At 69.2% G+C, this 57,002-nt stretch carries 47 protein-coding genes and 2 pseudogenes (2 of these 49 cut by a window edge); 14 read left to right on the forward strand and 35 right to left on the reverse strand.

The annotated features are described in order from the left end of the window. The 3 genes in view from rsmA to AC3IRM_RS13130 are tightly spaced (at most 38 nt apart) and all read left to right on the forward strand, a layout consistent with a single transcriptional unit that may run on beyond the window. Positions 1-609, forward strand: partial view of a 16S rRNA (adenine(1518)-N(6)/adenine(1519)-N(6))-dimethyltransferase RsmA gene (gene rsmA / locus AC3IRM_RS13120; protein ID WP_489205924.1) — the 3' portion only. The gene continues 198 nt to the left of window position 1, outside the view; the window shows 609 of its 807 coding nt (coding positions 199-807); its start codon lies beyond the left edge, outside the window; its stop codon occupies positions 607-609. A gap of 38 nt (positions 610-647) precedes the next feature. Further along, a complete protein-coding gene (apaG, locus tag AC3IRM_RS13125; protein ID WP_232115362.1) occupies positions 648-1,031 on the forward strand; it encodes a Co2+/Mg2+ efflux protein ApaG in 384 nt (127 codons plus the stop codon). Beyond that, complete coding sequence (locus AC3IRM_RS13130; RefSeq protein ID WP_489203538.1) at positions 1,031-1,882, forward strand: symmetrical bis(5'-nucleosyl)-tetraphosphatase; 852 nt, start codon at positions 1,031-1,033, stop codon at positions 1,880-1,882. The genes apaG and AC3IRM_RS13130 overlap by 1 nt, the downstream gene beginning before the upstream one ends. Before the next feature lie 34 nt (positions 1,883-1,916). On the opposite strand, the gene AC3IRM_RS13135 is transcribed toward AC3IRM_RS13130, so the two are convergent. Genes AC3IRM_RS13135 through AC3IRM_RS13155 form a run of 5 tightly spaced genes read right to left on the reverse strand, consistent with a single transcriptional unit; the run spans position 1,917 to position 5,395 of the window. Further along, positions 1,917-2,450 carry a dihydrofolate reductase gene (locus AC3IRM_RS13135; RefSeq protein ID WP_489203539.1) on the reverse strand — a complete coding sequence of 178 codons (534 nt, stop codon included), beginning with the start codon at positions 2,448-2,450 and terminating at the stop codon, positions 1,917-1,919. Further along, positions 2,447-3,241 carry a thymidylate synthase gene (locus AC3IRM_RS13140; RefSeq protein WP_489203540.1) on the reverse strand — a complete coding sequence of 265 codons (795 nt, stop codon included), beginning with the start codon at positions 3,239-3,241 and terminating at the stop codon, positions 2,447-2,449. Before AC3IRM_RS13140 ends, AC3IRM_RS13135 begins: the two co-directional genes overlap by 4 nt. Before the next feature lie 34 nt (positions 3,242-3,275). Further along, positions 3,276-4,175 carry a prolipoprotein diacylglyceryl transferase gene (lgt, locus tag AC3IRM_RS13145; protein ID WP_489203541.1) on the reverse strand — a complete coding sequence of 300 codons (900 nt, stop codon included), beginning with the start codon at positions 4,173-4,175 and terminating at the stop codon, positions 3,276-3,278. A gap of 4 nt (positions 4,176-4,179) precedes the next feature. Continuing rightward, positions 4,180-4,959 carry a TerC family protein gene (locus tag AC3IRM_RS13150; protein ID WP_489203542.1) on the reverse strand — a complete coding sequence of 260 codons (780 nt, stop codon included), beginning with the start codon at positions 4,957-4,959 and terminating at the stop codon, positions 4,180-4,182. Between the two features lie 55 nt (positions 4,960-5,014). After that, positions 5,015-5,395 carry a diacylglycerol kinase gene (locus AC3IRM_RS13155; protein ID WP_489203543.1) on the reverse strand — a complete coding sequence of 127 codons (381 nt, stop codon included), beginning with the start codon at positions 5,393-5,395 and terminating at the stop codon, positions 5,015-5,017. Positions 5,396-5,609: 214 nt separating this feature from the next. Between AC3IRM_RS13155 and AC3IRM_RS13160 the strand changes: the two genes are divergently transcribed. Together AC3IRM_RS13160 and AC3IRM_RS13165 are read left to right on the forward strand one after the other, a co-directional pair. Next, positions 5,610-6,323, forward strand: a complete 714-nt coding sequence (locus tag AC3IRM_RS13160; RefSeq protein WP_489203544.1) for an SGNH/GDSL hydrolase family protein — start codon at positions 5,610-5,612, stop codon at positions 6,321-6,323. A 379-nt stretch (positions 6,324-6,702) separates the two neighbouring features. After that, positions 6,703-7,926 (forward strand): S8 family peptidase, encoded by a 1,224-nt coding sequence (locus tag AC3IRM_RS13165; protein WP_489203545.1) that lies wholly within the window; start codon positions 6,703-6,705, stop codon positions 7,924-7,926. A 60-nt stretch (positions 7,927-7,986) separates the two neighbouring features. Here the strand turns inward: AC3IRM_RS13165 and AC3IRM_RS13170 are convergent, their stop codons facing one another. The 5 genes from AC3IRM_RS13170 to AC3IRM_RS13190 form a co-directional block, all read right to left on the reverse strand. Continuing rightward, a complete protein-coding gene (locus tag AC3IRM_RS13170) occupies positions 7,987-9,222 on the reverse strand; it encodes an ABC transporter permease (RefSeq protein WP_489203546.1) in 1,236 nt (411 codons plus the stop codon). Beyond that, the gene (locus AC3IRM_RS13175) at positions 9,219-9,980 is read right to left on the reverse strand and encodes an ABC transporter ATP-binding protein (RefSeq protein WP_489203547.1); all 762 of its coding nucleotides are present in this window, start codon (positions 9,978-9,980) and stop codon (positions 9,219-9,221) included. The genes AC3IRM_RS13170 and AC3IRM_RS13175 overlap by 4 nt, the downstream gene beginning before the upstream one ends. Beyond that, a complete protein-coding gene (locus tag AC3IRM_RS13180) occupies positions 9,977-11,500 on the reverse strand; it encodes an efflux RND transporter periplasmic adaptor subunit (RefSeq protein WP_489203548.1) in 1,524 nt (507 codons plus the stop codon). The genes AC3IRM_RS13175 and AC3IRM_RS13180 overlap by 4 nt, the downstream gene beginning before the upstream one ends. Before the next feature lie 116 nt (positions 11,501-11,616). Beyond that, on the reverse strand, positions 11,617-12,930 hold the full coding sequence (locus AC3IRM_RS13185) for a sensor histidine kinase (RefSeq protein ID WP_489203549.1): 1,314 nt from the start codon (positions 12,928-12,930) through the stop codon (positions 11,617-11,619). Positions 12,931-12,952: 22 nt separating this feature from the next. Next, positions 12,953-13,666, reverse strand: coding sequence for a response regulator transcription factor (locus tag AC3IRM_RS13190; RefSeq protein ID WP_159680050.1), 714 nt, complete (start codon positions 13,664-13,666; stop codon positions 12,953-12,955). Between the two features lie 149 nt (positions 13,667-13,815). On the opposite strand from AC3IRM_RS13190, the gene AC3IRM_RS13195 reads away from it, so the two are divergent. Continuing rightward, on the forward strand, positions 13,816-14,160 hold the full coding sequence (locus tag AC3IRM_RS13195) for a DMT family protein (RefSeq protein ID WP_310233138.1): 345 nt from the start codon (positions 13,816-13,818) through the stop codon (positions 14,158-14,160). Between the two features lie 111 nt (positions 14,161-14,271). On the opposite strand, the gene AC3IRM_RS13200 is transcribed toward AC3IRM_RS13195, so the two are convergent. The 5 genes from AC3IRM_RS13200 to nudE all read right to left on the reverse strand — a co-directional run bounded on the left by AC3IRM_RS13200 (position 14,272) and on the right by nudE (position 17,344). After that, positions 14,272-14,574 carry an Mpo1-like protein gene (locus AC3IRM_RS13200; protein ID WP_489203550.1) on the reverse strand — a complete coding sequence of 101 codons (303 nt, stop codon included), beginning with the start codon at positions 14,572-14,574 and terminating at the stop codon, positions 14,272-14,274. A 66-nt stretch (positions 14,575-14,640) separates the two neighbouring features. Then, entirely contained in the window at positions 14,641-14,964 is a 324-nt protein-coding gene (locus AC3IRM_RS13205) for a YnfA family protein (protein WP_489203551.1), read from the reverse strand. Beyond that, a complete protein-coding gene (mazG, locus tag AC3IRM_RS13210; protein WP_489205925.1) occupies positions 14,961-15,746 on the reverse strand; it encodes a nucleoside triphosphate pyrophosphohydrolase in 786 nt (261 codons plus the stop codon). The genes AC3IRM_RS13205 and mazG overlap by 4 nt, the downstream gene beginning before the upstream one ends. A 229-nt stretch (positions 15,747-15,975) precedes the next feature. Then, the gene (gene cysQ / locus AC3IRM_RS13215; RefSeq protein WP_489203552.1) at positions 15,976-16,800 is read right to left on the reverse strand and encodes a 3'(2'),5'-bisphosphate nucleotidase CysQ; all 825 of its coding nucleotides are present in this window, start codon (positions 16,798-16,800) and stop codon (positions 15,976-15,978) included. After that, the gene (nudE, locus tag AC3IRM_RS13220; protein WP_489203553.1) at positions 16,793-17,344 is read right to left on the reverse strand and encodes an ADP compounds hydrolase NudE; all 552 of its coding nucleotides are present in this window, start codon (positions 17,342-17,344) and stop codon (positions 16,793-16,795) included. The genes cysQ and nudE overlap by 8 nt, the downstream gene beginning before the upstream one ends. A 53-nt stretch (positions 17,345-17,397) precedes the next feature. On the opposite strand from nudE, the gene bioA reads away from it, so the two are divergent. Both bioA and AC3IRM_RS13230 read left to right on the forward strand, forming a co-directional pair. Beyond that, positions 17,398-18,801, forward strand: a complete 1,404-nt coding sequence (gene bioA / locus AC3IRM_RS13225) for an adenosylmethionine--8-amino-7-oxononanoate transaminase (RefSeq protein ID WP_489203554.1) — start codon at positions 17,398-17,400, stop codon at positions 18,799-18,801. Beyond that, a complete protein-coding gene (locus AC3IRM_RS13230; protein ID WP_489203555.1) occupies positions 18,792-19,529 on the forward strand; it encodes a 16S rRNA (uracil(1498)-N(3))-methyltransferase in 738 nt (245 codons plus the stop codon). The genes bioA and AC3IRM_RS13230 overlap by 10 nt, the downstream gene beginning before the upstream one ends. 49 nt (positions 19,530-19,578) lie before the next feature. Here the strand turns inward: AC3IRM_RS13230 and AC3IRM_RS13235 are convergent, their stop codons facing one another. The 8 genes and pseudogenes from AC3IRM_RS13235 to pilG all read right to left on the reverse strand — a co-directional run bounded on the left by AC3IRM_RS13235 (position 19,579) and on the right by pilG (position 31,716). Continuing rightward, positions 19,579-20,046, reverse strand: coding sequence for a chemotaxis protein CheW (locus AC3IRM_RS13235; protein WP_489203556.1), 468 nt, complete (start codon positions 20,044-20,046; stop codon positions 19,579-19,581). After that, on the reverse strand, positions 20,043-21,569 hold the full coding sequence (locus AC3IRM_RS13240; RefSeq protein WP_489203557.1) for a chemotaxis protein CheB: 1,527 nt from the start codon (positions 21,567-21,569) through the stop codon (positions 20,043-20,045). The genes AC3IRM_RS13235 and AC3IRM_RS13240 overlap by 4 nt, the downstream gene beginning before the upstream one ends. Further along, a pseudogene (locus tag AC3IRM_RS13245) lies at positions 21,562-23,910 on the reverse strand (response regulator); the annotation flags it as partial. The pseudogene AC3IRM_RS13245 and the gene AC3IRM_RS13240, both read right to left, overlap by 8 nt. Before the next feature lie 1,752 nt (positions 23,911-25,662). Beyond that, positions 25,663-28,233, reverse strand: a pseudogene (locus tag AC3IRM_RS13250) (FimL-related protein); the annotation flags it as partial. A 73-nt stretch (positions 28,234-28,306) separates the two neighbouring features. Further along, positions 28,307-30,328: a methyl-accepting chemotaxis protein gene (locus tag AC3IRM_RS13255; protein WP_489203558.1), complete on the reverse strand. Its 2,022-nt coding sequence runs from the start codon at positions 30,326-30,328 to the stop codon at positions 28,307-28,309. Between the two features lie 40 nt (positions 30,329-30,368). Next, a complete protein-coding gene (locus AC3IRM_RS13260; protein ID WP_489203559.1) occupies positions 30,369-30,920 on the reverse strand; it encodes a chemotaxis protein CheW in 552 nt (183 codons plus the stop codon). Between the two features lie 8 nt (positions 30,921-30,928). After that, positions 30,929-31,294 carry a response regulator transcription factor gene (locus tag AC3IRM_RS13265; protein WP_489203560.1) on the reverse strand — a complete coding sequence of 122 codons (366 nt, stop codon included), beginning with the start codon at positions 31,292-31,294 and terminating at the stop codon, positions 30,929-30,931. A 17-nt stretch (positions 31,295-31,311) separates the two neighbouring features. Next, on the reverse strand, positions 31,312-31,716 hold the full coding sequence (gene pilG, locus AC3IRM_RS13270; RefSeq protein WP_159680076.1) for a twitching motility response regulator PilG: 405 nt from the start codon (positions 31,714-31,716) through the stop codon (positions 31,312-31,314). Between the two features lie 183 nt (positions 31,717-31,899). Here pilG and gshB point away from each other — a divergent pair, with 183 nt between their 5' ends. Both gshB and AC3IRM_RS13280 read left to right on the forward strand, forming a co-directional pair. Beyond that, positions 31,900-32,862, forward strand: coding sequence for a glutathione synthase (gshB, locus tag AC3IRM_RS13275; RefSeq protein ID WP_489205926.1), 963 nt, complete (start codon positions 31,900-31,902; stop codon positions 32,860-32,862). A gap of 20 nt (positions 32,863-32,882) precedes the next feature. Then, positions 32,883-33,758, forward strand: a complete 876-nt coding sequence (locus AC3IRM_RS13280) for an energy transducer TonB (RefSeq protein ID WP_489203561.1) — start codon at positions 32,883-32,885, stop codon at positions 33,756-33,758. A gap of 106 nt (positions 33,759-33,864) precedes the next feature. On the opposite strand, the gene lepB is transcribed toward AC3IRM_RS13280, so the two are convergent. The 5 genes from lepB to mrcB are packed head-to-tail and all read right to left on the reverse strand — an operon-like array spanning position 33,865 to position 40,391. After that, a complete protein-coding gene (gene lepB, locus AC3IRM_RS13285) occupies positions 33,865-34,509 on the reverse strand; it encodes a signal peptidase I (protein ID WP_489203562.1) in 645 nt (214 codons plus the stop codon). Positions 34,510-34,535: 26 nt separating this feature from the next. After that, positions 34,536-35,273 (reverse strand): tRNA (adenosine(37)-N6)-threonylcarbamoyltransferase complex dimerization subunit type 1 TsaB, encoded by a 738-nt coding sequence (gene tsaB / locus AC3IRM_RS13290; RefSeq protein ID WP_489203563.1) that lies wholly within the window; start codon positions 35,271-35,273, stop codon positions 34,536-34,538. Then, a complete protein-coding gene (gene yoaA / locus AC3IRM_RS13295) occupies positions 35,270-37,357 on the reverse strand; it encodes a DNA repair helicase YoaA (RefSeq protein ID WP_489203564.1) in 2,088 nt (695 codons plus the stop codon). Before yoaA ends, tsaB begins: the two co-directional genes overlap by 4 nt. Positions 37,358-37,377: 20 nt before the next feature. Then, positions 37,378-37,911: a tetratricopeptide repeat protein gene (locus AC3IRM_RS13300; RefSeq protein ID WP_489203565.1), complete on the reverse strand. Its 534-nt coding sequence runs from the start codon at positions 37,909-37,911 to the stop codon at positions 37,378-37,380. Continuing rightward, positions 37,911-40,391 carry a penicillin-binding protein 1B gene (mrcB, locus tag AC3IRM_RS13305; RefSeq protein ID WP_489203566.1) on the reverse strand — a complete coding sequence of 827 codons (2,481 nt, stop codon included), beginning with the start codon at positions 40,389-40,391 and terminating at the stop codon, positions 37,911-37,913. The genes AC3IRM_RS13300 and mrcB overlap by 1 nt, the downstream gene beginning before the upstream one ends. A 122-nt stretch (positions 40,392-40,513) precedes the next feature. On the opposite strand from mrcB, the gene AC3IRM_RS13310 reads away from it, so the two are divergent. Beyond that, positions 40,514-42,634, forward strand: coding sequence for a glycosyltransferase (locus AC3IRM_RS13310; RefSeq protein WP_489203567.1), 2,121 nt, complete (start codon positions 40,514-40,516; stop codon positions 42,632-42,634). Here the strand turns inward: AC3IRM_RS13310 and AC3IRM_RS13315 are convergent. Together AC3IRM_RS13315 and AC3IRM_RS13320 are read right to left on the reverse strand one after the other, a co-directional pair. Then, positions 42,624-44,171, reverse strand: coding sequence for a hypothetical protein (locus tag AC3IRM_RS13315; RefSeq protein WP_489203568.1), 1,548 nt, complete (start codon positions 44,169-44,171; stop codon positions 42,624-42,626). The genes AC3IRM_RS13310 and AC3IRM_RS13315 overlap by 11 nt on opposite strands. Positions 44,172-44,225: 54 nt before the next feature. Continuing rightward, positions 44,226-46,388 carry a RelA/SpoT family protein gene (locus AC3IRM_RS13320; RefSeq protein WP_489203569.1) on the reverse strand — a complete coding sequence of 721 codons (2,163 nt, stop codon included), beginning with the start codon at positions 46,386-46,388 and terminating at the stop codon, positions 44,226-44,228. 60 nt (positions 46,389-46,448) lie between these two features. Here AC3IRM_RS13320 and AC3IRM_RS13325 point away from each other — a divergent pair, with 60 nt between their 5' ends. Together AC3IRM_RS13325 and AC3IRM_RS13330 are read left to right on the forward strand one after the other, a co-directional pair. Next, positions 46,449-46,979 carry a hypothetical protein gene (locus AC3IRM_RS13325; RefSeq protein ID WP_489203570.1) on the forward strand — a complete coding sequence of 177 codons (531 nt, stop codon included), beginning with the start codon at positions 46,449-46,451 and terminating at the stop codon, positions 46,977-46,979. A gap of 38 nt (positions 46,980-47,017) precedes the next feature. Then, the gene (locus tag AC3IRM_RS13330) at positions 47,018-47,518 is read left to right on the forward strand and encodes a hypothetical protein (protein ID WP_489203571.1); all 501 of its coding nucleotides are present in this window, start codon (positions 47,018-47,020) and stop codon (positions 47,516-47,518) included. Here AC3IRM_RS13330 and hrpA read toward each other — a convergent pair. Next, positions 47,511-51,491: an ATP-dependent RNA helicase HrpA gene (gene hrpA, locus AC3IRM_RS13335; protein ID WP_489203572.1), complete on the reverse strand. Its 3,981-nt coding sequence runs from the start codon at positions 51,489-51,491 to the stop codon at positions 47,511-47,513. The genes AC3IRM_RS13330 and hrpA overlap by 8 nt on opposite strands. Before the next feature lie 83 nt (positions 51,492-51,574). On the opposite strand from hrpA, the gene AC3IRM_RS13340 reads away from it, so the two are divergent. Then, positions 51,575-52,138 carry a Dps family protein gene (locus AC3IRM_RS13340; protein ID WP_332079577.1) on the forward strand — a complete coding sequence of 188 codons (564 nt, stop codon included), beginning with the start codon at positions 51,575-51,577 and terminating at the stop codon, positions 52,136-52,138. Positions 52,139-52,427: 289 nt separating this feature from the next. Here the strand turns inward: AC3IRM_RS13340 and AC3IRM_RS13345 are convergent, their stop codons facing one another. The 4 genes in view from AC3IRM_RS13345 to AC3IRM_RS13360 are tightly spaced (each overlapping or abutting the next) and all read right to left on the reverse strand, a layout consistent with a single transcriptional unit that may run on beyond the window. Next, a complete protein-coding gene (locus AC3IRM_RS13345; RefSeq protein ID WP_489203573.1) occupies positions 52,428-54,137 on the reverse strand; it encodes a BatD family protein in 1,710 nt (569 codons plus the stop codon). Beyond that, positions 54,134-55,885 carry a tetratricopeptide repeat protein gene (locus AC3IRM_RS13350; RefSeq protein WP_489203574.1) on the reverse strand — a complete coding sequence of 584 codons (1,752 nt, stop codon included), beginning with the start codon at positions 55,883-55,885 and terminating at the stop codon, positions 54,134-54,136. Before AC3IRM_RS13350 ends, AC3IRM_RS13345 begins: the two co-directional genes overlap by 4 nt. Continuing rightward, positions 55,882-56,904, reverse strand: a complete 1,023-nt coding sequence (locus tag AC3IRM_RS13355; protein WP_489203575.1) for a vWA domain-containing protein — start codon at positions 56,902-56,904, stop codon at positions 55,882-55,884. The genes AC3IRM_RS13350 and AC3IRM_RS13355 overlap by 4 nt, the downstream gene beginning before the upstream one ends. After that, positions 56,901-57,002, reverse strand: the 3' end of a protein-coding gene (locus AC3IRM_RS13360) for a DUF4381 family protein (protein ID WP_489203576.1). 363 nt of this gene lie beyond the right edge of the window; only the last 102 of its 465 coding nucleotides appear in the window; its start codon lies off the right edge, out of view — the gene reads right to left on this strand; its stop codon occupies positions 56,901-56,903. The genes AC3IRM_RS13355 and AC3IRM_RS13360 overlap by 4 nt, the downstream gene beginning before the upstream one ends.

The following is a 57,002-nucleotide window of genomic DNA, read 5'->3' on the forward strand; positions in this document are numbered from 1 at the left end:
GCGATCGAGTTCGACCGCGATCTGCTCGAGCCGCTGAAGCTGCAGGCTGCGGCACATGGCGAACTGGAACTGATCCACGCGAACGTGCTCGACGTCGACTTCACCGCGCTCGCGGGCGACGCGCCGATCCGCCTTGTCGGCAACCTGCCCTACAACCTGTCGTCGCCGATCCTGTTCCACGCGCTGGACCACGCGGCGGTCGTCACCGACATGCATTTCATGCTGCAGAAGGAAGTCGTCGAACGCATGGCGTCGGGCCCCGGCAGCAAGGTCTATGGCCGCCTGAGCGTGATGCTGCAGGCCTACTGCGAAGTGACGATGCTGTTCGTCGTCGGCCCCGGCGCATTCCGTCCGCCGCCGAAGGTGGATTCGGCCGTCGTGCGCCTCAAGCCGCGTCCGGCCGACACCGTCGGCATCGACGATGCCCGCCGCTTCGCCGACATCGTGCGCGCCGCATTCGGTCAACGCCGCAAGACGCTGCGCAATGCGCTGTCGACGCTCATGGACAGCGATGCGATCACCGCTGCCGGCATCGATCCGCAGCTGCGCGCCGAGCAGCTCGCGGTCGCGGATTTCGTGCGTCTGGCGAATCATCCGGTCACAACGTAGTCGAAGCATTCATGGCCTGCGGATACACTGTCTCCAGCATGGACGAGACAGCCGACTACACCCTCGAGATCCAGATCGCGACGCGCTTCCTCGATGAGGAATCGACGCCCGACGACGACCGCTACGTGTTCGCCTATACCATCCGCATCCGCAACACCGGCCGCCTGCCTGCGCAGTTGATGGCCCGCCACTGGGTCATCACCGACGCCAACGGACGGACCGAGGAAGTGCACGGCGATGGAGTGGTCGGCGAGCAGCCGCGACTGGAGCCTGGCGAAGCTTTCACCTACACATCGGGCGCCGTGCTCTCGACGGCGGTCGGCACGATGGAAGGTTCCTACGACATGGTCGGCGATGACGGAGCGCAGTTCGATGCGCCGATTCCGCCGTTCACGCTCTCCATTCCGCGAACCCTGCACTGATGGCCGTCTGGGCGATCGGCGACCTGCAGGGCTGCTATGGGCCGACACAACGACTGCTGGAGGCGATCCGCTTCGATCCGGCGGTCGATCGCCTGTGGTTCTGCGGTGACCTGGTCAACCGCGGCGGCGAATCGATCGAGACACTGCGGCTGGTGCATTCGCTGCGCGACAACGTTGTCAGCGTGCTCGGCAACCACGACCTGTCTCTGCTGGCGATCGCCGAACGGCGCGAGGAAGACCAGCGCAAGGTCAACGCCGACCTGCAGGGGGTGCTGTTCGCGCACGACCGCGATGCGCTGCTCGACTGGCTGCGCACGTGTCCCCTGCTGCACGTCGACCGCGAACTCGGCTGGATGATGCTGCACGCGGGTCTGGCGCCGCGCTGGGATGTCGAGCTCGCGCAGCGCCATGCGCGCGAGATCGAGAACAAGCTGCGCGGTCCGGGCTACAAGAAGCTGCTGCGCAACATGTACGGCGATCGCCCCGCGTGGTCACCGAACCTGACCGGCTACGACCGCGACCGCGCGATCATCAATGTGTTCACGCGCATGCGCTACTGCTCGCCGCGCGGGCGGATCGCGTTCGAGGAGAAGGGGATGCCCGGCACCCAGCAGCCCGGCATCTATCCCTGGTACGAAGTGCCCGGACGCGCCGAGCGCGACCTGAAGATCGTCTGCGGCCACTGGTCGACGCTGGGTCTGTTCCTCGGCATGGGCGTTCATGCGCTCGACACGGGCGCGGTCTGGGGCGGCAAGCTCACCGCACTGCAACTCGATGCCGAGACGTTGCATCTGGTACAGGTGCCTGGCCGCGACGTCTCCGGCCTGCCGCCGCGGAAGATCCAGGCCTGACCTCCGTCCACGCGCCGCATCTGCGCCGCGTGGATCAGGCGCGGCGGTACTCGACGAAATCGAAGGCGTGTGCATGACGCGCATCGGCGCCATGCCGCGTACGCGAGACCTCGCGCCACGTCGCGGTATCCCAGACAGGGAAGAACGCATCAGCGCCATCCACCGCCGCGTCGACGTGGGTCAGCTGGAGTACGTCCGCCTGCGCCAAGGTCAACCCGTACACCTCGCCGCCACCGATGACGCACAGCTGCGGCGCATCTTCTGCGTTCGCCGCCGCGATCGCCTCGTCGAGCGTCGCCACAGCCTGCATGCCGGCGAACGGCACGCGCCCACTACGGGTCAGTACGAGATTGGTCCGCCCGGGTAGCGCGCGACCCAGCGATTCGGCGGTGCGCCGCCCCATCAGCACCGGCTTGCCGAGCGTCAGTGTCTTGAAATGGCGGAAGTCGTCGGGCAGATGCCAGGGCATCGCGTTGCCACGGCCGATCGCACGATTACGGTCGAGGGCTGCGACAAGGACCAGCGCAGGCCCGTCCATTCGCCTCACAGTGCCGCGCACATCACTCATACCGCGATCGGCGCCTTGATCGCCGGTGCGGGATCGTAGCCCTCGATCGCGATGTCCTCGAAACGGAAGCCGAACAGATCGGTGACGTCCGGATTGAGCCGCAGTGTGGGCAGCGCGCGTGGCGTGCGGGTCAGCTGCTCGCGCGCCTGGTCGAAGTGGTTCGAATACAGGTGCGCGTCGCCCAGCGTGTGCACGAAATCGCCGACGCCCAGTCCGCACACCTGCGCCACCATGTGGGTCAGCAGCGCGTAGCTGGCGATGTTGAACGGCACGCCGAGGAAGATGTCGCCGCTGCGCTGGTAGAGCTGGCAGCTGAGCTTGCCGTCGACCACGTAGAACTGGAACAGCGCATGGCAGGGCATCAGCGCCATCTCCGACAGCTCGCCGACGTTCCAGGCACTGACCACCAGACGACGCGAATCGGGATTGCGGCGGATCTCGTCGACCAGCCACTGCATCTGGTCGATCGTGCGGCCGTCGGCCGTCGTCCAGCGCCGCCACTGCTTGCCGTAGACCGGACCCAGTTCGCCGTCGGCGTCGGCCCATTCGTCCCAGATGCTGACCTTGTTCTCGCGCAGATAGGCGACGTTGGTGTCGCCCTGCAGGAACCACAGCAGCTCGTGGATGATCGAGCGCAGGTGCAGCTTCTTGGTCGTCACCAGCGGGAAGCCGGCATTGAGGTCGTAGCGCATCTGCCAGCCGAACACGCTGCGCGTGCCGGTGCCGGTGCGGTCGGACTTCTCCGCGCCGTGCTCGAGCACGTGCTGCAGCAGATCGAGGTACTGCTTCATCGCGATCTCCGGATCATGCGGACACTGGCGCCGCTTACTTCGTCTCGACGGCGGCCGCGGGCGGCACCGGCTGCAGGGTCGGCGCGGTGCGCGACTTCCACAGCAGGAACAGGCCCAGCGCGATCAGCGGCAGCGACAGCACCTGGCCCATGGTCAGCCAGCCGAACGCCAGATAGCCGAGCTCGGCATCGGGCACGCGGACGAACTCGACGACGAACCGGAACACACCGTAGAGCAGCGCGAACAGGCCCGACACCGCGTAGCGCGGCCGCGGCTTGCGCGAGTACCACCACAGCACCGTGAACATCACCAGGCCCTCGAGAAACGCCTGATAGAGCTGCGAGGGATGGCGGGCGAATTGGTCCAGCGCGCCGGTCGCGAACTCGCTCTGCAGCCGTTCGGCCGACCAGCCGCGGAAGGCGGGATCGGTCGGGAACACCACGCCCCAGCCTGCCTGCGTGTACTTGCCCCACAGTTCCGCGCCGATGTAGTTGCCGAGGCGGCCGAAGCCCAGACCCGGCGGCACCCAGGGCGCGACGAAGTCCATGACGTCGAAGAAGTGCAGCCCCTGCCTGCGCGTCCACCACCAGGCCGCGACCAGCACGCCGAGCAGACCACCGTGGAAGCTCATGCCGCCGTCCCAGACCTTGAACAGCATCAGCGGGTTCTGCAGCAGATCGCCGAAAGCATAGAACAGCACGTACCCGACGCGGCCGCCGAGAATCACACCCAGGATGCCGTAGAACAGCAGATCGCCGAACTGTTCGACATCCACGCCCGGCAGGCGCCCGGCGCGGATGCGGCTGCGACCCAGCAGCCAGGCGACACCGAAGGCCAGCAGGTACATCACGCCGTACCAGTGCACCGACGGATGGAAGGCGCCGATCTGCGGAAGCTGCAGCGCGATCGGATCGATCTGGTGGAGGATGGTCATCGGATCAGCGCGGCAGCGGGTGGGTCGGCTCGTCCACCGGCGGCGTGGGCTCGCCGCGCACACGCATCGCGTTGCGCTTGGCCCACAGGTTCAACAGCTCGACCGCGGCCGAGAAGCCCATTGACCCGTAGATGTAGCCGCGCGGGATGTGGATGCCGAAGCCGTCGAGCATCAGGTACACGCCGATCAGCACGATGAAGGCCAGCGCGAGCATCTTGACCGTCGGATTGGCGTCGATGAACCGGCCCAGCGGCTGGGCCGCCAGCAGCATCACCGTCACCGCGATCAGGATCGCGGCGACCATCACCGGGATGTAGTCGCCGGCCATGCCGACCGCCGCAATCACCGAGTCGAGCGAGAACACGATGTCGATGACCGCGATCTGCGCGATCACGGTACCGAACGAGGCCACCGCTTTCCCGGTCGCGCCATGCGCTTCGGGGTCTTCGCCCTTGACCTGCTCGCGGATCTCCATCGCACCCTTCACGACCAGGAACAGGCCGCCGAGGATCAAGATCAGGTCCCGCACGGAGATCGCGCGGCCGAACAGCTCGAACAGCGGATCGGTCAGGCGCGCCAGCCAGGCCAGCGTCAGCAACAGGCCGATGCGCGTGATGCAGGCCACGGCGATACCGAACTTGCGCGCAAACTCGCGCTTCTCGACCGGCAGCTTGGCGACCGCGATCGAGATGAAGACCAGGTTGTCGATGCCGAGCACGATCTCGATCGCACTGAGCGTGATCAGCAGGATCCAGACCTGCGGGTCGGTAAGCAATTCCATCATGGGGGAGACATCCTCATTGAGATTCGATCGGTTCGGCGCCCGGCGGCTGCCACGCTCACAACCAGCGCGGCAGCAGGATCAGGCCCCACACCAGCAGTACATTGACCATCGTGACGAACACCGCGGCCGAGCCCATGTCCTTTGCCCGACCCGCGAGTTCGTGGAATTCAGCGCCGTAGCGCTCGATCACGGCTTCGATCGCCGAGTTCAGCAGCTCCACGGCCAGCACCAGCAGGCAACTGCCGAGCAGGAGCGCGCGTTCCACACCATCGGCGCCGAGCCAGATCGCGACCGGCGCGAGCACCACCAGCAGATACACCTCGAGCCGGAACGAGGACTCGTGGAGCCACGCCGCACGCAAGCCCTGGCAGGACCACACCGTGGCCTTGAGCATGCGTCCGAAGCCGCGCGGGCGATGACCGATCCCGTCCGCCATCACTCACCGGGCCCGTCGAACGGCACGACGGGCGGAGCGCGCCAGGCTGAAGCCATGCGCGGGCCGCGGAACAGTCGGTGACATGGGGGCCGGGGCCGTCGGGCAGTCGCGTTCCGTCAATTCTGACACATCACCCGCATGGCGACCGCGCCACGGGTTTGCATTGCCGGGCGGCGACTGTTTGACTGACCGGCGGATTTTCCAGGAGCCTTCCATGCGTATTCGCAATTTCTCCCGCCGCTGCCAGGCCCTGTGCGCGAGCGCGCTGCTCGTCGCCGGACTGCTGGCGGGCTGCGCGACCGGTGCCGGTATCCCCGCCGATCTGGATCCGGTGTCCTCCCCCGAGTGGGCCAACGACATGGCGCGCTTCGCCGCGGAGGATGCCGCGACGCCGCCACCGGAACGCCCCATCGTCTTCACCGGCAGCTCTTCGGTGCGCATGTGGGAGACGCTGGCGACCGATTTTCCGGAGGCGACCGTACTCAATCGCGGCTTCGGCGGCTCGCAGGTGCGTGACGCGATCTGGTATGCCGACGAGATCGCGCTGCGCTACAGGCCTCGGCAGATCGTGCTGTATGCGGGAGACAACGATATCGCTGAAGGCCGCTCGGCCGCCCAGGTACTTGCGGACACGCAGGTCTTCGTCACCCGCATCCGCGCCACCCAGCCGGGCACCCCGATCGCCCTGCTCGGCATCAAACCCAGCCCCTCGCGCGCCAACCTGTTGGACGTCCAGCGCGACGCCAACGCTGCGCTGCGCGACTGGGCCGCGACCCAGCGCAACGTGACCTACATCGATGTGTTCACCCCGATGCTCGACACCAACGGCGTGCCCCGGGAAGACCTGTTCATCGCCGATCGCCTGCACATGAACGCCGCCGGTTATGCAATGTGGCGGGAGATCATCGGGCCGTATCTGGTGCGCTGACCCGGAGGTCAGGCGCCCTCCAACAGCTGCCAGCCGGCACGTGCACCGCGGACGCGGTCGCGGCCAGCTGATGCTTCATCGCGGGCCGCACGTTGCGTCTCGATGCAGGCCGCCTGTGGATCCGACATCTGCGGCCTCGATACGCTTTGCTGATCCTGCGCGATGCGAATGATTCCCTTTTTTTGTTAAACCGTTTACAGCCGTATTTTCGCGGCTTGACGCACATTCGGAGCGGGCATCGGTTGTGGAGGCCGCCCTGTTCATTGACACGTGCAAACGTCCCCGCCAGCGTCGGGCGACCGGTGCGGCGCGCAAGCGCGCCGCGAGGCACAGGAACAGGGGACCTACCGCGACACCACCCTTCATCAAGGAATCCACGATGACCCACAAGCGCCTGCTCGTTCTTGCCGTTGCCAGCGTCCTTGCCTCCCCCGCGTTCGCCGCGGAGCTGCGCAAGGTCGACAATGCGATTCCCGGCCAGTACATCGTCGTCTTCAACAGCGACGAGATCCGCGAACGCGTCGATTCCGACCGTCTCGCGGGCCGCCTCGACAAGGCCCTTGTGGCGTCGCCGGACGCCGCCATCGCTGCCGAAGTCGAGAAGCGCGTCGTCGACGTCGCCGCGCAGCACGATCTGAAGGTCTCGCAGCTCTATACCCATGCACTCCACGGCATGGTCGTCACCGCCGACAACAGGAAGCTGGCCCGGCTGCTCAACGATCCGCGGGTCGCGTTCGTCGAGGAAGATGGCTACGTCGAACTGTCGGCCACGCAGACCGGGGCGACCTGGGGTCTGGACCGCGTCGACCAGCGCGACCGGCCCTTGAATGGCACCTACGTCTACGATCCGCTGGCCGCCAACGTACGCGCCTACATCATCGACAGTGGCATCCGCAGCGGACACACGCAGTTCGGCACGCGCCTGCTGTCGGGCTACTCGGCCATCAACGACGGCAACGGCACCAGCGACTGCAACGGCCACGGCACGCACGTCGCCGGCACGGTCGGCGGTACGACCTGGGGCGTCGCCAAGCAGGTGCGTCTGGTGCCGGTGCGCGTCTTCGGCTGCACCGGCGGCAGTGCCAACTCGACGATCATCGCCGGCATCGACTGGGTGCGCGCCAACCGCGTCCTGCCGGCGGTCGCCAACATGAGCCTCGGCGGTCCGGCTTCGAGCGCGACCGACACTGCGACCAACAACCTGATCAACAGCGGCGTCACCGTCGTGGTCGCGGCCGGCAACAACAATGGCGCCAATGCCTGCAACTACTCGCCGGCGCGCGTGGCGAACGCGGTGACGGTCGGCTCGACGACCTCCACCGATGCCCGGTCCTCGTTCTCCAATATCGGCAGCTGCGTGAACATCTTCGCGCCGGGCAGCTCGATCACCTCGGCCTGGTCCACCAGCACGTCTGCGTCGAACACCATCAGCGGCACCTCGATGGCTTCGCCGCATGTGGCCGGCGCCGCGGCGCTGTACCTGACCAACAATCCGTCGGCCTCGCCGGCGACAGTTCGCAACTGGCTCTACAGCAACTCGACCCCGAACCGGGTCAGCAATCCCGGTACAGGCTCGCCGAACCGCCTGCTCTACACGCGCTGATCGCGCGGACGTAAGAGAAAAAAAAGGGCGCCTTCGGGCGCCCTTTTTTTCTCGCGGACTCTACTGCTGCCGCAGCGCATCGATCGGATCGAGTTCCGAGGCCTTGCGCGCCGGGTAGTAGCCGAAGAACAGGCCGGTCGCGACCGAGAATCCTGCGGCCAGCAGCACGATCTGGCTGTTGAGCGCGGTCGGCAGATCGCTGAAGCGGCCAACGAGCAAGGCGCCGCCCACACCGATCGCGATACCCAGCACGCCGCCGCCGAGTGAGAGCAACATGGCTTCGGCGAGGAACTGGCGACGCACATCGCGCGGCCCCGCGCCGACCGCCATGCGCAGGCCGATTTCGCGGATCCGCTCGGTCACCGACACCAGCATGATGTTCATGATGCCGATGCCGCCGACGATCAACGAGATCGTCGCGACCGCGCCCAGCAGCAGCGACATCAGCCGCGTGGTCGCGGTACGCGTGGCGACGATCTCGGCGATGTTGCGCACGCTGAAGTCGTCCTCCGCGCCCGGCGCGATGCGGTGACGTTGCCGCAGCAGCGCTTCCACCTCGCCCTGCACATACGGCAGGTCGTCGGCATTGCCGACCGTCAACGCGATCTGCATCACCGCGCCGGCCGGCATGCCCATCGCACCGAGCAGGCGCCGGCGCCCGGTCTCGAGCGGCACCATCATCACGTCGTCCTGGTCCTGGCCGAAGCCACCCTGCCCCTTCGGGTTCAGCACCCCGACCACCGTGAACGGCGTGCGGCCGATACGCACCGTCTGGCCGACACCGCTGTCTTCGCCGAACAGTTCGCGCCGCACGGTCTCGCCGATGATCACGTTCTTGCCGGCGCCGCTGTAGTCCTGCGGCTCGAAGCCCGAGCCGTCGACAATCGTCCAGCCGTTGATCTCGAAGAAGTCGGGCTGCACGCCCTGCCAGCTGCTGGCCCAGTTCTTCTCGGCGAACACGATCTGGCTGTTGCCGCGCAGCGAACCCGAGACCAGCTGGACTTCGGGAATCTCGCCGCGGATCGCTTCGGCGTCGCCCTCGTTCAACGTGAAGAAACTGCTGCCAGCCTGACGCGCGCCGCCGGTCGTGCGCCGCGAACCTGGCGAAATGTCGAGCCGCTGCGAACCGAGACCCGACACCATGCGGTCGATCTCCGCCTGTGTGCCCTGGCCCACCGACACCATGATGATGACCGCGGCGATGCCGATGATCACGCCGAGCGAGGTCAGTGCGCTGCGCATCCAGTTGCCGCGCAAAGCGAAGATCGCGGTGCGCAGGACGTCGAGATAGGTCATGACGCGGCTCCAGTCTGGGCGTGCGCGGCGCGTGTGTCGTAGGGGCCTTCCTCATGCAGCTCGCCGTCGCGCATGACGAACGTGCGGTCGGCATGCGCGGCGACTTCGGGATCGTGGGTGATCAGCACCACCGTGTGGCCGTCGTCGCGCAGGCGCTTGAACAGGCTGAGGATCTCCTCACCGGTCTTGGTGTCGAGCGCGCCGGTCGGCTCATCGGCGAGCAGCACCGGTGGCCGGTTGATCAGCGCGCGCGCGATCGCCACACGCTGCTGTTGACCGCCCGACAGTTCGCTCGGGCGATGCGTGCCGCGATTCTCCAGACCGACCGAAGCCAGCGCCTCGCGTGCGCGGTCGGCGCGTTCCTCGTTCGGCACGCGCGCGTAGCCGAGCGGCATCGCGACGTTCTCCAGCGCGGTCATGCGCGGCAGCAGGTTGAAGCCCTGGAACACGAAGCCGATCTTGTCGCGGCGCAGCTCGGCCAGTTCCTCGCGGCCGAGCGTAGCGACGTCGATGCCGTCACACAGGTATTGCCCGCCGGTCGGCGTGTCGAGGCAGCCGACCAGATTCATCAGCGTCGACTTGCCCGAGCCAGACGGGCCCATGATCGCGACGAACTCGCCGTGGGCGATCGACATGTGCACGCCCTTGAGCGCGACGACTTCGGCTTCGGTACCGGCCGAATAGATCTTCTCCAGGCCGCGGGTCTCGATGACCGGCGGCCGGACGCCGGCCTGCGTCGGAGCTGCAGTCGCGCTCATCGGGCCGCCGCGCGCTCGCCGGTGACGATCAGATCGCCCTCCGACACGCCACCCGATGCCTCGGTCATGCTGCCGTCGCTGGCACCCAGGCGCACCGGCACCGCTTCCCGGCGCCCGTCGACCAGACGGTAGACGGTGACGCGCGTCGCGCCGACGGTCGACGCCAGCGTGCGGTTCCACTGCGCGCGCTGGTTCGCGTCGAGCGTCGCCGTGAAGCCGGCAAAGGTCTGCTGGAAGCGATCCATCATTCGCTGGCGGATCTGCGCCTGGACGCTCGGATCCGCACCGCCGCCGCCCATCGTCATGCCCGGCGGAGGTCCACCGCCGGCGTTGCCGCGCTGCCCGCCCGGCGCGCCACCGGGACGCGGCGCCTGCTGACGCTCGCGCATCGCGGCGAGCGCGCTGTCGAACGCGGCCTGCTGCGGCGCGGTGAGCTGCATCGCTTCGGCGGCCGCGGCCAGATCGTCGACCAGTCCGCCGCCGCGTGGCGCGCTGCCGCCTTCGGGACGCGCGACCGCGGCAATGTCGGCCGCGTCCGCGGGCCGGTAGCGCAGCGCGGCGTTGGCGATCTTCAGTACGTTCTCGCGATTGCTGACTTCGATCTCGGCGTTGACCGTCAGGCCGGGCAGCAGCGTGCCGTCGGCGTTGTCCACCGCGACGACAACCGGGTACGTCACCACGTTGTTCGTCGTCGTCGCCGCCAGGCGCACCTGCTCGACGGTGCCGTTGAAGCGGCGGTCGTTGAACGCGTCAGCCGTGAAGGTCACGGTCTGGCCCACCTGCACCTGGCCGATATCCGCTTCGTCCACCGCCAGTTCGATGCGCATCTTGCGCAGGTCCTCGGCGATGGTGAACAGCTCCGGCGCCTGCAGGCTCGCCGCGACCGTCTGACCGGGTTCGATCGAGCGCGTGAGGATCGTGCCGTCGACCGGCGAGCGGATCACGGTGCGCTCCATGTTGATCCGCGAGGTCTGCGTCGATGCGGTCTGCTGCACGATCTGCGCCCGCGCCGACGTCGCCTGGGCGGTCGCCTGGTCGAGCGCGGCGCGCGCCAGATCGACATCGCTGCGCGCGACCAGCTGCTGGCCGGCGAGCGATGCCTTGCGGTCGTAATCGAGCTGCGCGTTGCGCAGCGTCGCCTGCGCCTGCGTCAGCGACGCACGTGCGCTGTTGATCTGCGCCGCGCCCTGTTCGATCTGTGCCTGGAAGGTCGCTGGATCGATGCGCGCCAGCACCTGCCCCTGCTCGACGGGATCGTTGAAATCGACCAGAACCTCGGTGATCTGGCCCGACACCTGGCTGCCGACGACCACCGTCGACGTCGCGCTGAGCGTACCGGTCGCCGAGATCACTACGCGGATGTCGCCGCGCTCGACGGGCGTCGTGCGCCAGGCATCCTCTGCACCGGCTGCGTTGCGCTGGGACCAGAACCACAGGCCGCCGGCGACGACGGCCGCGATCACGATGACGGGCACGAACCGCGGGATGGCGCGGCGACGGGGCTGGGAACGGGTCGACATATGTCTGGTCTTGAAGGGCAACTGGAGACGCTAACGCATCGCGTGGCGTGGAGTTGACCGGGACACGGATTTTTTGATGTCTGACCCGCAGATCGCCGACATGCGTCGGCAGGGGTTCAGACCAGGCGGTCGCCCAGCACGATCGTGACTGTGGTGCCTTCGTCAGGCGTGCTGTCGAGCGCCACCGGCCACCCGAAGCGCGTGCCCAGGCGACGCACGATCGACAGGCCGATGCCTTTGCCGGACTGCGAGAAGGGATCGGCGCGGTAGAACGGATCATAGACGCGCTTGAGCACGTCGGGGGTCATGCCGATGCCGGTATCCCGGACAATGATGCGGTCGTGATCGATGACCACTTCAACCCCGCCGGCTTCGGTGAAGGCCCAGCCGTTGCGCAGCAGATGCCCGATCATGACGCCGAGCACTCGTGGGGGCGCATCGAGACGGGGACGCGCCTGGATGTCGAGCGTCAACGCCAGCTGCTTGCCGTCGAACAGCGGTCTCACCTTGTCGAGTTCCTCTTCGACCACCTCGACCACATCGAATATCTCGCTCTGCGGCATGACGCCGCGCTCGCGCGCCAGCACCAGCAGCGCGTCGATCACCGCTTCCATGTCCTGCGTGGCGCGGCGGATGCGCAGCAGCGGTCGTTGCTGGTGCGGCGGCGTCGCGGGATCTGCCGCGATCATGTCGCTGGCGACGCGGATCACCGTGAGCGGGGTACGCAGCTCGTGGCTGGCGTCGCGGGTGAACTCGCGCTCGCGTCTCACGAACGCGCCGATGCGATCGCCAAGTCCATGCAGCGCACTGGTCAGCGCCTGCGCTTCGCACCCCGCGTCATCCTGCGTACTCAGTGCGGCAGGCACCCCGTCGTCGTCGTCGGAGGGATTCCAGCGCCCGACTTCGTCCGCAAGCCGGTGGATCGGCAGCACCATGCGTTTGGAGGTGCGGTACGTCATCCACGAGACGACGAACATGGTCGCCATCATCAGCAGCGCGAGACCGCCGGCAGCCAGCGCGAGGATGCGATCGAACAGAGACAGCGACGCGGCGAGGTACAGCGTGCCGGCCTCGCGCCGGTCGACCAGCAGTACGCCCTCGGTGTCGCGTCTGGTCGAGAACCCCTCCGGCGCACCCTTGAACCACAGCAGGTTGGCGACGGCGCGATCGCCGCTGATGATCGCCTGCAGCTCGCCGCCTCCGGCAGGCATGAAATACCCCTGCAGATTCACCCCGAACGGCGGCGGATAAGACGCGTCGGTAGCCTTGGCTTGCCACCAGCCGTCGGCCTCGGCCTGCAGCCACTGCCGCGCGACGACCTCGCGGCCGATGAAAGCCGCGGTCATCACGCAGACGATCAGCGTCATCCCGGCGATCACCGCCTGGAACGTGAACGCATCACGGATGCGGTTGGGAAGCCCCTGGGGCATGGTCAAGCGTCGCGTCGTCGGCTCAGGCCGGCGACTGCTCGATGTCGGCGATGCGATACCCGGCGCTCTGTACCGTGTGCAGCAGCTGCTTGTCGTAGGGCTTGTCGATGATCTTGCGCAGGTTGTAGAGATGGCTGCGCAGGGTGTCGGAGTCGGGCAGGCTGTTGCCCCAGATCTCGCGTTCGATCTCCTGACGGTTCACCACACGCGGCGATTCGCGCATCAGGATCGTCAGCAGCTTCATGCCGATCGGCGAAAGCTGCAGCTCGGTGCCGCCGCGCGTGGCGCGCATGCTGGCCGGGTCGAGCACCAGATCGGCGACCTTGAGCACTTCCGAACCCACCTGACGACGCTCGCGGCGGATGAGTGCGCGCAGGCGCGCTTCCAGTTCCTGGATCGCAAAAGGCTTGGTCAGATAGTCGTCGGCGCCCGAACTCAGGCCGGTCAGCTTCTCGTCCAGGGTGTCGCGGGCGGTCAGCATCAGCACCGGCGTCGACTTGCGCGCGTCCTCGCGCAGACGCTTGCAGACCTCGATGCCGTCGAGGCGCGGCAGCATCAGGTCGAGGACAATGACGTCATAGTTGTTCTCGGTGGCCAGACGATAGCCGTCCAGTCCATCGGCGGCGTAATCGACCTCGAAGCCACGACCTTCCAGATACTCGCCGACCATCTCGGAAATGTTGCGGTTGTCCTCGACGATGAGGACGAGGCCTCCGGGTTCCTGACCTGCGCGCATGAAACGACTCCGTGGCTGGGTGCGTGTGGATTAAGGTTTGTGAATTTCCCATTTTCGCAGTGCAGGATTTGTGAAGATTTCGTGGATCGACCGCGCCACAGCGGGCTTTTCGCTACGATTTGCGCCTTTCCCCTCTCCGGAACCAGGCCATGCCCGGCTACGAGCGCTATCTGCCCATCCTGCTGCTGGTGGGCTCGAACATCTTCATGACGTTCGCCTGGTACGGGCACCTGAAGTACCGCAGCGTGCCGATCCTGACGGTCATCGTCGTCAGCTGGGGCATCGCCTTTTTCGAGTACATGCTGATGGTGCCCGCGAACCGGATCGGCGCGGCCGTCTACTCGGCGCCGCAGCTCAAGGGCATGCAGGAAGTGATCACCCTGCTGGTGTTCGCGGGCTTCTCGACCTGGTATCTGGGCCAGCCGCTGAAGTGGAACCACTGGGCGGGGTTCGCGCTGATCGTGGTCGCGGCCTGGCTGATTTTTCTGGAGTAGCCCCGCGCGCCCGAGAGCACCCTCACCCCGCCACCCGCCATGCGGGTGGTCCTCCCCTCTCCCGGAGGGAGAGGGGCATTGGCGCGCTCCGCCTTCGGCGGTAGCGATTCTTCAGAAGGGGATGCGGCCGGTCAGGATGTCCTTGAACATCACCCAGTCGCCGATGAAGGAATAGACCGGGTGCTTGAACGTGGCCGGCCGATTCTTCTCGAAAAAGAAATGCCCCACCCACGCGAAGGCGTAGCCGCAGACCAGCGCGGCCCAGAGCCACATCGCATTGCGCTGCCAGATCGCCACGCCGATCAGCGCGAGCACCCCGCAGCTGCCGATGAAATGCAGGCGTCGCGAGACCGGATGCGCGTGCTCGCCAAGATAGAACGGATAGAACTCGCGGAAGCTGGCGAAGCGGCGCATGCGTTCTCCCAGAGCAGACGGCGTCCGCGCCATTGATCGCACCGGCGCCTGCCGGCGTCAACCGCTTCAGGCGCTGCGCGGCGCGAACATGATCACCGCCATGCCCGCAAGACACAGCATGGCGCCCAGCAGATCCCAGCGGCCCGGCGCGATGCCGTCGACCCGCCACAGCCACAGCAGCGCGACCGCGACATAGACACCACCGTAGGCCGCGTACACGCGTCCCGACGCGGTGGGATGCAGGGTCAGCAACCACACGAACGCCGCCAGCGCCGCGGCCGCCGGCAACAGCAGCCAGGCGCTGCCGTCCTTGCGCAGCCACAACCACGGCAGATAGCAGCCGACGATCTCGAAGAGGGCGGTGGCGACGAACAGCAGCAGCGTTTTCAAGGCTCTCGCTCGGCCTGCTTGGCGCGGTTCCAGTACGTGTCCTGCGCGTCCAGCGACTGGCCGGCGAGCGCGCTGCCGTCGGCATCGGCCATTGCTTCCATCGCGCGGAACCGGCGCTCGAACTTGTGGTTCGCACGTCGTAATGCCGCGCCGACATCGACCCTGGCGTGGCGCGCGAGATTGGCCGCGACGAACAGCAGATCGCCGAGCTCTTCTTCCAGCCGGCTTTGTGCCGCGGCGTCATCCGGATCGGCCGCCACCGCGTCGAATTCCACCCGGACCTCGTCGATTTCCTCGTGCAGCTTGTCGATCACCGGCCCGGGACCCGGCCAGTCGAACCCCACGCGCGCGGCGCGCGCCTGCAGTTTCACCGCGCGCTGCCACTCGGGCAGTCCGCGTGCGATGCCGGCGAGCGCCGACGTGTCCGTCTCGCCCGCCGCAGCGCGCTCCTCGCGCTTGATGGCGTCCCAGTTGCGCAGCACCGTCTCGGCATCATCGGCGGAGACGTCGCCGAAGATGTGCGGGTGCCGGCGGATCATCTTGTCGCTGATCGCGTCGACGACATCACCGAACGCGAACGCGCCCTGCTCCTGCGCCATCTGCGCGTGGAAGACGACCTGCAGCAGCAGATCGCCGAGCTCATCGCACAGACCGGGCAGATCGCCGCGGTCGATCGCATCGGCGACCTCGTAGGCCTCCTCGATCGTGTACGCGGCGATGGATGCGAAATCCTGTTTGACGTCCCAGGGGCACCCGTTCTGCGGATCACGCAGGCGCGCCATGATGTCGAGAATGCGATGGATATCGCCGGGTGCATCAGTCACATCGGACTCCTGGATAACGGGCGCGTATCGCCTCGATCGAGGCGGGTCATTGTAGGAGCGCGCTTGTGCCTGCATCCCGTTTTCGGGGGCGCGCGATGCCAGCCTCGACGGTGGTGTCAGGGCCGCATCCGCGCGCGCGTGCCTGCAGGACCTCGGCGCGGCGTGCGCGATACGCGAACGCAGAGACTCAGGCTGCGAGCCACTCGCGCCACGGCAGCGCCGGATCAACCAGCGCGATGAAATCGCCGTTGAGGATCGTGTCGCGCTGGTTGTATCGGAACGGCCGCCCCTGGAGGTCGAGTACCGCGCCGCCGGCACCTTCGAGAATCGCCTGACCGGCCGCGGTATCCCACTCGCTGGTCGGGCCGAAGCGCGGATAGACATCCATGCGGCCTTCGGCGAGCCGGCAGAACTTCAGCGACGAACCGAGCGGCACCGGCGTGACATCACCGATCCGTTCGAGCAGCGCCGTCGTGCGCGGGTCGCGATGCGAGCGGCTTGCGGCCACACGTAGCGTCACGGGCGCCGCAGGATCGTGCCGCGGCGCCTGCAGCACGGTGTCGCGTTCGCCTTCGCGGACGAAGGCGCCATGGCCGGGCGCGCCGTGCCACAGCGCGCCGGTCACCGGCGCCTGGATCACGCCGAATACCGCGACGCCGTTTTCGATCAACGCGATGTTGACCGTGAACTCGCCATTGCGCTTGACGAACTCGCGGGTGCCGTCGAGCGGATCGACCAGCCACATCCGCGTCCACGTTCTGCGCAGCGCGGCCGGCACTGCAATGGCGGACTCTTCGGAGACGATCGGAATGTCCGGTGTCAGCGCACGCAGGCCGTCGACGATGACGCGATGCGCGGCCAGATCGGCGGCGGTCACCGGGCTGGCGTCGGCCTTGCGGTCGACATCGAAGTCTTGCGCGTAGACGGCGAGGATCGCATCGGCTGCGGCGCGGGCGATCGCGATGACGCCATCGCGGACCGTCGCGGTGACGGGCCCGGCGGCGTCAGCCACCGTGGTGGCGCAGCCAGTCGCGGACGATGAACAGTGCAGCGATCGAACGGCCTTCGGAGAACTCGTCGAGCAGGATGAGCTCGTGCAGCGCATCGAGTTTCCACGGCACCACGTCGAGCTCTTCGGGCTCGTCGCCGGCCAGACGCTCCGGATACAGATCGCGGGCGATGACCAGCGTCGCCTGATGGCTCATGTACTGCGGCGCCAGCGAGATCGACCGCAGCGCTTCGACACGGCGCGCGCCGTAGCCGATCTCTTCCTTGAGTTCGCGGTTGGCGGCCTCGAGCGCGGACTCGCCGGCATCGATGCGGCCCTTGACCAGGCCCAGTTCATAGCGGTGGAAGCCCGCAGCGTACTCGCGCACCAGCAGTACGGTGTCGGCGTCCAGCATCGGCACCACGATCACCGCGCCATGGCCACGGCCGTGCAGGCGTTCGTACAGGCGCCGCTCGCCGTTGGAGAACTCCAAGTCGAGCCGCTCCATGCGGTAGAGCGCCGCGTCGTGCTCGGTGACCTCGTGAATGGTCGGCAGCGTCTTGCTCATGCGGGCACGCGCCCGTCTGCACGGTGGCCGACCTGCGGAGCGATAATGGCGGGATGACTGGACAGATTCACGATGCGGCCATTCTAGCCGACGGCAACGACTGGCGGACCCGCGACCTTGCCGCGGTCTGGCACCCCTGCACCCAGATGCGCGAGCATCCCGACATCCAGCCGATGCTGCCGATCGTGCGCGGCGAAGGCGCCTGGCTGATCGAGGCCGGCGGACGGAAGATCCTCGATTCGGGCAGCAGCTGGTGGACAAACCTGCACGGCCACGCAGAGCCGCGCATCGCCGAGGCCATCGCGACGCAGGCGCGCACGCTGGAACAGGTGATCCTCGCCGGCTGCACACATCCGGCCGCGGTCGAACTCGCCGAGCGGCTGCTCGCCGTCGCGCCGCGCGAGCCGGGCCGCCCGCCGCTGACCAAGGTGTTCTTTGCCGACAACGGTTCGGCTGGCGTCGAAGTGGCGCTGAAGATGGCATTCCAGTGGTTCCAGAACCGCGGCGACGAACCGCGGCGGACCAAGTTCGTCGCGTTGCAGAACGGCTATCACGGCGAGACGCTCGGCGCGCTGGCGGTCGGCGACATTCCGCTGTACCGCCGCGTCTATGCGCCGCTGCTGTGCGAAGCGGTGTTCGCGCCCTCGCCCGATGCCTACACCGCGCGCGCCGGGCAGAGCGCCGCCGGCCATGCCGAGGACGCGGCGGATGCGCTGGCGCATCTGCTCGACGAACACGCTGGCGAAATCTGCGCGCTGATCCTCGAACCGCTGGTGCAATGCGCCGGCGGCATGCGCATGCACGACCCGGTGTATCTCAAGCGCGTGCGCGAGCTGTGCGATGTGCACGGCGTGTTCCTGGTCGCCGACGAGATCGCGGTCGGCTTCGGTCGCACCGGCACGCTGTTCGCGTTCGAGCAGGCGGGCGTACAACCCGACCTGCTGTGTCTGTCGAAGGGCCTGACCGGCGGCTTCCTGCCGCTGTCGACGGTCCTGGCGACGCAGGCGCTGTACGACGGCTTCCTCGACGCCTCGCGCGAGCGCGCGTTCCTGCATTCCCACAGCTACACCGGCAATCCGCTGGCCTGCGCGGCGGCGCTGGCCTCGCTCGACATCTTCGTCGAAGACGACGTGCTCGCCCGCAACCGCAACACGGCCGCGAAGATGGCGACGCTCGCGGCGCAGATCGGCGCGCACCGGCATGTCGCCGACACCCGCCAGACCGGGATGATCGTTGCGTTCGAACTCACCCGCGATGGCGACAGGGCCACGCCCTTCGATCCTGCGCTGCGTGTCGGTCTGCACGCGTATCGGCATGCGGTCGAACGCGGCGTGCTGCTGCGTCCGCTCGGCGACATTCTTTACTGGATGCCCCCCTACTGCATCGACGATGCGCAGTTGCAGCTGCTGGCCGATGTCACCGCCGAAGCCATCGAGGCGGGCACCGCATGCGCGTGATCCGCGCTTTCGTCGATCGCCCGCTCGCCGCCGGCCAGCCGGTCGAACTGCCGGACGACGCCGTCGCCCATCTGGTGCGCGTGCTGCGCCTGCGCGAGGGCGATGCCTGCGTGTTGTTCAACGGCGACGGCGTCGATCACGACGCGCGCCTGGTGCGCGTAGACAAGCGCATTGCCGTTGCCGAAATCACCGGCAGCCGCGCGATCGATCTCGAATCGCCGCTGTCGATCACGCTGGTGCAGGGCATCGCGCGCGGCGAGAAGATGGACTGGATCCTGCAGAAGGCGACCGAACTCGGCGTCGCCGCATTCGTACCGGTGTCGAGCGATCGCAGCGAAGTGAAGCTCGATGCCGAGCGCGCGACCAAGCGGCTCACGCACTGGCGCAGCGTGGTGGTGTCGGCCTGCGAACAGAGCTGGCGCTCAAGGATTCCGAACGTCGCCCCGCCGCGTTCGCTGGCCGCCGCACTCGCCGAGCTGCCGGCCGGTGCCTCGCGCTGGCTGCTCGACCCAGATGCGGACGCCGGCATCGCGACAATGGCCCCGCCGTCAGCCGGGATCGTGCTTGCGATCGGCCCGGAAGGCGGCTGGTCCGCCAACGACCGAGCGGCGTTGATCGCCGCCGGCTTCAACGGATTGCGGCTCGGCCCGCGGATCCTGCGCACCGAAACCGCCGGCATGGCCGCGATCGCGGCGCTGCAGGCGCGGTTCGGTGACCTCACCGGCTGAGCGCCGGCGGCGAGCTCAAGGCTCCCACCGGCTGCGCGCCGACGGCGGCTCAGGCAGCCAGTGCCTCGCGCACCGACTGCTCGATCAGGTCGATATCGGGAATCAGCGCGACATCGTCATTGAGGCGCACGCGGGCGCGCACCGCAAACGGCAGCGCATCGCCGTCGCCATCGGATTCGTCGAGCAGGTTCGCTTCGGAAATCGTCACCAGCCGCGGGAAGCCTTCAGTCAGCAGCGCGAAGAACGGGAGGCGCGCATCGCCGCCCAGCGTCTTCAGCACGACCACCTTGCTGGCCAGTTCGGCGCGTTCCTCGCCCTGCTTCGACAGCACCGGAAATGCCACCAGCGGCAGACGCCAGCCGCGCCAGCGCAGACGGCCAAGCAGCCAGTCGGGTGCATTCGCGACCACTTCGGGCGGCGAGTACGAGAGCACCTCGGAAATCGTCGCATTAGGCAGCAACAACTGCGTCGCACCGGCGCGGATCAGCACGCCGCGGATCTCTTGATGTGCAGTCACAGCGACAAGCCTCCGGAATCGAAATGCCGCTCGCTGGGCATCCAGCGTGCGATCAACCAATCGGCGATGTCGGTCGGACTGCCCGAGGGACCGCCGCGCTGTGCCACCGCGCGTGCCGCGACCGGGTCGTAACACCCTTCTTCGCTCTGGCCGCCGACCAGAGCGCCCTGCCAGGCCGGCCCCATCGCCGCGTCGACGAGCGCGGGATCGGCGCCGCTGAGGAACAGCAATGCGCTGTCATCGGCCGGCACCGCGTCGGCCAGCCCGGTGATGTCGGCGCCGCTGGCGAACTGCAGTTCACCCTTGACCGCGGTCGGCAACAGATCCGGCGGCAGGAAGTAGACCTCACCCGGCGAAACCGTCATGCCGGCCTCCGCCAGTTGCACCGGCATCGCGGTCGCGCGCTCCATCTGGCGCACGAGCCGGTCGTAGCGCCCGCCGTCGAGTTGCAGCCGCACCAGGACCGGACGCGGGAAGCCTTCCGGCAATGCACCCAGCAGCTGGCGCACCGCATCCGGACCGCCCAGCCCGCCTTCGAGCAACACGACACCCTTGACCGCCCCGTGGCCGTAACTGTCGGTATCGGTGAGGCTCAGGCCGGAAATGCGCGATTCCAGATCCGACAGATCGCGCTGCAAGGTCTTGGCCGGCGTCGCCGCGAGGGCAGCGTCTTCCTCGACCACCGCTGCGGCACGGAACGACGGCAATGCATCGCCGTCGAGCAGCGTCAGCGGTTCGGACACCGGTTCGAGCGTCGGCTCAGATTCCTGTTCAACGGCGGCTTCGACGCCCGTATCCGTTGCGGACGGCGCTGCAGCGGGCGACTCGGGCGATGTCGTCGAGTCGTCCGACCAGGCGGCCAGATTCTCGTTGAGATCGCGCACCTCGCCCGGCGGTACGGCCGGCGGGGTGTAACTGGTCTCGTCGTACTCGGCCAGTTCGAAATCGAAACTGAACTCCACCGCAGGCGTCTGCACGCTCGGCGGCGCGTCGAATTCGGCCGCGACCGGATCGAATGCGAGATGTACCGCATCGTCCGACGAGGATTCCAGCGCAGGCGACGCAGCGGTATCCGCTGCCTCCGGTGCCTCGTCCTCGACGGACGATGGTGCGTCGCTGTGCGCGTCGAACTCCAGTGCCAGGGGCACGTCGTCGACCGGCGCATCGCTGACCACAGACGGCGGCAGCACATCGCTGCCACCACGCAGCTTTGCGGCCAGGTGCCGGACCCAGCGCGCGGCGTCCCAGCCGCTGCGCTCCAGCACCAACGCGGCTTCTTCGAAGATCACCGTGCGGCCGGGCGCTGCGAACGCCGGCTCGAACGCTTCGAGCACATCCTCGTCGGCAGGATCGAGCACCACCACCAGCGCTGCAGGCGCCAAGGCCTCGACGGCGTCCGGCGTGTGCTGCGACGGGTCGAGTGTCGCGACCAGTTCGGCGCCGGCTTCGGTCAGGCCTTCGACCACGCGGTCGCAGGCCGTGCCTGCACGTGCCAGCACCACGGTCCGGATCGCGTCAGTCATCATCGCGCTCCAGCTTCAGCAGTTCGTAGACATGGCGCAGCAACTCGGGCTCCTGGTAGGGCTTGCCGAGATAGCGGTCGACGCCGATCTCGAACGCGCGCTGGCGGTGCTTCTCGCCGGTACGCGAGGTGATCATCATGATGTGCACATCGCGCAGGCGCGGATCGGCCTTCATGTGCGTCGCCAGCTCGTAGCCGTCCATGCGCGGCATCTCGATGTCGAGCAACATCAGGTCGGGCACACGCTCGTCCATCCGCTCCAGCGCATCGAGCCCATCCCGCGCGGTGACGACCTCGAAATTGTGGCGCTCCAGCACACGGCCGGTGACCTTGCGCATCGTCACCGAATCGTCGACGACCATCACCAGCGGCACCGCGCGGCGTTCGACGGCCGGCTCCACCGCCTGCTCGGGCGTATCGATCTGCGCGGCCTGTGCACCATGGCGACGCACGAGTGGCGCGATATCGAGGATCACGACCACGCGACCGTCGCCCATGATCGTCGCACCGAAGATGCCCGGGATCGAGGTGATCTGCGGACCCACCGGCTTCACCACGATTTCTTTGTTGCCGACGATTTCGTCGACCGCCACCGCGGCGCGCAGTTCACCGGCGCGGATCAGCAGCAAGGGCATCTGCAGCTGGCCTTCGGCGCGGGCGGACGGCTGGCCGACGAGGCGACCGAGGTCGTACAGCGGATAGTCCTCGCCGCCGTAACGGTAGATCGCGCCTGGCGTCGCCTCGCTGCGGGCGATACGACCCACGCCGCGCACCGATGCGATCGGCACCGCGAAACTGGTCTCGCCGATACGCACGAACGCGGCCTGGGTGACGGCGAGCGTCTGCGGCAGACGCAGCGTGAACGTGGTGCCAGCACCCGCCTGCGAGCGGATGTCGAACGTGCCACCGAGCTGGCGCACTTCGCTGGCGACGACGTCCATGCCGACGCCGCGCCCGGCGAGCCGGCTGACTTCGGTCGCGGTCGAGAAGCCGGGCTGCAGGATCAGCGCATCGAGATCGAAATCCGTCACCGGCGCATCCGCCTGCAGCAGACCACGCTCCTCGGCGCGACGACGGATGGCGGCGCGATCCAGACCTGCGCCGTCGTCGCCGACTTCCAGCACCACTTCCGAACCTTCGCGACGGACCGCGATGTGGACGCTGCCCTCGTCGGGTTTGCCGGCGCTGCGACGCGCGTCGGGCGCCTCGAGACCATGTGCGACCGCGTTGCGCAACATGTGCTCCAGCGGCGACACCATGCGCTCGAGCACATTGCGGTCCAGCTCGCCCTGCGTGCCTTCGAGGCGCAGCTGCACCTGCTTGCCGGTGTCCTGCGCGGCCTGGCGGACCACGCGGCGCAGGCGTGGCACGAGGCCGTCGAACGGCACCATGCGCGTGCGCATCAGGCCTTCCTGCAGATCCGAACTCACCCGCGACTGCTGGGTCAGCAGTGTCTCGTACTGGCGGGTCTGGTCTTCGAGCATCTGCTGCAGACTGCCGAAGTCGGACGCGGTCTCGCTGAGCGCTCGCGAGAGTTGCTGCAGCGTCGAGAAGCGGTCGAGTTCCAGCGGATCGAAGGTGGTGTCGGTGTCCTCGCCCTCGCGCTGGTAGCGCGCGACGATCTGCGCTTCGGTCTCGCTGTCGAGACGGCGCAGCTGGTCGCGCAGACGCGTATTGGTCTGCGCGAGTTCGTTCATCGCACCGCGGAACGCACCCAGCTGCTGTTCCAAGCGCGCACGATAGATTGCGACTTCACCCGCATAGGTGACCAGCTTGTCGAGCAGGTCGGCGCGGATGCGCACCTGCTCCTGCGAGCCACGCAGCGCGTTCTCCTCGTCTTCGGCGGTGCCGGCGTCGAGCGGTAGCGGTGCGGACAGCGGCGCCAGTTCGATCTTCGGCGTCTCGTGTGCCGGTGCCGGAGACGCGGCCTGCGATTCGCCGGGGCCCTTGCCACTGAACGCATCGACCAGCGCCTGCGACGGACCGATCGCAAGGCGGTCGCCCGCGCGGGTCACCATCGTGTGCAGACGGTCGAAGCCGCGTTCGAGCAGCATCACGTCGCCGCGGCGCAGCGTGCGTCGACGCTCCGCCACGGATTCGAGCAGGGTCTCCATCGCATGACCCAGCTCGCCGATCTCCATGAGGCCGGCCATGCGCGCACCGCCCTTGAGCGTGTGCAGATCGCGCTGCAGACCCGCCACCGCATCGCGGTTGTCGGGCGCGACACGCAACTGCGCCAGCAGCGCATCGGAATGGTCGAGCAGGTCGATCCCTTCTTCGACGAAGATGTCGATCAGCTCCGGATCGAGACCATCCAGCGCGAGCGGCGCGTCCGGATCTTCCTCGCGGTCCGGCAGATCGTCGGTCAGCGCGGACGCGGTGGGATCGGCCGGGATATCGGCTTCCGCCATCTCCGTGGGCGCTTCCGGATCGTGATCGATCGGATCCGCCGGCACTGCATCGATTCCGGAGAGCGGCGCGACTGCATCGTCGTCGCCGACTTCAGGGTCGACCGTCGACGTGTCTGTCTCGATCTCCGCCGCGGGCGCTGTGATGTCGAGGTCTTCCGCGTCGGCGTTGTCGCGTGAGGCGGTGGTCGCTTCCGCAGCGCCTTCCTCAGCAATGATGCCGGACGGCGCCTGCGCATCTGCAGCGACGTCCGCCGATTCGATCTCCGGCAATGTCGTGCGGTCGTCGCCCGATGACGTTTCGACATCGGAGGCGGCGTCGACAATCCCGACAGCTTCGACGCCGTCTGCAGCAGCTTCGAGGGACGCCATTGCGGGCGGCGCGCTCGCCGCCTCTGCGGCCGACTCTGCATCGCGCAGACGACGTGCGGTTTCGTCCTGCTCGAAGCGGGCACGCTCGGCGGCCAGCACAGTGGCGTCGATGTGGGCCTGACGGCGCAGCTTCTCGAAGACGCCGGTCGCGATCCGCGCGGCATCGGCCTGACGCGCGTCGTCCGGTTCGGCAGCTGCCGCGGCGGCCTGGTCCGGCATCGCAGCGACATCGTCCGTTTCCGCAGCCTGCTCGGCCGCCAGACGTTCCTGCTCGCGATGTTCCACCGCAGCGCGCTCGACTTCGATGCGTTCTGCTTCCGCGCGCTCGATCTCGAGGCGCGCGAGCGCGGCTTGCTCGGCTTCGTCCTGCGCAGCGCGCTCGGCGGCGAGCCGCTCTGCTTCGAGCCGCTCCGACTCGACACGCTCGGCTTCGAGCCGCGCGGCTTCCGCCTGCTCGGCTTCTTCCTGTGCGATCCGTTCGGCGGCGAGACGGGCTTCTTCGGCGCGCTCGATTTCAAGGCGCTCGGCGTCGATCCGGGCCGCTTCGGCCTGTTCCGCTTCGGCCTGTGCGAGACGCGCCTGTTCCAGACGCTCGCTCTCGACACGCTCGCTCTCGACACGCTCGGCTTCGACGCGCACCGCTTCGGCCTGTTCCGCTTCTGCCTGTGCGAGACGCACCTGCTCCAGACGCTCGCTCTCGACACGCTCGGCTTCGACACGCGCTGCTTCGGCCTGTTCGGCTTCGGCCTGCGCGAGACGCTCCTGTTCGAGGCGCTCGGCGTCCGCCAGCGCAAGACGCTCTGCGTCGAGTCGCTCCTGCTCGAGACGCGCGGTCTCGACCTGCTCGGCTTCGAGCCGCTCGGCTTCCGCCTCCGCGGCGCGTCCGGCCTCGGTACGCTCGGCGCCCGGCTCAGCCTGCGCGGCATCACCGTGGTCGTCGAATGCGATCGACGTCGAATCGGACAGATCGTCCAGCGCGTCGATGTCGTCGGGCAGGTCGAATTCGAACCGCTCGACCGGCGCTTCGGGCAGACGGTCGCGCAATGCGCCGACCTGGTTGGCCAGTGCGGTCAGTACTGCGATGCGCGGCTCGGGCTCGTGCAGCTGGCGCAGCGCTTCCCGGGCTGCGACGCAGACCGCGTCGAGCACCGGCGTGACATCGGCCTCCGGCGCGGTGCCCGCCGCGACCAGACGGCGTGCGTATTCTTCTGCGGGCCCGAGCAACAGGCCGATCGCCGGCACCTCGGCCATCGCGAACGCGCCATGCATGGTATGGAGCGCACGCAGCAGGCGCTCGCCATCGGCAGGCGCGCCGGCATCGATCGCGCCGAGCCAGTCGCCGACGGTCTGCAGATGCCCCTGGACTTCGTTGTCGAGGATTTCGAGCAGCAGCGCGTCGACGGACGCGGGCACCGTCTCGATGTCGTCGGACGCCGCGGCCAGCGCTGCTTCCGGGATTTCGGGGGGGGCGTCGTCCGCGCTCGCGACCGGGACGATGTCGGCGTCGACATCCACCGGCACGGGCGCGTCTTCGATTTCGCCGGTGTCTGCCGCCACGGCGATCGCGGCGGGCCGCACCGGCATGGTGTCGTCGCCGGTAGCGATGCGCGCCGCGTTGGCCTGCATCGTTTCGAGGTCGGCGCGCAGCGTGGCTTCCCCGCGCAGCACCGCCTGCAGCTCGGGCAGTGCATAGAACGCCTGATCGACCATCTCGATCACGGCCGGTGTCGCCGGGCGGCCGTCGATGACGCGGTTGAGCATGGTTTCGATCGACCAGCTGAACTCGCCAAGCGCCTTCGCGCCGACCAGTCGACCGCTGCCCTTGAGCGTGTGGAACACGCGCCGGATCGGGCGCACGAGTTCGATGTTGTCCGGCTGCGCGCGCCAAGGCGGCAGCAGGGCGTCGAGATTCTCGATCTCGCCGGCGAATTCCTCGAGAAAGACTTCGCGGATCTCGTCGTCGATTTCGTCGCCGACGTCCTCGAATCCGCCAGCGGCATTGCGCGCGGGTACAGCGGCGGGCACGGATGGCCGCGACGCTTCCGTCGGCGTCGCAGTGGATGTCGACGATGCCTCGACCGCGACTGCAGGCGGCTGCCACACGTCGATGCCGCGCGCGAGCTGGTCCAGGTCGATGCTCCCGGCGCGCTCTGCGTCTTCGAACGGGTTCGCTTCGTCGCCAGCGTCGGCCCGCATGTCCGCTTCTGGAAGCGGCCAGTAACCCAGCGTCTCCAGGCTGCTGCGCGCGATGTCGAGGATGTCGGCGCGATTGGGGCGCTGTTCGCGCAGCGCTTCGAGGTAGTACTCCAGGCTCGCCAGCGCATCGGCGAATGTGTCGAGCTGGCGGCCGTTGGGGACGCGCTGGCGCGCGATCAGCTCGCGCTCGGCATACAGACGCACGCCGTCCAGATAGCGCGCGGCCTGCGGCAGCTCCAGCATCGACAGCGCACCGCCGACCTCGGCCAGCAGACGCGGCACTTCCTGCAGTTCCGCGTGATCCCAGCTGGTCTCGACGAACGCGACCAGTGCCTGACGCGCATCGGAAAAATTGGCGATCGCCTCGCGGACCAGCACCGTCATCGACTGCTGCGCTTCGACAGCAAGCGAATCGTCGGAACCGTCGGTGGCTTCGGCACCAAGCCGCGAGACCTGATCGTCGAGCGTCGCATCGACATACAGCAGAGCGCCGGCGACATCGAGCAGCGTGTCCTCGCTGGCCGGCATGGCACCACCGACGATGCCGCGCATCGTGTCGCGCTGCTGCTGCACCACGGTGCGGGCCGCGCCCAGGCCGAGCATGCCGAGCGTGTCGGCGACGCCGGCGAGCACCTCGACCTGCGGCTGCAGACCGGCGATGTCGGACGAGCCCGTGCGCAGATGCAGGTCCAGTGCGTCCTTGACCCGCAGCAGGTCTTCCTTGACCGCTGCCGCGACGGTATCCAGCAGTGCGCGGTTGCGCCCCCCGAGACTGCCGCGGGCATGTTCGAGTTCGGCCGCGCTGGGCAGTTGTGCCTGCAGGTCGAAGGCCTCGCGCAGCGCATCGAGCGCAGGATGCGCGGCGTCGCTGTGGGCGACGTGATAGAGCAGCTGACGCGTGGGTTCCTGCGCGCCGTCGGCCAGCGCCGCATCGAGACGCGGCGCCTGCGCGTACTGCCGCACTTCGCGTTCGACACCGGCAAATACCTGGCGCAGCGCGGGATGCAACGCCGGCTCGAACGCGCCATCGGCCAATGCATCGGCGACGCGCGCAGCGACCCACAACATGCGGCGCTGGGTTTCGGAACCGGACTGGGCGGCCAGGGCAGACAAGCCGGCGGCGAGTGCGCCGATGTCACCCGGGCTTCCGCTTGCAGGCCAGGCCTGCAGGGCGACGCGCAACTGGCGCAGGGCGGCGTCGGGATCGATGCCGGCCTCCTCGGCAGGCGCGTCCTCAGGCACCGCGCGCGCAAGATCAGGCGCGAACAGGATGCTTTCGCTCAGCCCGGTTTCACCGCGCGCGGCACGCAGTTCGTTGAGAAGCGGCAGCAGCACGATCGGAATATCGCGATGACCGCCCTGCAGGCGCTCGAGGTAATCGGGCAACAGCAGCATGCCGCGCAACAGTGCAGCCGAGGCGATGTCGCGATCTGCAGTGGCGCCGTCGCGCAGTGCGTCGGCCAGCCGCTCCATTTCCTCTACGACCATCGCGGGTGCGTACAGCTCGACCATGCGCAGCGTGCCCTGCGCCTGGTGCAGATACCCGGCGCACAGCCGCATGCGGCCCGGATCGTCCGGCGCGTCGACGAAGCTCTCCAGCTCCATCCGCGCCTGGCGCAGCACTTCGTCCAGCTCCGGTTTGATCCAGCCGAGCATGGTGTGGTCGATGGCGACGCGCAGACCGCTCATGCGGCGGCTCCGCGCAGGACGCCGCGCGCATGCGCGCGAATGAAGCAGACGGTCATGAAATCCGTTCCGTGGCTCAGGCCGGCAGCTTGAAGTCGGCGACCGAACGACGCAGGTCGGCGGCGAGCTGGGCCAGATTGCCGATCGACGCCGCGGTCTGGTTCGCGCCCTGCGAGGTCTGCTTGGTGATCGACTGGATGGTGTGCATCGCCGTGGTGATGTTGGTCGCGGCCGAGGACTGCTGGTGCGCGGCCGAGGAGATGCCCTGGATGAGATCGGCGAGGCTGGTCGAGACGCTTTCGATCTCGCCCAGCGCGGTACCGGCGTCTTCGGCCAGGCGCGCACCGGCGACCACTTCGGACGTCGTCTGCTCCATCGACGTCACCGCCTCGTTGGTGTCGGACTGGATGGTCTGGACCAGCGTTTCGATACGGCGCGTCGCATTGGTCGCGCGTTCCGCGAGGCGCTGCACCTCGTCGGCCACGACCGCGAACCCGCGGCCCGCCTCACCGGCGGAGGCTGCCTGGATCGCGGCGTTGAGCGCCAGGATGTTGGTCTGCTCGGAGATGTCGTTGATCAGTTCGACGATCGAGCCGATCTCCTGCGAACTCTCGCCCAGGCGCTTGATGCGCTTGGAGGTTTCCTGGATCTGGTCGCGGATCGAGTCCATGCCGGCGATCGTCTCGCGCACCACGCCCGCGCCCTTGGTCGCGATCTGCACCGAGCGCTGCGCCACGTCGGCCGATTCGGCCGAATTCTTCGACACCTGGTCGATGCTGACCGCGATCTCGCTGATCCGGTCCGATGCGGAATTGATTTCCTGCTCCTGATGCTCGGCCGCCTCGGCCAGATGCATCGCGGTGGCCTGGGTTTCCTGCGCGCTGGAGGCGACCTGCACCGAGGTGTCGTTGATCGTTTGCACCAGACTGCGCAGCTGCTCGATCGCGAAATTGATCGAGTCGGCGATCGCGCCGGTCATGTCCTCGGTGACCGTCGCCTTGACGGTCAGATCGCCTTCCGCGAGCGAACCCATCTCATCCAGCAGGCGCATGATCGCCTCCTGGTTGCGGTTGTTGAGTTCCATCGTGGTTTCGTAGCGTTCGCGCTGGGCGCGGTTGAGCGAAACGAGCAGGCCGGCAATGGCGACCAGGGCGATCAGGCCGGACACGATGCTGATCCAGATGTTGCCGATGATGCTGCGGTCGGTCAGCGAGCCAAAGGCGGTGAACGCATTGAACAGCGATTCGCTGTCGGTCAGCAGCTGGTCGGAACCGGTCACCAGTGCGCCGGCCGCAGCCTGCGCCTGGAACAACTGCTCGCTGCTGCCGAGGATCGCTTCGAGCTCGGCGCGCATCTGCGCCCAGGTCTCGTCGGCGCGTGTGAGCGCGGCGAGCGCATTGCCGTTGGTCAGCGCCTGCAGTTCGCGCGACGGATCGCCCTCGCGCAGACCGGTCATGACCTGCTGGAAGTCTTCCGCATTGCGACGCAGGCCCTGACCCGCGATCGCCGCGCCGGCGCCACCGGCCTGCACCTCGGTCACGCGGCGCGCCATGTCGCCGGCGATCACCACCTGGCGCAGCGCCATGTAGACCTGCGAGGACGGCGAGCCGCTGCTCGACATCGCACGCACCAGCTCATCGAGCAGGGCCTGCAGCTGCGGCACGCCCTGGCTGAAGCGCTGGGCCTGGCCGGCGAATGCAGTCACGGCCGCTTCGCTGTCGGCGAGGCGCTGTGCACTGGCAGCGAGCGGCGTCCAAGTTTCGGTGACCTGGGCGACCGGCCCGGCCACGCCGGTGGTGTCGCCGTAGTTCGCGTTGAGCTGCTGGATGTCGCCGTCGATCCGTGCGCGCGTGTCCTTGAACGTCGCAAACGCAGCCGCGTTGCCGCGCACCGCATCGCTGCCCTGGTTGGCCAGACGCTGGCTGTCCACGCGCAGGTTCGAGGCCGCAGTACTGGCGCCGCCCAGACGCGAGGCCTTCCACGTGCCGTAACCGGTATTGATGACCAGGATCGCGCCGGCCACCACCAGGGTCACGACCCAGAAGTTCGTGCCGAACGTGCGGCGTTTGACGGCGAGGGTATCGGCGGCTGTGCTCATGCGTGCTGTCCGTTCCTGATGCGGGGTGCGACGGCGGCCATCAGGCCGCGGCGTGTCTGAATTCCGGGGTACGACCGAGACGTTCGAGGCTGAAGACGCCCCAGGTCGCGTTGGCGTGCGCATATGCGCGCTCGACGAAATGGCCGTAGCGGCCCTCGGCGATGCGCTCGGCCGAAACCTCGTCTTCCTCGAGGAAACTGCGCTGGCCGAACAGTTCGTCGATCGTCAGCGCGACGTCGCCGCCTGGCTGCCGCACGATCAGCACGCGCTGGCTTTCCAGCAGCACCGTGCGCTCGCCTTCGAGAAACTGTTTGAGATCGACGATCGGCAGCAGGCTGCCGCGGATGTTGGCGACGCCGAGCACCCAGGGCTGCGCGCCCGGCACCGGGGTCACCGGCGGCATCGGCAGGATCTCGATGACCTCGTCGAACGACGAGGCCAGCATGCGCCGGCCGATGCGATAGCCGACACCGCGCCACAGACCGGGCGCATCGAGCTGATCGGGCAGACCAACGCTGTGTGCCAGGCTGCGCCGCTCGTATTCGGCAAGGACGGCGAACGCGCCCGTCGCGGGCGCTTCGGCGGATTGCATGGTCGACATCAGCCCGCCAGAACCGCGTTGACCTGACTGATCAGCGCGTCCTCTGTCGGCGGCTTGACGATGTAGCCCTTCGCGCCCTGGCGCAGGCCCCACATCCGGTCCGTTTCCATGCCCTTGGTGCTGATGATGATGACCGGAATGCCCGAGGTTTCGGCATCCTTCGCCAGCGCACGCGTGGCCTGGAAGCCACTCATGCCCGGCAACACCACATCCATCAGTACGAGGTCGGGGCGCTCGCGCTTGCACGCGGCGATGCCGTCCTCGGCGTTGCCCGACGCGGTGACCTGGTGCCCGTGGCGTTCCAGCCACTGGGTCAGTACCGCGGTATCGGTCGGTGAATCCTCGATCAACAGGATGCGTGCCATGCCCTGCTCTCCCCTGATCAGGCGTTGACGTGCGTACGGATCGCGTCGAGGAGTTCCTCGCGCGTGAACGGCTTGGTGACGTACTGCTCGGAGCCGACGATGCGCCCACGCGCCTTGTCGAACAGACCATCCTTCGACGACAGCATGATCACCGGCGTATTGCGGAACACCTGGTTGTTCTTGATCAACGCGCAGGTCTGATACCCGTCCAGCCTCGGCATCATGATGTCGACGAAGATGATCTGCGGTTTCTGGTCGGCGATCTTCGCGAGCGCCTCGAATCCATCGACGGCGGTGACGACCTCGGCACCTTCGCGACGCAACAGCGTCTCGGCGGTGCGGCGGATGGTCTTCGAGTCGTCGATCACCATCACCCGCAGCCCGTCGAGGCTGCCGGAGGACGGCTTGTCGTCACTGGTCATGCATTCTCCCCTGGTGCGCGGCGCGGGACTTCGCGCGCCGGTGCAGGACGGAGTTATACCGCGGCCCGCCGGAGAACTGTCAAGAATTTCACGCGCTTTGTGCGCAGTGCCTCGAAATGCGGCGGCGCGACACGCGAACCGCCCCTGATAAGATCGGGCGCCCCAGCCCCGCAGGTCGTGCACATGTCCCTGGATGTCGTCGTGGTGATGGATCCGATCGGGTCGATCAGGATCGCCAAGGACTCGACGTTCGCGATGCTGCTCGAGGCGCAGCGCCGTGGCCATCGGCTGCACTACGTGATCCCGGGCGGACTGGCGATGACCGGCGGCGACGCGGTCGCGCGCGCAGCGACGCTGACGGTGCGCGAGGATGCCAGCGACTGGTACACGCTCGGCACGCCGGCGATGCGCCGCTTCGGTGCCGGCGACGTGGTGCTGATGCGCAAGGATCCGCCGGTGGATCCGGAATTCGTCGGCGACACGCAGATCCTCGGCGTCGCGCAGCGCCAGGGCGCGCAGATCATCAACGATCCGCAGGGCCTGCGCGACATGAACGAGAAGCTCGGCGCCCTTTCGTTTCCGCAGTGCTGTCCGCCCTCGCTGGTGAGCCGCGACGCGGCGTCCCTCAAGGCATTCGTCGCCGAGCATCGCGACGCTGTGCTCAAGCCGCTCGACGGGATGGGCGGTCGCTCGATCTTCCGTGCCGTCGCCGGCGACGCGAACCTCAACGTGATCCTTGAAACCCTGACCGATGGCGGCCGCCGCCTCGCGATGGCGCAGCGGTATCTGCCGGAGATCACGGCGGGCGACAAGCGCATCCTGCTGATCGACGGCGTGCCGGTGGACTACTGCCTGGCGCGGATTCCGCAGGGCGACGAGTTCCGCGGCAACCTCGCGGTCGGCGGCCGCGGCGAAGCGCGACCGCTAAGCGAACGCGATCGCTGGATCGCCGCGCAGGTCGGCCCGACGCTGGCTGCGCGCGGCATGCGCTTCGTCGGCCTGGATGTCATCGGCGACTGGCTGACCGAGGTCAACGTCACCAGTCCGACCTGTATCCGCGAGATCGACGCGGCCTACGGCACCAATATCGCCGGCCTGCTGTTCGATGCCATCGAACGCGGCCCGGTCGCGACGCACGCGCCCTGACACGGACCGCGCCACAGACGATGCAGACCGCCGCGCCGACTCCGCAGATCGACGACGGCGCGCGCCTGGGCGCGACGCTCGTGCTGTCGCTGCTGGTCCACGGCCTGCTGGTGCTCGGCATCGGTTTCGCGACCGAGGACGCCGCGCCGGTGATGCCGACGCTGGACGTGATCCTCACCGAGACCACGAGTCCGCTGACGCAGGCGCAGGCCGACTTTCTCGCCCAGGCCAGCAACCAGGGCGGTGGCGAGCACGAGCTTACGAACCGGCCACGCGAGGCCCAGCTCGGCCAGGTGCCGCAGGACACCACCGGCGTCGCGCCCATGGAACTGCGCGCGCAGTCGCCCGACGCGCAGCCACCGCCACTCGACCGTGTGGTCGCCAGCACGCGCGGGGAGACCACGCTGCCCGTCGAGGATCCGAGCAGCCAGACCGATCCGTCGACGCTGCCGCGCGGGCCGGAGAAGATCGAGCGCGACCTGGAAATGGCACGGCTGGCCGCCGAGATCCACATGCGCTCGGAGCGCTACGCGCGACGCCCCAAGCGCAAGTTCGTCTCGGCCAGCACGCAGGAATACGCCTACGCCGCCTATCTGCGGCAATGGGTGGACCGGGTGGAACGCGTCGGCAACCTCAACTATCCCGACGAAGCACGACGCCGGCAGCTCGCCGGCGAGCTGGTGATCAGCGTGGCGATCCGCCGCGACGGCTCGGTCGAGCGCGCCGACATCATCCGCAGCAGCGGCACGCCGCTGCTCGACGATGCCGCGTTGCGCATCGCGCGGCTCGCCGAGCCCTACCCGCCGCTGCCGGCGACGGGCGACGAGGTCGACGTGCTGCATGTCACCCGGACGTGGAATTTCCTGCCGGGCGGCGAGCTGATCGACGACCGCTGAGGGCCGTCGGTTGCCGCGGGAGCGGCCTGCGGATCACGTGTCATGCAGGCGCGCGATGGCGCATTCCGATCGGATCCCATCGCGCGCGAGCGCGCGCCTGCAGGTCCTAGAGCGTCCGCCATCCGAAGCCGTCACCCGACCGCCAGAACACGCCACGCGCCTGGCCGTAGATCGCCGCCGCCGGCACGAAGCCGAAGTAGCGACCGTCGATGCTGGCGCCGCGGTGATCGCCGAGCACCAGCACCTGCCCTTCGGGCACCTGCACCGCACGGAGATCAGGCCCGCCACCCGCGTCGAGATTCAGCGCGACCTGCACGTCACCGAAGTCTTCCGGCGCGTCGGGCCGTTCGGCCAGCGGCGCGCCGTTGATCGCCAGACGACCGTCGACGAGATCGACGCGATCGCCGCCGACGGCGACCACGCGCTTGATCAGGCGGATGCCGTCCGACGGCGAGCGGAACACGACGACATCGCCGCGTGCAGGCGTATCGCCACCCCACACCGCCCACTGCGTGAACGGCACGCGCAGACCGTAGGACCGCATGTCGACGACCACGCGGTCGCCCGGCAGCAGCGTCGGTTCCATCGAACCGCTGGGCACGTAGTAGTGGTTGGCCAACGACGAGCGCGCGACCAGCAGCAGGCCGAGCAGACACACCAATGGCAAGCCCTCGCGGCGCAGCCAACCCCGCAGACGCGTTCCGCGTGGACCGGCGCGCCAGGGCGAAGGCGGTGGGGGCGTCGCGGTCATCTCGCGTTCTCCAGACGGTTCGTGGGTCAGACCGGGCCGGGGGTGCCCGGCTCTGCAGCGCGGCGGGATGCGCGCAGGGCAACCTGCTCGACGAGGGTCAGCGCGACGTTGTCGCGCAGGTAAACGGGTTCGACGCGCTCGGGCGCGATCGCTTCACCGCGCGCGAACGCCGCAGCGGCGAGTCGCGCGAGATCGGCCGCGTGCGGCAATGCGGTCGCGTCGATCCGGGCGAAACGCGCGCCGAGCCGCGCATGCAGGGCGCCCTCGACGGCTGAAAATCCGGTGCCGACGCCCGACCAGCCGGCCGCGTCGCCGGCCAGTTCCACCGCGCCGGGCGCCGAGACGCGCGCCGGACCGAGTGAACGCGGGCCGTCGGCGTCCTGCGCGAACGCCTGGCTGTAGACCTCGCCCATGCGTGCATCGATCGATGCCAGCAGCTGTGTGCCCGGCAACGCCTGCGCGCGCATCGCCAGCACTTCCAGCGTGGATCGCGCGACGACCGGGCGATCGAGCGCCAGTGCGATGCCCTGCACCAGCGCGATCGCCAGACGCACGCCGGTGAACGCGCCGGGGCCGCGACCGACCGCCACCGCGTCGAGCTGGCTGCGCGCGATGCCGGCTTCTGCCAGCAGCGCTTCGGCCCACGGCAATGCGAGTTCGGCGTGCCGGCGCGGCGCGATCTCGAAGCGCTCCAGCACGCGACCGTCGTCCCAGACGGCGACGGAGCAGGCCTCGGTGGCGGTTTCGAAGGCGAGCAGTTTCATGGCGATGGGGATTCGGCAGTCGGGAACGGAGTGTCGGACGGCGCGTCCGGCGCCATTGTCGCAGGCAGCGGGTCCGGGCTGCTCGCGAAGAACGCGGCAACCGTCGTGATCTCGCGGGTGCGCGGCAGGGGCGGCAACGAGTCGAGAAACAGACCGCCGTAGCTGCGGCCGAGCAGGCGCGGGTCGCACAGCACCAGCACGCCGCGATCGTGCTCGGTCCGGATCAAACGGCCCACGCCCTGCTTGAGCGCGATCACCGCCTGCGGCAACTGCTCGTCACGGAACGGGTTGCCGCCGGCGCGGCGGATCGCGTCGAGCCGCGCCTCGAACACAGGATCGTCGGGCGCGGCGAAGGGCAGCTTGTCGATGACCACGACGCTCAGCGCACCGCCGGCCACGTCGACCCCCTCGCGAAAGCTCGCCGCGCCCAGCAGCACGCCGTTGCCGGACTCGCGGAAGCGCTGCAGCAGCACATGGCGCGGCGCCTCGCCCTGCACGAACAACGGCCAGGGGCAGTCACGGCTGCCGTCGCGCAGCAAGGCCGCGGTTTCGCGCAGCGCGCGATGCGAGGCGAAGAGCAGGAACGCGCGGCCGGCCGAGGCTTCAAGGACGGGCAGCACCGCATCGACCACGGCGCGGGTGTAGTCCTGCGCCGACGGCTGCGGCAGCTTCGGCGGCAGATAGCACAGCGCCTGGTGCGGCCAGTCGAAGGGACTGGGCGTCAGCAGCGTCTGCGGTGCGTCGATGCCGAGGCGTTCGGCGATGTGATCGAAGTGGCCGTCGACCGCGAGCGTCGCCGAGGTGAAGATCCACGCCGCGCCCGAGGCTTCGCGATGCGCGCGCAACGGCGCGGACACGTCGAGCGGCGTGCGCTGCAGGCGGAAGCCACGTGGCGTGAGTTCGTACCACAGCACGCCGTCATCGCGTGGCGGCGCCTCGGTGCTTTCGACGGGTGCTTCGTCATCGCCGAACATCGAGTCCGCCGCCGCGCTGCCGTCGTTCCAGCGCCGCAGCTTCGTGACGAAGGCCTGCGCGCGTGCATGGCAGCTGTCGAATCCGGGCGAGGCCTCGCGCAGCGGACCGAGGGCGTCGCGCAGATGCAGCAGCGCATCGTCGAGCGCGTGCAGGGCATCCTCGACCGACGGCTCGTACAGCGCGCGATAGCGGGTGCCGCGAGGCGGCAGTCCGTCCATCGCGGTGCGCAGTGCACGCGTCGCCTCTTCCAGCGCATGCGCCGGCGACTGCAGCACCGGCAGTGCGCCGGGCACGTCCTTGCATTCGGCGATCGCGTCACGTGCCAGCTCGACCAGCGGCCGTGCGCTCATGCCTTCGCCGAAGAACTGCGCGGCGAGCTCCGGCAGCTGGTGCGCCTCGTCGACGATGAACACCTGCGCGCCCGGCAGGATCTCGCCGAAGCCTTCCTGCTTCAGCGCCAGATCCGCCAGCAGCAGGTGGTGGTTGACCACGACCACGTCCGCGGCCTGCGCACGCTGGCGCGCCTGCACGAGGAAGCACTCGCTCCAGAACGGACAGTCATTCCCAAGGCAGTTGTCGACGGTCGAGGTGACCAGCGGCAGCAGTGGCGTGTCTTCGGGCAGGCCGTCGAGTTCGGCCATGTCGCCCATGCGCGTGCGCCCGGCCCAGGCGACGATGCGCTGGAACTGGTGGATCTGTTCGCGCGAGGCCAGCCTCGGTTCGCCACGCGCCTGCTCCAGGCGGTAAAGACACAGGTAATTCGCGCGGCCCTTGAGCAATGCGCTGCGCAGACCACTGCTGAGCGCATCGCGCACGCGCGGCAGATCGCGATGGAACAGCTGGTCCTGCAGTGCGCGCGTGCCGGTCGAGACGATCGTCTTCAGGCCCGACAGCAGCGCCGGCACGAGATACGCGAAGGTCTTGCCGGTACCGGTGCCGGCCTCGGCCAGCAGCGCGGAGCGCTGGTCGATCGCATCGGCGACCGCCATCGCCAGCGACTGCTGGGCGACACGCGGCCGGAACGCGGGAATCCGTTCCGCCAGCAGACCGCCATCGACGAGGGCTTCGCGACTGCGGTCCGCGAGGCGGGCGTCACGCGCGTCGAGCACAGACCCGGCCGCTGGCGCGATCAGTAGCGATTGGGCCCGGCGACACGACAGCCGTCGGCCTGACCGCGCGCCTGGACCGCGCCTTCGGCGTCACCGGTCGACAGGCGCACCTGCTCGAGCGTGATCCAGTGGCGGCGGCACAGCGGACCGACCTGCGCGCCGAGCGCATAGGCGCGTTCGGCCAACTGTGTGGCCAAGGGCAGATCGTTCTGCAGGATCGCCAGTTCGGCGCGCTCCTGCAGCAATGCGGGATCGCTGTCGACGATCGTCATCGCCTCGTCGAGCGCGGCGACCGCGCCTGCGAGATCGCCCTGCGCTTCCAGCGTGACCGCGCGTGCGCGCAGGTCCTCGACCATCGGATCGCGCAGCGGCTGCACGGCGAGTTCACCGTCGCCGTCACCGGCCGAGGCACGGATCGCCTGGACCATGGTCGCCGGCGGAATGGTCGACGCCGGTGCGCTGTCGGCGGTACTCGGTGATGGGCTGGCGCAGGCGGCGAGCACGAGCGCGGCGGACACTGCGGACAGGCGATACGCGATACGGAACGGATGCATCAGGGCGACTCCTCGACAGGCGGTGCGGGTGCAGGCGCCGGCGCGGGGGCCGGCGGCGCGGTGTCGGCCGGCGGCGCGGCCTCCTCGTCACGGCCGAAGCCGAAGAACTCGCGCCAGCCGCGGCGCGCCTGCTGCACCGGCGCGCCGGTCGCATCCACAAGATTGCCTTCCGCGTCGACGAAGGTCTGGTTGGGATCGTAAGTCGGGCACGGCTGGTAGGGCGGCGCGTAGCCGGCGACGAATGCGAAGCGGCGTGCCTCGGGGCAATTGGCATCGGTGCTGTTGGACTGGGCGACCCACTGCCATTCCAGCCCCGCGTCGCCGACTTCCAGCGGCGCGCTCGGCAGACGCGAGAAGATGCCCGACCACACGCGCATCGCGCCGGTCGCGCCGTACAGGCCGGTCTGCTCGTTCTGGTCATTGCCGACCCAGACCACGGCGAGATGGTCGCCGGTCCAGCCGGCGAACCAGCTGTCGCGCCCGTCGTTGCTGGTGCCGGTCTTGCCGGCAGCGTTGAGCCGCCCCAGGCCGTCACTGACCAGCTGACGGCCGGTACCGGAGGTCACAGCATGCTGCAACGCCAGCGTGACCAGCCGCGCGGCGATCGCGTCGCCTTCCTGCGCCGGGCGGGGGGCGTTGTCGTAGCGGTTGACCACGCGGCCCTGTTCGTCGATGACGCCGCGCACTGCGCGCAGCGGCTGGATTTCGCCGCCGGAGGCCAGGAACTGGTAGAGCTGCGCCATCGCGTACGGGCTCTGGTCCATCGAGCCGAGTGTCAGCGAGGGATTCGGGGTGGCGCGCACGCCGGCGAGCACGTGCACCAGATCGGCCAGCGCGCGCGCGCCGACGGCTTCGCCGATGCGCACCGTGGCCTGGTTGTAGGAGCGGGCCAGCGCATCGATCATCCGAACCGTGCCGTGGCTGCGGCCGTCGGAATTGCCGGGCGACCAGCGACGGCCGTTCTCCAGGGTGATCGTCACCGGGGAATCGTCGACCCAGCTCGCCAGCGAGTACTGCGACGGATTGCCGAACGCGAGCAGATACACGAACGGCTTGAGCAGCGAGCCGACCGGACGGTGCGCTTCGACCACACGGTTGAAGCCGTGCTCGACCGGATCGCGGCTGCCGACCGCAGCGACGACTTCGCCCGAGTGCACGTCGGTGACCACCAGGCCTGCCTGCAACGGCGGCCGCTTGCCGGTGCTCAGATCCTTGATCGTGCGCACCGTCGAACCTTCGGCGTAGGCCTGCGCGGATGGCGCCATCGCAGTCATCACCGACAGGCCCGCGCCCTGCAGCTCGCCGGTGGGATAGTCGCGCGCCAGCTGGCGGCGCACGAGATCGACATAGGCCGGGAACCGGTTCGCGGCGATGCTGCCGGGCGTCTCGGTCACGCCGAGCGGACGCTTGGCGGCGCGGTCGTGCGCGGCTTGGTCGATCAGGCCGGATTCGAGCATCTTGCCGAGCACGAAATCGCGGCGCTCCCGTGCGCGTTCCGGATTGCGGCGCGGGTCGTAATGCGAAGGTCCTCGGATGATGCCGACCAGCAGTGCGACCTGTTCGGTTTCCAGGTCGTCGAGGCGGCGGCCGAACCAGAACTCCGCGCCTGCCGCCACGCCGTGGATCGCCTGCGCACCACGCTGGCCCAGGTACACCTGGTTGAGATACGCCTCGAGGATCGGGCCCTTTCCGTAGCGGGCCTCGATCAGCATCGCGTAGAGGATTTCGTTGAACTTGCGCGTATAGGTCTGCTCGCGGCCGATACCGAGCAGGCCACTGCGCGCGAGCTGCTGGGTCAGCGTGCTCGCGCCCTGGCGCGCTTCGCCGGCGCGCATGTTGATCATCGCCGCGCGGGCGATGCCGCTCAGGTCGATGCCGTGGTGGTGCGCGAAATCCTTGTCCTCGACCGCCTGCAGCGTATCGGTCAGCAGCTGCGGCACTTCGTCGATGCGCACCAGCCTGCGCTCTTCCTGGCGCTGGCCGTAGAGCGTGGCGATACGCGCCGGATCCATGCGCGCGACCTCGAGTGCGCGCTCGCCGTCGCCGTCGCGCAGGCGCGAGACACGCCCGCCCGACAGCGTGAGCTGCACCCGCCCGGGTGCGACCGCGCCATCGACATCGCGATAGCCGCGGCTGGAAATCGTCCAGCGTCCGCCCTCGCTCGCGTAGGTGCCCGGCTTGATCCCGTCGCCTTCGCGATACCCGGCGGCGTCGAGTTCGGTCTTGAGCGTCGCGGCATTCATCGCCACGCCGGGCGTGATCTGCAGCGGACGCGCGTACACACGCGTCGGCACCTGCCAGGTCAACGCGTCGAACTTCTCGCTGACCTGGTGGTTCAAGTACAGCGCATACGGAATCAGGAAACCCATTCCGAGGCCGACCAGGGCGAGCACCGCGGTCACCGCGCGCCGACGCCAGGCGGGCGGCGTGTCGTCGTTCAGATCGTCGGTGTCGTCGTCTTCGTAATCGATCCGGGCCATGGAATTCCTGCACCCGCGGCGGCGGGTCGATGTGGATGCGACAATAGCGCCGGGCAGTCTATCCCAGCGCTCCTGCGCGGGCCTGGACCGCCTCCCGAACAGTCAGCTGGAGTTACGAACGCATGTCGTTTTCCCTGGCGGGCGCGCGGTTCCAGCTGGAGCGCGCGCTCGGCCTGTGCCGCCGCGGTGTCGCGAGCCTGCGTACCCGCGGGGCCGCAGCGACGTGGCAGCGCGTCAGCGCACAGCTCGGACTGTTCGCCCCCGCATCCGCGGAGACCTTGCTTACCGCCGACGCATCGCCGTTCGCACCGTTCGCCCTGCCCGCCTCCGATGCCCCCGAGGTGAGCATCGTCATTCCGGTGCATGGCCATGCCGACGCGACGATCGCCTGCCTGCGTGCGATCGCCGCGCATCCACCGCGCGCGTCGTTCGAGGTGATCGTCGTCGACGATGCGAGTCCGGACGACACGCTGGCCTTGCTGTCGCAGGTCGACGGCCTGCGCCTGCATGCGCTTCCCGAGAACCTGGGCTTCATCGGTGCGTGCAATGCCGGCGCTGCCCTGGCCCACGGCCGTTTTCTGCTGTTTCTCAACAACGACACCGTGCCGCAGCCCGGCTGGCTGGATGCACTGCGCGCGACGTTCGACGCGCAGGCCGACGTCGGCATCGTCGGTGCGCAGCTGGTGTACCCCGACGGCCGCCTGCAGGAAGCAGGCGCGATGCTCGCGCGAGACGGTCGTGGCGAGAGCCGGGGCCGGTTTGCCGATCCCATGCATCCCGCATTCGCCTGGTGCGCGGACGTGGACTACGTTTCGGGCGCGGCGCTGATGCTCGAACGCCGCCTGTTCGAACGTCTCGACGGATTCGACCCGCGCTATGCGCCGGCCTACTACGAGGACACCGACCTCGCGTTCCGCGTCCGCGACGCCGGATTGCGCGTACTGGTGCAGCCGGTCGCGCGCGTCGTGCATCTGGAAGGGATCAGCGCAGGCACCGATCCGACCCGCGGCATGAAAGCCGCGCAGGCCCGCAACCTGCCCGTCTTCGAAGCCCGCTGGCGTGACGCGCTCGCATTGCGGCCGGTCGATCCGGTCGCCGCGGGCCGGCTGCCGCGCCCCGGCACGCCCCAGGTGCTGATCGTCGACAACCTCACGCCGACCCCCGACCGCGATTCGGCCTCGCTGCGCCTGGTCAACCTGATGCGGCTGCTGCGCGAGGCCGGTGCCCATGTCGTGTTCCTGCCGGCCGACCGCCGGCATGCCGGCGATGCGACGCGGGCCTTGCAGGCGATAGGCATCGAGGTCTGGTACGACCCGCATGTCGGCGGCGTCGCGCGCTGGATGCGGACGCATGGTGGCCGCTTCCAGCGCGTACTGTTGTGCCGCCATTACATCGCGCGCGAATTCCTGCCCTTGGTGCGCACGCATGCGCCGCAGGCACGCGTGGTGTTCGACAGCATCGATCTGCACTACGTCCGCGAGCAACGCGGGGCAGAAGTCGCGAATGACGCCTCGCTGGCCCGCGCTGCCGCGCGTACGCGTTCGCTGGAGCTCGACGTCATCGCACGCGCTGACGAGACTCTTGTCGTCAGCGCGGCCGAGGCCGAAGTTCTGGCCCTCGATGCGCCGGATGCGCCCGTCACCGTGCTGTCGAACCTGCACGAGATCGCTGGCGCCGGTGCGGCATTCGCAGACCGGCGCGATCTGGTGTTCGTCGGCGGTTTCCGCCATCCACCGAACGTCGACGCGATGCGCTGGTTTCTGGGCGAGGTGTTCCCGCGCATCCGTGCGGCATTGCCCGATGTCGGGTTCCACTGCATCGGCGGCTACGTGCCGGACACGATCGCCGCGTTCTCGGACGCGCCCGGCGTGCACATCCACGGCCACGTGCCGAACATCGCGCCGTACATGGACGGCTGCCGCATCGCGGTCGCGCCGCTGCGCTTCGGTGCGGGCGTCAAGGGCAAGGTCAACCTGAGCATGGCGCACGGCCAGCCGGTCGTGGCCACGCCCTGCGCAGCCGAGGGCATGCACCTGCGTGACGGGGAAGACGTACTGCTGGCGGAAGATGCCGGCGCGTTCGCGGATGCAGTGATCACGCTGTATCGCGACGAAGCGCTGTGGTCGCGCCTCGCCGGCAACGGACTGGCGAACGTCCAGGCCCACTTCTCTCTGGACGCCGCCCGAAGCACGGTGCGCCGCGTGTTCTTCGACGACCGGCCTTCGACCGCCGCTAGCGATTGACCGACGCGGCGCGAAGCCGGCGCGCGAACTCCGTGTGCCCGGGTACGCCGGCATCGACATCACGCGCAGAGGCCAGCGCGGCCTCCGCGCCGGCGAGATTGCCTGCGCCCAGACGCTCGTCGCCGATCGCGAGCCAGCGCTGCGCGAGCCGACGGCGCGCTTCGCGCACCGCGTCGCCTGCGTCGCCGAGCACTTCGCGCGCATCGAGACACGCGCGCGCGCGCGCCAGATTGTTCGCGCGCAGGCCCGCATCGAAACAGTGCCGCGCTGATGGCAGCAGGCGTGAAGAAGCGCGCGCCACCGCCGGATCGTCGGGCGCGACCAGGCGCGCGGCGCGGATCTTGTCGTAGGCGCTGTCGCCGGGCGGCGTCAGCAGATCGCCGCGCGCTTCGGCAGCCGTGGCCTGCTGCAGCAGGGCGTCCACACGTTGACGGCGCTCGGCGGGCGGCAGCTGCGGCCCCAGGCGCGCATGTCGCGCACGCGACCGCTCGACGTGCTCGCCCGCCAGACGGACGGCGTCACTGTCGGCAGCCAAAGCGCGGGCCTCGCGCAGTTGCGCGTCGGCATCGGCGAAATTGAAGTCGCGTGCGAAGCGCTCGGCGCGAAGGGCATAGGCGGCACCGGCTTCTTGCAGACCGCGCTGCGCGCGCGCGTCGTCCGGGTCGAATGCGAGCAGGGTGCGCCACTCGGCGACCGCACGTTCCACGCTGCCGGCTTCCAGGCTGCGGGCTGCGCGGCGACGCAGTGCGTCGAGCTCTTCGGTCAGCCGCGCGTCGGTGTCGGGCAGGTCGACGTGGCCGGCATCGTATTCGCGGACGCGCGCGATCAGATCGGCCGCTTCGCGCAGGCCGCCTTCACGCAGACGCCGCCGCGCGTCGTCCAGCAGTGACGCCAACGCATCTTCGCGGCCCCGCAAAGCATCGGCGTTGTCGGGCTGCAGCGCCAGCACGCGGCGGTACAGCGGCAAGGCACTCTGCGCGCCTGCATCGAGGTGGCCTGCAGCCTGCGCGGCCTGCGCCGCGGCGACGAGACGATCGAGCCCGGTACCGGCGGCTTCCTTCTGCCGCAGCGCGGTGGCCACCGCATCGACATGCTCGCGGGGCGCGGACAGATCGCTGGCGAGCCGCAAGGCCGCATGCGCGTCCTCGAACCGGCCTGCCTCGACCGCTGCCGCGGCCTGCACGACCGCGGCGCGCGCGACGTCGGACAGACCGGCGCGCGGGCGGATGTCGTCCGGATCGAGGGCCAGCGCGGCTTCGTAGAGCTGGCGTGCGCCGTCTCCATCCGGTGTGCTCAGGCGTCCTGCGGCGGTGGCGACCGCGGCGTCGTCGAGCAGAGCCTGGACGCGGGTCTCCGGCCAGAGCCGGTCGACCAGGAACAGGCGCACGCATACGACCAGCACCAGCACGACCGCGAGCACGCCGGCCGCGATCCACCAGCCACGCCGCTGCCGCATGGCATCGGCGGTCGCGTCGCGCGCGCGCGACGATGCACGCGCCAGCCGCTCGCGCGGTGGCGGCGTCGCAGGATCAGGCATGTCGGATTCGCGTTGCACGCGGCGCAGTATGGAAGAGCCCAATGAACGCCCGCGTCACCGGCGCGCGGCATCCACGCCGGGCATGCCGTCGAGTTTGCCGAGCAGACGCGCGAGCTGGCCGTAGTCCGCCACCCGCACGCGCAGTTGCAGGCGCACGCGCGACAGGCCCAGCGACTCGCTCTGGATCGACAGCACGTGCACGTCCTCCTGCGCGATCGCGTTGCTGAGGTCCTTGAGCAGATGCCGGCGGTCGACGGCCTCGACGACGATGTCGGACGCATGGCCGCCGCTCGCGCGTCCCCATTCCACCGGCAGGACGCGCTGCGGCTCGTTGGCCGACAGCCGCAGGAACGACGGACAGTCGCGGCGGTGCACGGTCACCCCACGCGCGCGGGTCAGATAGCCGGCGATCGGCTCGCCCGGCACCGGCCGGCAGCAGCGCGCGACCTGGACCAGCAGGTTGTCGACGCCGACCACGTGGAATTCGGAGTCCGCGGTCTTGGGGATCCGGCGCGGCTGGCGAAGCGGCAGTGTCGGCGTGGCAGCCCCGGCGGGCGCCTCGCGCTCGCGCTCCAGCTCCAGCAGCGCGCGCCCGATCTGGTTGGGCCCGACATCGCCCAGCGCGACCAGCACCAGCAGATCATCGACGGTCGAGACGTTGAAGCGCGGCAGCACCGGCGCAAGGTCCGCCTGCAGCAGGCCGAGCCGGCGCAGGTCCTTGTCCAGCAGTTCGCGCCCGGCCTGCAGGTTGCGCGCGCGGTCGAGTTTGTGGAACCAGTTGCGCACCTTCTCGCGCGAGCGCGGACTGGCCAGGAATCCGTTCGAGACCACCAGCCAGTCGCGCCGCGGCGACGGCGTCCTGGCAGTCAGGATCTCGACCCGCTCGCCGCTGTGCAGGACGTAGTCCAGCGGCACGATGCGCCCGTCGACCTTGGCCCCGCGGCAGCGATGCCCGACCATCGTGTGCACGTGGTAGGCGAAATCCAGCGGCGTCGCGCCCTGCGGCAGATCGACGATCTCGCCCTTGGGCGTCAGCACGAAGACGCGGTCCTCGACCAGCTCGGTGCCGAGTGCGCCGGCCAGCGAAGTCGCGTCCTCGCCCGCAGGTTCGGTGTGCGCGTCGAGCAGGCGACGCATCCATTCGATCCGACGCTCGAGCGCGGCCTCGCCGGCCGACGAGGACCGCTGCGAGCCGCCGCTCTCCTTGTAGCGCCAGTGCGCGGCGACGCCGAGCTCGGACGCCTCGTGCATCTCGCGGGTGCGGATCTGCACCTCGAGCGTCTTGCCTTCGGGCCCGACCACCGCCGTGTGCAGCGAGCGGTAATCGTTGTGTTTGGGTCGGGCGATGTAGTCGTCGAATTCGCTGGGGATCGGCGTCCACAGCGCATGCACCACGCCGAGCGCGGCGTAGCAGGCGGGAATGTCATCCACCAGCACACGCACCGCGCGCAGGTCGTAGAGCTCGCCGATCGGCACCTGCTTGCGCTGCATCTTCTTCCAGATGCTGTAGATGTGCTTGGGCCGGCCCGCAACCTCGCCACGCACGCCCTGCGCGGCCAGCGCCTCGCCGAGCTGCACCCGCACCGCTTCGATGTGCCGCTCGCGCCCCGTGCGCTTGTCGTCGAGCAGACTGGCGATGCGGCGATAGGTGTCGGGCTCGAGACAGCGGAACGCGAGGTCTTCGAGCTCCCATTTGAGCTGCCAGATGCCCAGCCGGTTCGCGAGCGGCGCGTGGATATCGCGGGTCAGCAGGGCCAGCGTGCGACGCGCAGCGTCGTCCTCGCTGCGCGCGGCCACGCGCATCAGCGCGAGCTGCCGCGCCAACAGCACCAGCACCAGGCGCAGATCGCGGATCAGCGCCAGCAGCAGGCGCCGCAGGCCCTCGGGATTGCCCGCGCTCGCATGTTCGGCATGCAACGACCAGACCTGGTGCGCAGCGGCCAGACCGTCCAGCAAAGGCACGATCGCCGGCAGCCGGGCCGTCAGCGTCGCGCGCCAGGCCGGCACGGCATCGGCGACGGCGGTCGCGACGACTTCGGCATCGGCGCCGAGCAGGCCCAGCGAGCCAACGGTATCGAGCAGCACCGCCGCATCGCCCGGAGCGATTTCCACATCGTCCGGCAGCGACGCCAGCAACACACGCACCGACGGCCCCGACGCGGCCATGGTCGGCAGCGCCAGCAGGCGGTCGCGCAGGTTGTCCAAGCGCTCGGGCATGGCCGCTCGATGCGGGCAGGACGGTCTACACTAGCCGCGCCCCGACCGGAGGAACAGAGCATGCGTGCAGTCCACAGTGTCTTGATCGCAGCGGCGCTCGCCGCGGCCCTACCCGCTTACGCGCAGCAGACGCGTGTTGAAGACCGTCTGACGGCGTCCGAATTCCGTGCAGCCGGCCTGGGCAAGCTCAGCGAGGCCGAGCTGGCCCGCCTCAACGAACTGCTCGCACGCGAGACAGGCGCTTCCGCTTCCGCCGCGGGCGCCCCTGCGGCCGTCGATGTCGAGGCGCGCATCGCGCAGGCACGCGAAGAGGGTCGTCGTGAAGCGGCAGTCGCGGCGGACCCGGGCGTGCGTCCGGCCGCATCGCGCGAGCCTGTCGAGAGCACTATCCCCGGTGCGTTCACCGGCTTCGCCCGGGGTCGCGAGTACACGCTGGCCAACGGCCAGGTGTGGAGGCAGACGGACAGCACGTCGATCGCCGGCGCACGGGGGCAGGACGTCGGCGTGCGGGTGCGCCCCGGCCTGCTGAGTGCCTGGTGGTTGCAGGTCGATGGGTACAACGCGCAGGCCAAGGTCGAACGCGTCCGCTGATCGCCCCCGGCACACCGAATTCAACAGGAAGCCATCCGATGCGCGCAGTCTCCGTTCTGGCAATTGCCCTCACGCTTGCATGCACAGGCGCCAGCGCCTGGGCGCAGACATCCACGCTCGAGACGCGCATGGGCAGCGCGCAATTCCGGACATCCGGTCTGCACAAGCTCGATCAGACCGAGCTGCGTGCACTGGAGCAGTGGATGGCCACCCAGACGACGGGCGCGCAGGCATCGACCGAAGCGCAACTCGCCGAGGCGCGCGCCGCGGGACGGAGAGAAGCAGCCGAGTTGCAGGCTGCACCCAGAGCGGCGCCCGAACCCGTGAGCAGCACGCTGGTCGGCCGCTTCGAGGGCTTCAGGCGGGGACGCGAGTACACGCTCGCGAACGGGCAGGTCTGGAAGCAGGTCAGCGAGGCGTCGCTCGACGGCGGCCGCGCCGAGTCGCCGGCCGTTGAGATCGAGCCCGCTCGACTGGGTGGCTGGTGGATGCGCGTCGCCGGCTACAACCTGCGGTCGCGCGTCGAACGCATCAGGTAAGCGCCGCCACCCGCGTCGCGAGCTTCTTCGGCGATACACCGCCTTTTGCGCCCAGTTCCTGCGCGAACAGCGAGACGCGGAGTTCCTCGATATCCCAGCGCAGCGCCTGCCAGTCGGGCGTCTCGCTCCGGCCGCGCGCCGCGGCATCCGCAAGCGCGTCGACGAAGGGTTTGACGTCGAGCATGCGCTGCTGGTCGCGTTGGGGATCGCGCTGCGCGCGCTCGGCGCGCAGCGACAGGGCGTGCAGCCAGCGCGCGTATTCCGACAGCGCGGCCGCCGGCACCGTGCGCAGGAACCCGGGCGGCACCAGCGCGTGCAACTGGGCCTGCATGTCGTCGAGATTGGCGCGCGCCCAGCCCATCAGCTTCGATTCGAGCTTCGCGCGCACCTCGGCGACGCGATCAAGGATGGCCTCTGCCTGCTGCAGGCGCGCCATCGCTTCACCGAACAAGGCCTTGCCGACCGCATCGCGATGCGCAGCGAACGCGTCCGCATCACGGATCATGTCGAGCCCGTCGACGAGCAGCGCGGCGAGCGCGCCGTCGACGAGATCCTCGCGCAGGCGATCACCGGGCTTGCCGTCGCGCGGCGCGGCGGATTCGATCGCGGCATAGAGCAGCGCGGTCTTCGGGGCGACCGGCAACTGCTTGCGCGCATGGCGCACGCGATCCGCCAGCGCGATCGTCAGCAGGCGCCGCACGCCTTGCGGATGCAGGCGTCTCGCGTGTGTCGCATCGGCGTGGACAGCGAGTGACGCGCTGTCACCGTCGTCCTGCAATGCGGGATACGCAGGCAGGCCACCGGCACCGGGAATCGACACCGGGACCGGCGTCTCCGGAAACGCGGTCAGTCCGCCCTGCTGCAGGCCATCGGCTGCATGCCAGGCGAACGCACGCGCGGCGCGTTCGCCGAACCGGTGGCGCAGGTCCTCGAGATCGCGCGACTCGGCGAGGACCGTGGCGCCTTTGCGATCGCGCCCGGTGTCGACCAGGCGCAGGTTCGCGCGCAGATGCGGTTCGAGGGCCGCCTCGTCGAAATCCGATGCCGCAATGTCGACCCCGGCGAGCTTCTTCAGGAACCGCGCCAGTGTGCCGGTGAACGTGTCGGCATCACCGTCGCGCCAGGCCTGCGCGAAGGCGCGCGCGAAATCCGGCGCCGGCACGAAATTGCGGCGCAACGCCTTCGGCAGGCTGCGGATCATCGCGGCCGCCTTGTCCTCGACGAAACCGGGCGCCAGCCACGACAGCCGCACCGGATCGATCGCATTGAGCAGATGCAGCGGCACCGAGACGGTCATGCCGTCATCGACCGCGCCGGGCTCGAACCTGTACGACACGGCGAGCCGCGCCTCGCCAAGCGCGATGAAGGCGGGAAACAGATCGGCGTCCACGCCATCGGCGACCAGCAGTTCGTCGCGGCTCCATGCCAGCGCCTGCTTGGCAGCGTCCGGCGCCTTGCGCCACCACGCATCCAGCGCCTGCGCCGACAGCACGTCGGCGGGCAGCCGCTGCGCATACCACTGCGCCATCCACGCTTCGTCGACCACGAGGCCCACGCGGCGTTGCTTGGCCTCTTCCTCGCGAGCGCGCTCGAGCGTGCGCAGGTTGCGTTCGATGACGTTGGCGCGGGTGTTGATCTCGCCGGTCACCAGTCCGTCGCGCAGAAACAGCGCGCGCGACTCCTCCGGGTACAGCCGGCCGTAGTCGACCGGCTTCTTCGGTGCCAGCACCAGGCCGAACAGGCTGATCTGCTCGCTGCCGACCACCCGTCCCTGCGATCGCGACCAGCGCGGATCATGGTGCCGCCGTGCCAGCAGGTGATCGAGCTCACTGATGACCCAGTCCGGCTCGATCGCGGCATTGGTCAACGACCAGACTTTCTCGGTGTCGAGCAGCGTGGCCGACAGCACCCACGGCGGCGGCTTCTTCGACAGCGGCGAACCGGGGAACAGCTGGAAGCGCCGACCGCGCGGCCCTTCGTACTGGCCGGAGACGCGCCCGCCGCCACCGGGGTCCGCCCGATGGCCGACCTGGGTCGGCAGGCCGGCGATCAGCGCGCGATGCAGCGCGATGTAGGCAGCCGCCTCGACCCGTGCAGCAACGCGCGGATCGGCATCCACGATCGCAGGGGCACGCGCTTCGATCGACCAGCCGAGTTCCTCGCACTGCAGCCGCAACTGCCGGTGCAGCTCGCGCCACTCGCGCATGCGCAGGAAACCGAGGAAGTTGCGCTCGCACCACTTGCGCAGCTGCGACTGGGTGAGATCGGCATGCGCCTGCCGGTAGGCGTCCCACAGCTTCACGATGCCGACGAATTCGGATTTCGCATCGGCGAACTGCGCATGCGCGGCGTCGGCGGCGCCGCGCTGGTCGGACGGCCGCTCGCGCGGATCCTGGATGCCGAGGAACGAGGTGATCGCGAGCATCTCGTCCAGGCAGCCATGCGCGCGCGCGGCGACGAGCATGCGCGCGAGCTTGGCATCGACCGGCAGCCTGGCCATCGTGCGGCCGGTCGCAGTGAGTTTGCGTTCGCCGTCGATCGCACCGAGCTCGGCCAGCTGCTGCCACCCATCGGCGACCGCGCGCGGATCCGGCGGCTCGACGAAGGGGAAGGATTCGATGTCGCCCAGACCCAGCGACAGCATCCGCAGGATCACGCCCGACAGCGAGGCGCGCCGGATCTCGGGATCGGTGTAGGCCGGGCGCGATGCGAAATCGGCTTCCGAGAACACACGGAAGCACGTGCCCGGCGCGATGCGGCCGCAGCGGCCCTTGCGCTGGTCGGCGCTGGCCTGGCTGATCGGCTCGATATGCAGACGGTCGAGCTTCTGTCGCGGACTGTAGCGCTTGACGCGCGCGAGCCCGGGATCGACGACGTAGTGGATACGCGGCACCGTCAGCGAGGTTTCGGCGACGTTCGTCGCCAGCACGATGCGTCGCTGCGGGCCCGGATTGAAGACGCGGTCCTGGTCCTTGGCCGAGAGGCGCGCGTACAGCGGCAGCACTTCCGTATGGCGGTATTTGCGGCGCTCCAGCGCCTGGTGCGCATCGCGGATCTCGCGCTCGCCGGGCAGGAAGATCAACGTGTCGCCGGTACCGCGGAGCTGCATGATCTCGTCGCAGACCGAGACGATGCCATCGAGCACGCTGCGCTCGCCCGCGTCATCGCCGTCGCCTTCCAGCGGCCGGTAGCGCACGTCGACCGGAAAACCGCGGCCTTCGACATCGACCACCGGCGCGCCGTCGAAATGTTCGGCAAAGCGCGCGGTGTCGATCGTCGCCGACGTCACGATGAGCTTGAGATCCGGGCGCCGGCCCAGCAGCTGTTTCAGATACCCCAGCAGGAAATCGATGTTGAGGCTGCGCTCGTGCGCCTCGTCGATGATGATCGTGTCGTAGGCCGACAGCCAACGGTCGGACGCGATCTCCGCCAGCAGGATGCCGTCGGTCATGAACTTGATCGCGGTCGCATCGCTGACGTTGTCGTTGAAGCGGACCTGGTAGCCGACCAGGCCGCCGCTGGGCACCTGCAGCTCTTCGGCCACCCGCTTCGCCACCGTGCGCGCGGCGATGCGCCGGGGCTGGGTGCAGCCGATCAGGCCGGCCGCGCCGCGACCGGCGGCGAGGCACAGCTTGGGCAGTTGCGTGGTCTTGCCCGAACCGGTTTCGCCGGCGACCACCACGACCTGGTGCGCACGGATCAGCGCGACGATCTCCTCGGCCTTGCCGGCGATCGGCAGCACCGGATCGACCTCGGCGCGCGGCAGCTGCGCGGCGCGCGACTCGCGCTGTCGGATGGAGGCATGCAGGCGGGTCTCGAAGGCCCCGCGCGCGGCGGCGTCTTCCGGCGCACGGCGCCAGCGGCCGAGCAGTCCGAGCAGGCGACCGCGGTCGCGCGTCGAAGCGGATTCGATCGCGGCCTGCGCCTGTTTCAACGCGCCGTTCACCGCCTTGTCGCTGGAATGCTGCGTCACGCCCGAACCTGCCCTCAAGTCACATATCCACAACGGATGCGCGCCTATTGTGGGCGCAATCCCCTCTTCACCGGAGTCCCGTCATGGCCAAGACCAAGCCGAGCAAGTCCAAATCCTCCAAGACACCGGTCGCGCCGGCCGTCGCGTCGCCCGACGCGCAGTCGAAGGCACCGGCCATCGATATCGGGATCAGCGATGCCGATCGCAAGGCGGTCGCCCAGCATCTGTCGGTGTTCCTCGCCGACGCCTACACGCTGTATCTCAAGACCCACAACTTCCACTGGAACGTCACCGGGCCGATGTTCAACGCCCTGCACGTCATGTTCGAGGGCCAGTACACCGAACAGTGGAATGCGCTGGACGAGATCGCCGAGCGCATCCGCGCGCTGGGTTACAACGCGCCGGGTTCGTACGGCGAGTTCATCCAGCTGTCGTCGATCAAGGAAGAGCCCGGCCTGGAGAAGGCGCCGGACTGGCGCGAGATGGTGCGCCAGCTCGTCGTCGGCAACGAGGCCGTGTGCCGCAGCGCGCGCAAGGCGCTGGACGTGGCTGATGACGCCGACGACGACCCGACCGAGGATCTGCTGACGCAGCGCCTGCAGACGCATGAGAAGAACGCCTGGATGCTGCGCTCGCTGCTGCAGTAAGCATCCCGTTCCGCTTCATGGAAACGCCCGGCCTCGCCGGGCGTTTCCGTCTGTGCACGCCAGCGACGGCCAGAACATGCGCGCCCAGCACCGCGTGCCGAGCGGTTTGGTGAGCCAGGTCAACGACGCGCTGGATGACCGGGATCGTGCGCGGCCAGGCCCAGAAGGATCCCGGCCGCGAAGCCGATCGGATCTTCACGTGCAGCGATAAACGGAAATCCGCTGCAGCGTTGGAACCGGCAGTGACATCGAGACCCGGGGAAAGCGCGGAGGCTCGCAGGACGCGGGCTCACCGGCGCGGGTACAGCGGCGGCAGATCCGGGCCACGCGAAGCACGCGGCGGCGCATCGTGCCAAGACGCGCCGCCGCGGAACGCCGCGCGCAGGGCCTGACGCGCGCCGGGCAGGTCGCCCCCGGTCCAGCGGGCGCGCTGCCAGAGGTCGACGGCGGCGCGCTGTTCGGGCGCGTCGAGACGGGCCGCCAGCGTGTCGAGGTCCGCCGCAGGCGGGTCGCACAAGGCGCGCAAGGCGGCTTCCACCTCGGCCGGTTCGCCGGTCTGCAGCACATGCACCAGTCGGCGATGGACCTGACCCGCTGTGCCGGCGGATTGCACCGGGGCCGGTGCGTTAGCGGCCGCGGTCGAAGCAGGGCCGGCGCGTGCCAGGGCGATCGGCTGCTGGCGATACAACCGCCATGCCAGCCATGCCGTGGCCAGCCACAGCGCGGCGAGCAGCGCAGCGAGCGCCGGCCAATGATTCGAGCTGCCCGCATCGGACGCGGTCGACAAGGCCGGCGACGCCACTGCGTCGACGCCCGCGTGCGGCCCCGCATCGGACAGCGCTTCGCCCGCCGCGACCGTGAGCGAGACCGCAGGCGGGGCACTGGTCCGCGCGGCCGCGGCGCGCACGTCCCACCACGCGATCCGCGGGCCGGGTACCTGCAGGCCGCCCTCCGCGCGCGGTACCACCGAATAGCGCCGTGTCAGACGTACCCGCGGCCGCCCGTCCTCGAAGGTCTCGTCGTACTGCGGCGGCTCGGCGAACACCTGCGCGCCCTGCAACGGTGGCAGCGGAATTTCCGGCAACTGCGTGCCGACCGCGCCATCGAATACCGCTTCCAGCACGAATGTACTCGCCTCGCCGGCGCGGCCTTCCGTCGGCGCTTCCAGCCAGCGCGTCTGCACGGCGTACAGCGGCAGCCACGGCTGCGGGGCGTTCGCGGGCATCGCGCGCACGTCGAGCACGCTGGGCGGTCCGTTCGCCGACAGTTCGCGTGGTCCGCGGTTGAACACATCGTCGAACATGCCGCCGCCCGCGCCGCGCCCTTCGAAGCGCGCTCCGGGAATCGACAGCGTGCCGCTGCGCTCGGGCACGATCTGGAAGCGCCGCTCGACCACGCTGTAGCGGCGCCCATCGATGTCTCGGCTGTACTGCACGTCGCTGCCGATGCGCTGCATCGATGCGCCCTCGGGCGACGGTTGGTCGAGGCTGCCCGACACCAGCGGCGTCGCGTAATACAGCCGCAGCACATACCCGACCGACTGCTGGACATACGGCGACTGCACGTCGATGTCCGCTTCGATGAAGGCCGGCGCGCCGTCGCGCGCGGCAGTCACGGCAGCCGGGGCCACGCTGAGCGACAACGGCGCGGTGCGCGCGCCGCCGACCTGCAGGGCCGGCACCGTCAACACGCCTTCGCGACGCGGGCGCAAGGCCACGCCGTACAGCGAACGCGTGACGCGGCGACCGCCGGTGATCTCGACTTCGCGCCGGCTGGTGTGGCCGCTGACATCGAAGTCGCGCGCCAGCGGCGCCCAGTCCGGCGCGTCGCCGCTGCCGTCGGTCTCGACGTTGAGCGTGGTGGTCTCGCCGAACGCGATGCGATCGCGGTCGAGCCACGCACGCGTCTGCGCCTGTGCGGCGCCGACCAGGCAGGTGAGCACCAGCATCGCGACCATCCACGCTGTGGATGGCGCGCCTTTCGAACGCACAGCCTTCATCGGTCGCCTCCCGTTGCGCGACGTTCGTGTTCGAGCCGGAACTTGGCCCGCAGCAATCCACCCGGATCGTCGGGCACCCGTCGCAGCCACGCGGCGTTCGCCTGCTCGCGTTCGTCGCCGGTCTCGGCACCGGTCGCACCGGCGTCCGTGGCGTCTTCGTCGGACGGGTCCGTCCGACCTTCGAGCGCGCGCTGCATCTGTTCGCGCTGCTGTGCGTCCGCCTCGCGCTGCGCCTGCGCATCGGCAGGCGGCGGGGTGTCGGATGCCTGCGGTTCCGGATCGTCCGGCGGCGGACGCGTGTCGCCCTGCCCCTGCGCATCGCCGGGTTGACTGTCCGAAGGATCGCCGGCCTCGCCCGGTTTCGGCTGGCTGTCACCGTCGTCGCGTGGCTTCTGCGGCGCGCGCGGATCCTCCCCGTGGCCCGGGGGCGGTTTGCGATTGCGCGCGGCTTCGACGGCAGCGCGATTGGCCGCGGCATCGGCCATGCCCGGCTGCCGCGACAAGGCCTCGTCATAGGCCGCAATCGCCTCGTCGAAACGCCCCAGACGCGCCAGCGCATTGCCACGGTTATAGGCGGCGTCGGCGCCGGGCAATCCGGTCCAGGTCTTCAAGGCCTCGTCGTAGCGTTCGCCGCGATAGGCCGACGTGCCCGCGCGCATCCGGTCGTCGGCTACCTGGTCGGCGCGCTGCCAGGGTGTCGCGGCAGGCGCCTGCGCCTGCGCAGGCAGCGGCAGCAGTGCCGGCAACAGCGCAAGCACGGCGACGCAGGCGAAGCCCGAGCCACGCCGGAAGGCCAGCAGCACCAGCGCAAGCAGCGGCAGCACCAGCCAGTAGCCCTCGTCGAGCACGCGACGCACGCTTGCATCGCTGCGGACAGACGCTGCGCCTGCAATCGCATCCGGCGTCAGGACGCCGAGTGCACGCAGGTCGCCATCGTCGATCGACAGCGCTTGATATCGGCCGTCCCCGGCGACCGCAAGCGCGCGCAGCGCGACCGCATCGAGACGCGCATGCGCGAGCGCGCCATCGGCATTGCGATAGGCCGCGCCGGTCGCGGTGCCGAGTCCGAGCACCGAGACCCGATAGCCCATGCGTGCCGCGATGCCCGCTTCCGCGACCGCCGCCGCGTCCACATCGCCGGTGACCAGCAGGATGTCGCCACGCAAGGCCTGTCCCTGGCGCAGCAGACGCGTCGCATGCGCGATCGCGCGGTCGGCACGCAACCCGTCGACCGGCATGATTTCGGGCGACAAGGCATCCAGATACAGCGCCACGTTGCGTGCGTCGTCGGTCAGCGGCGCGACGGTGAACGCATCGTCGGCATATGCCACCAGCGCGACCTGTCCCGGGCCCCGCTCGGCAAGCAATTGCGCCAGCTTCGCGCGCGCCTGCAACAGCCGCGAGGGCGGCAGGTCACTGGCGGTGCTCGACGTCGACAGATCGATTGCGACGACCAGGGGCGACATGCCCTGGGTGTCGAGCGGCACCGCGACCTCGCGCCAGCCGGGGCCCGCCAGCGCCAGGATCGCCAGCAGACCGGCGATCAGCCACGCGACGAGTCCGAGCAGACCGCGGCGGTCCGGCCGCGCTTCGAGCAGATGGGCGAGCAGATGCGGATCCACCGCCTCGCGCCATGCCTCGGCGGTACGACGGCGGCGCCACCAGATCCACGCCAGCAACGGCAGGACCAGCAGTGCCCACAGCCAGGCAGGGCGCGCGAACTGCACGGCGTCGAACGGCAGACTCATGCGGCAGCCCCGGGACGCAGGCGCCGCAACGGCAGCAAGGCCAGCATAAGGAATGCGCACGCCGCTGCCAGCGGCAGCGGGTAACGCTCGATGCGCGGTCGCAGCGCAGGCCCCGGTTGCTCCACCGGCTCCAGGCGATCGATCTCGCCGTAGATGCCGGCGAGCTCGTCCGTGTCACGCGCGCGAAACGCACGGCCGCCGGTGGTGTCGGCAATGCGCTGCAGCGCGGCTTCGTCGATGGCGGGTTCGCTGCCGGGCATCTGGAAGCCGAACAGGCCGCCGGCGCCGGCATCGCTACCGAATGCGATCGTATGCACGCGGACGCCGGCATCGCGCGCCAGTTCGGCAGCCTTGTCGGGCGTCAGTGCGCCGGCGTTGCTGACGCCGTCGGTCAGCAGGATCAGCAGACGCTGACCGCGTGGCGCATCCTGCAAGCGTTTGACCGCCAGACCGACCGCGTCGCCGATCGCAGTCTCGCGCCCGACCAGCCCGACGACCGTCGCGTCGAGCTGCTGGCGCACGCTCTCGCGGTCCAGCGTCATCGGTGTCATCGCGTAGGCGCGTTGGCCGAACACGATCAGGCCGATGCGATCGCCGGCGCGGCGCTCGAGGAAATCGGCGATGACCGCCTTCGCCGCGGTGAGCCGGTCCACCGGGCGTCGCCCGACGACCATGTCTTCCTCGCTCATGCTGCCCGACAGGTCGACGGCGAGCATCAGGTCGCGCGCACTGCGCGGCGGTTGTTCGACCTCGCCCCACTGCAGCGGACGCGCGGCGGCGATGCACAGCAGACACCACGCCGCCCACAACAGCCAGGGCGTCCTGGACGCGCCGGCCGCGCTGCCGGACGTCGCCAATGCAGCCAGTCCGCGATACGGCACACGCAGCGCACTGCCGCGCTGCCGGGATGCCGGCAGAAAGCGCCGCACCAGCCAGGGCAACGGGATCGCGAGCAACCACCAGGGCCACGCGAACATCTCGCGCAGCGTCGACAGCCATGCGGGCAGCTCGCCGGTCATCGACGGCGTCCCAGCATCAGGACGACGAAGCGCGCGCGTGCGATCGCGTGCAGCGCGGCGATGTCCAGGATGTGGGCGTCACGCCGGAACGCGCCGTC

It is taken from the genome of Luteimonas sp. KH_071 (assembly GCF_057838005.1).

Excerpts from the sequence above, each read along its gene's own strand:
- AC3IRM_RS13300 (WP_489203565.1), bottom strand. The coding sequence starts at position 37,911 with ATGCATCCGTTCCGTATCGCGTATCGCCTGTCCGCAGTGTCCGCCGCG.
- AC3IRM_RS13265 (WP_489203560.1), bottom strand. The coding sequence starts at position 31,294 with ATGGCACGCATCCTGTTGATCGAGGATTCACCGACCGATACCGCGGTA.
- AC3IRM_RS13165 (WP_489203545.1), top strand. The coding sequence starts at position 6,703 with ATGACCCACAAGCGCCTGCTCGTTCTTGCCGTTGCCAGCGTCCTTGCC.
- lgt (WP_489203541.1), bottom strand. The coding sequence starts at position 4,175 with ATGACCATCCTCCACCAGATCGATCCGATCGCGCTGCAGCTTCCGCAG.
- AC3IRM_RS13340 (WP_332079577.1), top strand. The coding sequence starts at position 51,575 with ATGGCCAAGACCAAGCCGAGCAAGTCCAAATCCTCCAAGACACCGGTC.
- AC3IRM_RS13345 (WP_489203573.1), bottom strand. The coding sequence starts at position 54,137 with ATGAAGGCTGTGCGTTCGAAAGGCGCGCCATCCACAGCGTGGATGGTC.
- lepB (WP_489203562.1), bottom strand. The coding sequence starts at position 34,509 with ATGACCGCGACGCCCCCACCGCCTTCGCCCTGGCGCGCCGGTCCACGC.
- mrcB (WP_489203566.1), bottom strand. The coding sequence starts at position 40,391 with ATGGCCCGGATCGATTACGAAGACGACGACACCGACGATCTGAACGAC.
- AC3IRM_RS13195 (WP_310233138.1), top strand. The coding sequence starts at position 13,816 with ATGCCCGGCTACGAGCGCTATCTGCCCATCCTGCTGCTGGTGGGCTCG.
- AC3IRM_RS13185 (WP_489203549.1), bottom strand. The coding sequence starts at position 12,930 with ATGCCCCAGGGGCTTCCCAACCGCATCCGTGATGCGTTCACGTTCCAG.
- AC3IRM_RS13280 (WP_489203561.1), top strand. The coding sequence starts at position 32,883 with ATGCAGACCGCCGCGCCGACTCCGCAGATCGACGACGGCGCGCGCCTG.
- tsaB (WP_489203563.1), bottom strand. The coding sequence starts at position 35,273 with ATGAAACTGCTCGCCTTCGAAACCGCCACCGAGGCCTGCTCCGTCGCC.
- AC3IRM_RS13200 (WP_489203550.1), bottom strand. The coding sequence starts at position 14,574 with ATGCGCCGCTTCGCCAGCTTCCGCGAGTTCTATCCGTTCTATCTTGGC.
- AC3IRM_RS13160 (WP_489203544.1), top strand. The coding sequence starts at position 5,610 with ATGCGTATTCGCAATTTCTCCCGCCGCTGCCAGGCCCTGTGCGCGAGC.
- AC3IRM_RS13170 (WP_489203546.1), bottom strand. The coding sequence starts at position 9,222 with ATGACCTATCTCGACGTCCTGCGCACCGCGATCTTCGCTTTGCGCGGC.
- AC3IRM_RS13260 (WP_489203559.1), bottom strand. The coding sequence starts at position 30,920 with ATGCAATCCGCCGAAGCGCCCGCGACGGGCGCGTTCGCCGTCCTTGCC.
- AC3IRM_RS13130 (WP_489203538.1), top strand. The coding sequence starts at position 1,031 with ATGGCCGTCTGGGCGATCGGCGACCTGCAGGGCTGCTATGGGCCGACA.
- AC3IRM_RS13190 (WP_159680050.1), bottom strand. The coding sequence starts at position 13,666 with ATGCGCGCAGGTCAGGAACCCGGAGGCCTCGTCCTCATCGTCGAGGAC.
- AC3IRM_RS13230 (WP_489203555.1), top strand. The coding sequence starts at position 18,792 with ATGCGCGTGATCCGCGCTTTCGTCGATCGCCCGCTCGCCGCCGGCCAG.
- AC3IRM_RS13330 (WP_489203571.1), top strand. The coding sequence starts at position 47,018 with ATGCGCGCAGTCTCCGTTCTGGCAATTGCCCTCACGCTTGCATGCACA.
- AC3IRM_RS13310 (WP_489203567.1), top strand. The coding sequence starts at position 40,514 with ATGTCGTTTTCCCTGGCGGGCGCGCGGTTCCAGCTGGAGCGCGCGCTC.
- AC3IRM_RS13325 (WP_489203570.1), top strand. The coding sequence starts at position 46,449 with ATGCGTGCAGTCCACAGTGTCTTGATCGCAGCGGCGCTCGCCGCGGCC.
- AC3IRM_RS13255 (WP_489203558.1), bottom strand. The coding sequence starts at position 30,328 with ATGAGCACAGCCGCCGATACCCTCGCCGTCAAACGCCGCACGTTCGGC.
- AC3IRM_RS13240 (WP_489203557.1), bottom strand. The coding sequence starts at position 21,569 with ATGACTGACGCGATCCGGACCGTGGTGCTGGCACGTGCAGGCACGGCC.
- pilG (WP_159680076.1), bottom strand. The coding sequence starts at position 31,716 with ATGACCAGTGACGACAAGCCGTCCTCCGGCAGCCTCGACGGGCTGCGG.
- apaG (WP_232115362.1), top strand. The coding sequence starts at position 648 with ATGGACGAGACAGCCGACTACACCCTCGAGATCCAGATCGCGACGCGC.
- AC3IRM_RS13355 (WP_489203575.1), bottom strand. The coding sequence starts at position 56,904 with ATGACCGGCGAGCTGCCCGCATGGCTGTCGACGCTGCGCGAGATGTTC.
- AC3IRM_RS13320 (WP_489203569.1), bottom strand. The coding sequence starts at position 46,388 with ATGCCCGAGCGCTTGGACAACCTGCGCGACCGCCTGCTGGCGCTGCCG.
- AC3IRM_RS13315 (WP_489203568.1), bottom strand. The coding sequence starts at position 44,171 with ATGCCTGATCCTGCGACGCCGCCACCGCGCGAGCGGCTGGCGCGTGCA.
- AC3IRM_RS13135 (WP_489203539.1), bottom strand. The coding sequence starts at position 2,450 with ATGAGTGATGTGCGCGGCACTGTGAGGCGAATGGACGGGCCTGCGCTG.
- AC3IRM_RS13180 (WP_489203548.1), bottom strand. The coding sequence starts at position 11,500 with ATGTCGACCCGTTCCCAGCCCCGTCGCCGCGCCATCCCGCGGTTCGTG.
- AC3IRM_RS13175 (WP_489203547.1), bottom strand. The coding sequence starts at position 9,980 with ATGAGCGCGACTGCAGCTCCGACGCAGGCCGGCGTCCGGCCGCCGGTC.
- nudE (WP_489203553.1), bottom strand. The coding sequence starts at position 17,344 with ATGAGCAAGACGCTGCCGACCATTCACGAGGTCACCGAGCACGACGCG.
- AC3IRM_RS13140 (WP_489203540.1), bottom strand. The coding sequence starts at position 3,241 with ATGAAGCAGTACCTCGATCTGCTGCAGCACGTGCTCGAGCACGGCGCG.
- AC3IRM_RS13350 (WP_489203574.1), bottom strand. The coding sequence starts at position 55,885 with ATGAGTCTGCCGTTCGACGCCGTGCAGTTCGCGCGCCCTGCCTGGCTG.
- AC3IRM_RS13155 (WP_489203543.1), bottom strand. The coding sequence starts at position 5,395 with ATGGCGGACGGGATCGGTCATCGCCCGCGCGGCTTCGGACGCATGCTC.
- bioA (WP_489203554.1), top strand. The coding sequence starts at position 17,398 with ATGACTGGACAGATTCACGATGCGGCCATTCTAGCCGACGGCAACGAC.
- gshB (WP_489205926.1), top strand. The coding sequence starts at position 31,900 with ATGTCCCTGGATGTCGTCGTGGTGATGGATCCGATCGGGTCGATCAGG.
- mazG (WP_489205925.1), bottom strand. The coding sequence starts at position 15,746 with ATGGCGCGCCTGCGTGATCCGCAGAACGGGTGCCCCTGGGACGTCAAA.
- AC3IRM_RS13150 (WP_489203542.1), bottom strand. The coding sequence starts at position 4,959 with ATGATGGAATTGCTTACCGACCCGCAGGTCTGGATCCTGCTGATCACG.